A 54,923-nucleotide genomic window follows, 5' to 3' on the forward strand; every position below is an offset into this window, starting at 1 on the left:
TGCGTTCGCCCGTCCAGTCTTTCCCTTGCTTGTTGCCGCCCGATGGCCGGGCCGCTCTTGAGCGTGAACGCCCAGCTTCACACCCCGCCGTTACCGGCGACGCATGTGGGCGTGGGAACGGGCCTGGACACTGGCCCGAGCCGTATCTCCGGTATCTCTCCCATTCGAAATACGGCCACTTGAATGGAGCGACCTCGTGTCGCACGCACTTGGTTCTCGCGCACGAGGCGGGTGGTGAACTGATCCAGCATGTCCCTGCGGACATCCCCGATGAGGGCATACAGCCGGGCGATCCGGAGCCTGGCCTTGTTGCGGTTCTTCGAACCCCGCTGCTTGCGGTGCAGCTCACGCTGCAACCTGGCCAGCTCGTTCTCGTACTTCTTCAACAGTCGGGGATGATCAAGCTTCGTCCCGTCATCGAGTGTCACCAACGATGCCAGACCAAGATCCAGTCCCACCGCCTTCGGCTCGCTCCCCTCCGGCAGAAACACCGGAGGCAACGGGTCGATCCGCTCCTCGACCAGCACCGAGAGGAAGAACCGGCCGGCCCGGTCCCGTGTGACCGTCAACTTCACTGGAACCGTCCCGCCGGGCAGCGCCCGTGACCACCGCACATCCAAGGGCTCCGACTGCTTCGCCAATGTCACCAGCCCGGTACCCGGTCGCTCCGGATCCTCCACCCAGCGGAAACCGGTCCGCACGTACGTCGCCGAATCACGCGACCGGTGCTTCCGCTTCCGCTGCGGATACTTCGCCGTCCCCCGGAAGAAACCGGAGAACGCCGTCTCCAGATGCCGTAGCGCCTGCTGCAACACCGTCGAGGACACCGCACCCAACCACGACGTCCCCTCCGCCCTCCGCCACCCGGTCAGCGCCCGGCACGTCTCCGCGAAACCCACGGAGACACGGTGTTTCTCCCAGGCGCCCACCCGCAGGGCGAGTCCCTCGTTGTAGACCCAGCGGCACGCACCGAAGGTGCTCACCAACTGCTCGGCCTGGACCGGCGACGGATAGAACCGGAAGCGGTACACCCGCTGCTGCATGCCCGGCTCCTTGACCCGGCTCTTCAGCGGAGTGGCACGGCGCTTGTGGTGCTTGCGCCGGTCGGCTATGCCCAGCACCTCACGCTTGACGCGCTTGGCCTCCGCGCCGGTGACCCGTGCTACGGGGCCTATCGCTGAGTCCGTCACAGCCACTCTCCGTGATCTGGTCGTCGCAACAGAACGTCAGTCCTTACAACGAACGTGTGGTCGCGAGGTCACGCGGGCACGGGAACTTTGTGGCTCCGACAGTTGGTCGCTGTGTAGAGTGAGAGAGCTTTCGCGCACGGCCTTTTTGTGCGCAAATGCCCCCTTAGCTCAGTTTGGTTTAGAGTCGCCGATTTGTAATCGGCAGGTCGTCGGTTCGAGTCCGACAGGGGGCTCTGACAAAACAGTGTCCCGGCCCCTCTCAGGGCCGGGACACTTGCGTTTTCACCGCCGCTCGCGGCCGTCGCGCTGCCCTCAACTGCCCTGTCAGCGGCCCGAGATGCGGTTGGCTGCTCGGGCTATGGGGTGGGTTGTGGAGGTTGGGGTGGTGGATTCTTTGGTGTCTGCTGTGCGGTAGGCCGCGTACAGGGCGTGGACGCCCAGCCAGCGGAAGGGTTCGGGTTCCCATTTGCGGACCTTGTGGTTGACCCAGGGGAGGGTGGTCAGTTCGGTGGGGCCCGACTGGCCGGAGTCCTGTTGGATCAGGTCGCGCAGGGTGCGGGCGGCGAGGTTGGCGGTGGCGACGCCGGAGCCGACGTAGCCGCCGGCCCAGCCGAGGCCGGTGGTGCGGTCGAGGGTGACGGTGGCGCACCAGTCGCGCGGGACGCCGAGGACGCCGGACCAGGCGTGGTCGATACGGGCGCCCGCGGTAGCGGGGAAGAAGCGGACGAGGATGTCGCGCAGCGCTTCGATGGTGGCGGGCTGGGTGCCGGCGGTGTCCGTGAAGTGCGCGGCTCTGGAGCCGTAGCGGTAGGGATAGCCACGGCCGCCCAGGGCGATGCGGTTGTCGGCGGTGCGCTGGGCGTACATATAGGCGTGTGCCATGTCGCCGAGTGTTTCGCGGCCGTCCCAGCCGATGGTGTCCCAGATGTCGGCGGGCAGTGGTTCGGTGGCGATCATCGAGGAGTTCATGGGCAGCCAGGTGCGCCGGGCGCCCTTGAGGTTCGCGGTGAAGCCTTCGGTGCAGCGGAGGATGTAGGGCGCGCGGACGGTGCCGTACGAAGTCACGGCATGTTTGGGCCTGATCTCGGTGACGGGCGTCGATTCGTGGATGGTGACGCCGAGTGCTTCGACGGCCGCGGCGAGGCCTTTGACCAGTTTGACCGGGTGGAGCCGGGCGCCGTGCGGTGTCCAGGTGGAGCCGAGGGCTCCGGTGACGCGGATCCGGTCGGCGGTTTCGCGGGCGTCGTGGAGTGTGCGGTCGGTCTCGCCGAAGGCGGTCTCCGCGGTGTGGAAGGCCTTGAGGCGGGCGAGTTGGGCGGGTGTGCGGGCGATTTCGAGGACGCCGCCCTGGTGGATGTCGGCGTCGATGTGCTCCTCCGCGGCGACGCGTACGACTTCGGCGACGGTGTCGTTCATGGCGTGCTGGAGGCGTACGGCGGCGTCGTGGCCGTGGAGTTGGGCGTAGCGGTCGCGGCCCGCGATGCCGTTGTAGAGCCAGCCGCCGTTACGTCCGGAGGCGCCGTAACCGCAGAACTTTCCTTCCAGGATGGTGATGTCGAGGAAGGGCACGGCTTTCTTGAGGTAGTAGGCCGTCCAGAGGCCGGTGTAGCCGCCGCCGACGATGCAGACGTCGGCGGTCGTGTCTCCGGGGAGCGGTTCGCGTGGGGTCGGGATGCCGTCCTGGGCGTACCAGAAGGAGATCCCGCCGTTGGTGGTGCCGGCCGTGGTCGCGGAGGCGCCAGGTCCGGTGCCGGCCGTGGGTTCCGTACTGCCGCTGCCGCTCGTACCGCCGTTGTCTGCGCTGGTCATGTGGGCGTTCGTACACCGGCACTCGTACGTTTGTCCAGGTATCGGCGGGGACGGCGGGCGCGCGTCAGCGGGTAGCAGGCGAGTCCGATGAGGACCGAGGTGAGATGGCCGAGGTCGGTGAAGGTACGGCCGGTGATCAGCGGCACGCCGTAGAAGATCAGGACGGCGGCGAGATAGGGCAGATGCCAGGGGAGCGGCACTCGGTAGGTCAGGACGCCCGCGATTCCGGCGAGCGCGTAGCTGACACCGACGTCCAGGGTGTTGGCGGCGGACTGCGGCGCGTGCCCGTGGTGGATGGCCCAGCCGAGGACGCCCTCGCTGATCAGCGTCGCGCCGATATGGGCGAGCGCGGCCACGGAGAGCCAGCGCGGGGTGCCGAGCCAGTGTTCGGCGGGCGCGTGGAAGACGGTGTAGAGCACGGCGTACGGGAGCCATGTACCGCCGTCGATCCAGAAGGCGCTGACGATGAGCACACGGACGGGATCGGTGGACAGCTCATGGATGTTGGTGGAGCGCTGGAGCAGGAATTCCCTCTCGAACTGGGGCGACATCTGGTGGAGGGCGACGGTGGTGACGAAGAGGGCGGCCAGCCAGAGATAGGTGCCGGAGGCGCTCGTGATCCAGGTGCGGACCGTTGTGATCCAGGTGCGGATCGGTGCGGTCCAGGTGCGGACCGTCGTGGTCCCGGTGCGGATCGTTGTGATCCGGGTGCGGACCGTGTGGAGAATGCGGCGCATGGGCCGATTCACGCACGGCCGTAGGATCGTGGGCGTGATTGACATTCCGGTGGAGCTGGCGGAAACACAGTCGAGGTTTCTGGGCGAGGCCGGCCGTGCGTTCATCGCGGCGCTGCCGGGTAGGGCGGCGGATTTTCTGGAGCGGTGGGAGCTGCGCCGTACCGGTCCTTCGATGTACGGCATGTGTGCGCTGGTGCTGCCGGTGGAGTGCGCGGACGGTACGGCGGCGGTGCTGAAGCTTCAGCATCTCGACGACGAGTCGGCCGGGGAGCCGGTGGCGCTGCGGGCGTGGGACGGCGACGGCGCGGTGCGGCTGCTGCGGTACGACGGTACGACGGGCACGCTGCTGCTGGAGCGGCTGCGTGCCCGGGATCTGAGCGGTGTGCCGTCGCGGGAGGCGGTCCGGATTCTGGCGGAGCTGCTGGCGCGGCTGACGTCGGCGCGGGCTCCGGCCGGTCTGCGCTCGCTGGGCGATATCGCGGCGCGGATGCTGCGGGAGGTGGCGGGGCCGGAGAAGGCACTGGTCGATTCGCTCGCCGACGAGGACGAGCGGCGGCTGCTGCGGGACTGCGCGGCGGCGCTGCGCGAGGTGGCGGCCGAGCCCGGGGACCGGCTGCTGCACTGGGATCTGCATTACGAGAATGTCCTGGCCGGTGACCGGGAACCGTGGCTGGCGATCGATCCGAAGCCGCTGGCGGGCGATCCGGGCTTCGAGCTGCTGCCCGCGCTGGACAACCGTTTCGACGCGTCGGAGACGCTGTGGCGCTTCGATCTGATGACGGAGGTGCTGGGCCTGGACCGGGAGCGCGCCCGGGCCTGGACGCTGGGGCGGGTGCTCCAGAACTCCCTGTGGCACATCAAGGACGGCGAGTGGGAGCTGGATCCCGATCAGGTGTCCATCGCTCGGTCACTGCTGGCACGGTGAGCGGGCGAGAGGGCAGGCTGCGGTCATGATTCGTACTGCCACTGCCGCCGATGTCCCGGTGATCCACGCGATGATCCGTGAGCTGGCGGAGTATGAGAAGTGTCTGGACGAGGCGCGGGCGACCGAGGAGCAGCTCCGTGAGGCGCTGTTCGGCGAGCGGCCGGCGGCGTTCGCGCATATCGCGGAGTCGGACGAGGACGGTGAGCCGGTGGGCTTCGCGCTCTGGTTCCTGAATTTCTCGACGTGGCGCGGTGTGCACGGGGTGTATCTGGAGGACCTGTACGTACGTCCCGACCGGCGCGGCGGCGGCCATGGAAAGGCGCTGCTGACGGAGCTGGCGCGGATCTGTGTGGAGCGCGGCTACGAGCGGCTGGAGTGGTCGGTGCTGGACTGGAACGAGCCGTCGATCGCCTTCTACCGGTCCTTGGGCGCGCTGCCGCAGGACGGCTGGACGGTGTTCCGTCTGACGGACGACGCGCTCGCGGGGCTGGGGACGGCGCGGGAGTAGGCGCGGGAGTAGACGACGGCGGCTCGCCCGGCGCCCCCGGGGCGGTCAGTGGTCAGCGTTCAGGCACCGCGCGCGCCCGTGGCCGCCGCTGCCGCCTCGCGGTTGCGCGGCGAGGCGCCCGTAATGACCAGTGCGGCTACGACTGCCGCAGCCAGCAGGATGACCGCTGCCCAGGCGATGGCGACGGTGAAGCCGTGGACCGTGCCGGTGTTCACGATGTCCGCCTTCTGCGCCGGTGTGAGCCCGCCCTGCTTCTCCGCCGCCTTCTCCGCCGCCGAGAGATGAACCGCGAGATAGGCGCTCGTGGTGGTTGTCGCGATGGTGTTGAGGAGGGCCGTACCGATGGAGCCGCCGACCTGCTGCGCGGTGTTGACGGTCGCCGAGGTGACGCCGGAGTCCCTGGCCGGCACGCCCGAGGTGCCGGTGGCGATGGCGGGCATGAAGGTGAGCCCCAGGCCGAGGCCCAGCAGCACGGTGCCGGGCAGGATGTGCGCGGGATAGCTGGAGTGGGTGTCGATGAAGGTCAGTGAGTAGAGTCCGCCGGCGCCGAGCAGCAGTCCGGGTACGAGCAGAAACCGCGGCGGCGCGTACGGCAGCAGCCTGGCGGAGATCTGGGTGGAGCCGATGACGATCGACGCGGTCAGTGGCAGGAAGGCGAGGCCGGTGCGCAAGGGCGAGTAGCCGAGGATGGTCTGCAGGAAGTACGTCATGAACAGGAACGCGCCGAACAGCCCGACGGTCGTCAGGCACATGATGAGCATCGAGCCGCCGCGGTTGCGGTCGCGGACGATACGCAGTGGCAGCAGCGGCCCGGTGGAACGGTTCTGCCACCACACGAAGACGCACAGCAGCGCCACACCGCCCAGCAGCAGGCCCAGGACGAGCGGCGCGCTCCAGCCCTTGGCCTCGGCCTCGCCGAGTCCGTAGACGAGGGCGACGAGACCGCCGCAGCCGAGGACGACGCCCGGGATGTCGAGATGCGCCCCGTGCGCTCCACGGGTGCCGGCCCGGTCGCTGAGCAGCGTGAACGCGCCGACCACGGCGATCGCGGCGATCGGGACATTGACGTACAGACACCAGCGCCAGCTCAGATACTCGGTGAGAACGCCGCCGACGAGCAGACCGATGGCGGATCCCGCGCCCGCGATGGCGCTGAAGACGCCGAAGGCCTTGGCCCGCTCGGTGCCGCTGGTGAAGGTGGTGGTGAGCAGGGAGAGCGCGGACGGCGCGAGGAGCGCGGCGAAGGCGCCCTGGAGCACGCGGGCGAGGAAGAGCATCTCCGGGCCGGTGGACGCGCCGCCGATCGCGGAGGCCGCGGCGAATCCGATCAGGCCGACGACGAAGGTGCGTTTACGGCCGACGAGGTCGGCGATCCGGCCGCCGAGGAGCAGCAGCCCGCCGAAGGCGAGGGTGTAGGCGGTGATCACCCACTGGCGGTTTCCGTTGGTCAGGCCGAGGTCGCGCTGGGCCGAGGGCAGGGCGATGTTCACGATGGTGGCGTCGAGTACGACCATGAGCTGGGCTGTCGCGATGACGGCCAGGGCCCACCAGCGGTGGGTGTCGACCTCGGTGCCGGGCTCCGGGCCGGGCCGGGCGCCGGGTCGGGCGCCGGGCTTGGCACCGGGGCGGCTGTCCGAGTTCGCCGGGTCGCTCATCCCAGGTCTTCCCTCGCATGGGTCAGATGGATCTGGATCTGTGCCGGTCGCGGTCGGCCCGGTTACGGTCGGCTCTTCGCCGGATCTCTGCACAGAACACCATGGATCGGGTGGTTTCGCTTCTTGCGACCGGGGGAGGGCGGTTGTTCCCGTACCGGCGCCGGACCCCCGTCCTGGCGCCGGTACGGAGCTCAGTCCCGGGGCTACGGGTTCCCGGCTCCCGGTCACGGCTCTACGGCTACGGCTCCAGAACGACCTTCCCCATCGTTCCGCGCGTCTCCAGCGCCCGGTGCGCGCGTGCCGCCTCGGCGAGCGGGAAGCGCTGTACGGCCGGGCGCAGCCGCCCGGCCGCGGCCTCGGCGAGCGAGCGCTCCTCCAGTACGCGTATGTCGCCGCCCGCCTTCTGGAGCATCACCGGGCCGAGGACGGACTCGGAGGTGATCCCGCGCTCCGCCAGTTCCTCGTCGGTGAAGGTCAGCGGCCCGCCGTTGTGCAGGCCCGTGCCCGACCAGCCGAAGACGATGTGCTTGCCGCCCTTGGCGAGGAGATCGACGGCGGCCAGGCCCGTACCGCCGCCGACGGAGTCGAAGACGACGGTCGCGCCACGGCCGTCGTGACGCTCGCGGAGATGGTCGCGGACCTGTGCGGGCCAGTCGGGCAGGGTGTAGTCGACGGCGAGGTCGGCGCCGTTCGCGGCGGTGCGGGCGACCTTCGCCGGGCCGCCCACGAGGCCGATGACGGTGGCGTCGGCGTTCTTCGCGTACTGGACGAGCAGGGTGCCGATCCCGCCGGCCGCCGCCGGTACGAGGACGATGTCGCCGGGGCCGAGTCCGTCGGTGAACTGGAGGATGCCCATGGCCGTACGGCCCGTGCCGATCATGGCGACGGCCTCGGCCTCGTCGAGTCCGGCCGGGATCTCGTGGAGCCGGGCGGTGTCGGTGACGGCGAGTTCCGCGTAACCGCCCGGCACCATGCCCAGGTGCGCGACGACCCGCTTGCCGAGCCAGTCGGCGGCCACGCCCTCGCCGAGCGACTCGACCGTACCGGCGACCTCGCGGCCCGGGATGGTGGGCAGTTCGGCGGTGGCCGGATACGGGCCCCGCATGCCCTCGCGCAGCGCGGTGTCGAGGAGATGGACGCCGGCCGCCGCGACGGCGATCCGGACCTGGCCGGGGCCGGGCACGGGGTCCTCGGCCGGCTCGTACGTGAGGTTCTCGGCGGGACCGAAGGCGTGGAGGCGGACGGCGTGCATGGCGGGCTCCCTGAGGTTCGTCCGGGGTTCGTCCGGATTCGTCGTCCCGCGCGGTTCGTTGCCCGGCGGGTGCTGTGGGAGCAGCGTCCGACCTCAAGCATGCTTGAGGTCAAGGCCGGCCGGATCGGCGGCTCCGTCCGCCTGCTTCGGCTGCGGGTTCAGCCGCGGGCCGACAGCGCCGTCCGCCTGCTTCAGCTGCCGCAGGGCCAGTGAGGCCGCTTCGATCCCGCTGTTGAACGACACCTCCGAGAGCACGCCCGGCGCCGCCACCTCGTCGCCCGCGAGATACACGCCGTCGCCACGGTCGATACGGGGCCGGTCCCGCCAGGTGGTGCCGGGCGGGTCGACGGCGCCGGTACGGCCGGTCGCGAGGGAGTCGCGCCGCCACAGCGTCCGTTCGCGCCAGCCGGGAAAGCCCAGGTCGAGCAGGCGCTCGGCGCGCGCGATGCCGTCCGCGCCGGACTCACCGGGGCCGACCGGGAAGTGCCCTTGGACGAGCTGTTCGCCGGCCGGTGCGAGGGACGGATCCTGCGCGGTGAACCGTTCGAGCCAGCCGGGAGCGTCGAGGTCCGAGACGATGAACGCGTCGCCACGGCGCCTGCGGACCGCGAGATCGAGCAGCGCGGTACGGCCGCCCGTCCAGCGCAGCCCGTCGTTCTTGAGGAGTCGGCGCGCCGCGCCCATGGAGGTGGCGACGATCACGGGCCCGTCCTCGGGCACGGTGTCGATCCGTACCGCCGTTTCGATCCGTACGCCCAGGTTCCACGCGTACCCGGCCATACGGTCGATCAGCTCGCTCCAGCCGCCGACCGGATAGCGGGCCTCGGGCGGCAGCGCGGCGGCGCGCCGCAGGCGCTCCTGGACGAAGGCGGCGGAGAGCGAGCCCGGGTCGTGGTGGAAGAGGGCCACGGCGGCGAAGTGCGCGGCGGCGCGGGCGGTGGCGGGCCCTTCGAGTGCGCTGGCCCAGGTCATGAAGTCGGTGTCCACCGGCGTGTGTTCGGCCTTGCGGCGGGCGAGACGGAGCAGTCCGAGCGGCGGGGTCCTGCGCAGGGCGCCGCCGTGGTGGAAGCGGAAACGGGCGCCTTCGCGCGCGGGCGGGCTCGCCATGGGACCGAGCAGACCGCGCTGCTTCAGCCAGGCCCAGTGCGGTCCGCGGCGGTAGAGGGCGTGCGGCCCTTCGTTGGTGCGGTACGCGCCTTCGGCGGTACGGGCCCGGCCGCCGAGCGTGTGATGGGCCTCCCAGAGGGTGACGGCGGCGCCCGACTCGGCGGCGGTGATGGCGGCGGTGAGTCCGGCGAGGCCGCCGCCGATGACGGTGATGCGGTTCCTGGGATTCATGCGGGTGTCCCCTTCGCTCACTCGTGCTCTCGTACTCGCTTGCTCCTGTGCTCACTTGTCCTTGTGCTCACTTGCTCCTGAGCTCGCCTGCTCCTGCTCTCGCTCTCACCGGTGTGACGGATACCGGACAGCTCGTTGTGACATCGGCGTGTTGTCAGTGGTGTACGTCACCATGGGGACATGGCGAGGAAGACGACGAAGAGCGGTGCGGACGGGGGCTCGGCGAGGCGGGTGGAGGCGAGGCGGGCGGAGGTGCGGCTGCCGCCGCTGAGCCCGTACGGCGGTGGGCTGGAGCCGGACGGGGATTACGACGGACTGGAGTTCAAGGACCTCGTACTGACGGGACAGGAAGGGCCGGGCGCCCGGTTCATCGACTGCGCGCTGCGGGAGTGCGTTCTCGACGGGACGGCCCTGGGGCGGACGCGGTTCATCGATTCCGTGCTGAGCGGTGTCCGGGGAGTGGGCACGGACATGGCGGGCGCGTCACTGCGCGATGTGGAGGTGGTGGACGCGCGTCTGGGCGGAGTGCAGCTCCATGGCGCGGTGCTGGAGCGGGTGCTGTTCCGGGGCGGGAAGATCGATTACGCGAATCTGCGGAAGGCCCGGCTGAAGGATGTGGTCTTCGAGAACTGTGTCCTGTCCGAGACGGACTTCGGCGAGGCGGAGCTGGAGCGTGTGGAGTTCCGGGACTGTGTGCTCCGGCGGGCCGATCTGAGCGGCGCGCGGCTGAAGGACGTCGATCTGCGGACGGTCGCGGAGCTGGACATCGCGCGCGGTCTGGACCGGCTGGCGGGAGCGGTGATCAGCTCGGCGCAACTGCTGCACCTGGCACCGGCGTTCGCGGCGCAGATAGGCGTGCGGGTGGAGGACTGACGCGGAGGCTGGGAGGCGGTGGTGTACGGGCCTGGCGGCCAGGGGCCTGGGGCCGGCTCGTACGGCGGCCGGGGCTCGGGACGTCACCGGGACAGACTGTCACCGGGAGAGACCGGAGGCCCCGGCCTGGGGGGAATGGACCGGGGCCTGCGTGGTGCTCCGGGGGCACGCCTTCTCTGTGGAGGGAGGAAGCGGTCGCCCGTTCCCGGCGGTGCCCCGGCATCCGACGTCTGCCCGGAGCTCCGGGATGTACTCCTGGCCGCGCGCAAAACGATGCGAGGGCTGTGTGCGGACGATGTGCCGGTGAGGTGCCCGGCGGGCGGGCGGACGTGGCCGGCCGGCGCTGTGCCGTGCCTTCCCGCTCAGACGCGAGGGAAGCGGGACTGGAGGTCCCAGATGATCGGGTTGTCGGCCAGGCCCTCGTGCATGTCGGCGAGATCCGCGATCAGATCGTGCAGGAAGTCGCGGGCCTCGCGGCGGAGCAGACGGTGGCTGAAGGTCAGCGGAGGCTCGTCGCCGGGCATCCAGTCGGCCTCCACATCGACCCAGCCGAAGCGGCGGTGGAAGAGCATACGGTCGGCCGACTCGGTGAAGTCCAGCTCGGCGTACTGCGGCTTGGCCGCACGGCTCCCGCGCGGATCGCGGTCGAGCTGCTCGACGATGTCGCACAGCGCCCAAGCGAAGTCGAGCACCGGCACCCATCCCCAGGCGGTGGACAGCTCCCGGTCCGCCTTGGTGTCCGCGAGATAGACATCCCCACAGAACAGGTCATGCCGCAGGGCCTGAACATCCGCACGCCGGTAGTCGGTCTGCGGCGGATCGGGAAAGCGACGGGAGAGGGAGTAACCGATGTCGAGCACGGCCCGATGGTGTCACGACCACGCTCGACGGACTCCCGGGGTCGGCCGACGGCCTCCTGAGCTGGCCGATCATGCGTTCCAACTGCGGAAACGTCACAGCTCACGGCCTAGGCTGGCGGTGTCGCCTGCACAAGGAAGGTCCGCCGTGGCACTGCCTGTTTCCGAATATGAGTCGTACGAGCCGTACGAGCGGGTGCTCCGACAGGTGAAGGGAAGGATCCCGGCCCTGTCGGTAGAAGCGGCCTTCGACGTTTTCGATGCGGTTGCCCCCGAGGGGTGGCGTGTGGAATTGATCGAAGGGGAGATCCATGTCAGGCCTCCCGCCAATGGCGAGCACGAAGAGATTGTCTCTGAGCTGAGCGGACAGGTGACGGAACGCCGTAGGAATCCGCAGTTGCGGAGTTACACCGGCCTGGGTTTGTACGTCCCTGGCGCGTCGGTCTCCGGCAAGATCGTGCCCGACCTGGTCATCGCGCCCAAGGGCAGCTTCACCGATGAGCTGGAGTACCACGATCCCTCGCCCGTCCTCTTCATCGCCGAGGTGACATCGCGCTCCACCGGTGACAACGACCGGGTCAAGAAGGTCCGGGGTTACGCCCGCGCAGGGATTCCCGTCTACCTCCTCATCGACCGGGAAGCCGGCCAGGCCGTGCTCTGTACGGTGCCCGTCGGTGAGGAGTACACGCGCAAGGTTCCGTACAAGATCTCCGAGTCGGTTCCGCTTCCTGAGCCTCTGGGGTTCGAGATCGATACCGGCGAGTTCTGACGGAGGGACCTACGATCATGGGGTGGACAAGCGTCTGGCCCTTCCTCTCACCCTTCTTGTTCTCACCGGCTGCGCCGGTTGCTCCGGCGATGGCGCTGTGCGTGGGCGGCCCGGGGCCGCGGGGGTGCGGGATCCGTATTTTCCGCGGCTCGGCAATGGCGGCTACGACGTTCAGCATTACGGTCTGACTCTCGACTACGCGCCTGCCACCGGACGGCTCCGAGGAACCGCAGAGATCACCGCCCGTGCCACCCAGGATCTCAGCGCCCTCAATCTTGATTTCGCGGGAATGAAGGTTGATTCCGTGACCGTCGACGGCGAGAGGGCCGCGCTCCACCGCGCCGGTACGGAACTCACGCTCCGGCCGCACGACGCCGTCGGCCGCGGGGACACCTTCCGTACGGTCGTTCACTACTCCGGCGTACCGCGGCGCATCACGGATCCCGACGAGTCGGAGGAGGGATGGCTCAGATCGGGCGAGCGCGCGGTGGGGCTGGGGGAGCCGACCGGCTCGATGGCGTGGTTCCCGGGCAACCACCACCCGAGCGACAAGGCGTCGTACGACATCCGGATCACCGTGCCCGAGGGTATGAAGGCCGTCTCCAACGGTGAGCTGAGGAGCGAGCGTACGACGGCCGGCCGTACCTCCTTCGACTGGCACTCCGCGCAGCCGATGGCCAGCTATCTGGCCACTGTCGCCATCGGTCCTTACAAGACCGAGACGGCGGAAAGGGCTGAGGAGAAACCGGTCAAGAAGGCAGCGGAGAAGGCAGGGAAGAAGTCGGGGAACAGCGCGGACAAGGCGGGTGCCGGTGCCGGTGCCGCCGTGGTGGGTGCCTTGCCCATCTACTCCGCCGTCGATCCCGCCGTCGCTGCCGACAGCGCGCGCCTCCTCGCCGAACTTCCCGGGATCATCACCTGGCAGGAGAAGACCTTCGGGCCGTATCCCTTCTCCTCTACCGGAGTGATCATCGGAAGGAAAGGCGATTCCCAGTACGCCCTGGAGACCCAGAACAGGCCCTTCCTCCCCGGTCCCACCAGCGTCGCGACACTTGTGCACGAACTGGCCCACCAGTGGTTCGGGAACTCCGTCACTCCCAAGTCATGGCGCGACATGTGGCTCAACGAAGGCTTCGCGGAGTACACGGAGTGGCTCTGGACGGAGCACACCGAACGGGTGCCGGTGCGGCAGAGCTTCGAGGAGGCGTACGAGGACGACGACAACTGGGCGTTCCCGCCCGCCAAGCCGCCCTCCGCCGTGAATATCTCCGACGCGCCGGTGTACGGGCGCGGCGCCATGGTTGTCCAGCAGGTACGGGAGGCCGTGGGCGACGCGGCCTTCTTCCGGATCGTGCGCGGCTGGCTGGAGACGTACCGTCATGGCAACGCCGACACCCATGACTTCACGACCTATGTGGAGCGGCAGGCGGGCCGTGACCTCAGCGGCATCTGGGACACCTGGCTGTACGGCGACGAGAAGCCGCCGCTGGAGTGACGGGCCTGGCGGGCCTCATGGGTCTGGTGGGTCTGACGGTCGCAGCGGTCGGTAACTATCCCGGCTGCCTCCGCTCGGCCGGAAACCGCCGGAACCCGCCCCGCCCAGCCGAACGCCCCCGCGAGAGGCCCGCGAGGGCGTTCGGGCGGATGCTTCCGGGTCAGAGGTTGACGCCGAAGTCCGTGGCGATACCGACCAGGCCCGAGGCATAGCCCTGGCCGACCGCGCGGAACTTCCACTCCGCGCCGTTCCGGTACAGCTCGCCGAAGACCATCGCGGTCTCGGTGGCGGCGTCCTCGCTCAGGTCGTAGCGGGCGATCTCGGCGCCGCCGGCCTGGTTGACGATGCGGATGTACGCGTTCCGCACCTGGCCGAAGTTCTGGCTGCGGGTCTCGGCGTCGTAGATGGAGACCGGGAAGACGATCTTGTCGACATCGGCCGGCAGACCCGCCAGATTGACGTTGATCGCCTCGTCGTCGCCCTCGCCCGCGCCCGTGCGGTTGTCACCGGTGTGGACGATCGTCTGGTCCGGCGTCGACTTGTTGTTGAAGAAGACGAAGTGGCCGTCGGAGACGACCTTCCCGCCACCGTTCACCGCGATGGCCGAAGCGTCGAGGTCGAAGTCGGTACCGGTGGTGGTACGGACGTCCCAGCCGAGGCCGACCGTGACGGCGGTCAGGCCCGGTGCCTCCTTGGTGAGGGAGACGTTGCCGCCTTTGGACAGGCTTACAGCCATGGGGATGTCCCTTTCGTTGTCGTGTGCGGACTTCGAGTCGTCCCGAAGTTACCGTCACCCGACATAACGCGGGCAGGGGACCGGGAGGTTCCGTACCTCTTTACTTTCTTTACCCGGACGGCGGGCGCGGGATCGCGGCGGGCGCGGGAGCGCGGGCGGCGAGGGCGCGGGAACGTGGCACGGGAAAAGAGGGTGACGCGAAGGGCGGGCGCACGGGACCATGGAGGTATGTCCGGGCCTCCTTATGTCATCCGTGGTTCGGTCTCCCTGCCGGAGGCCGAGCTGATGTGGCGTTTCTCGCGCTCCTCAGGGCCCGGCGGGCAGCATGTCAACACCAGCGACTCTCAGGTCGAGTTGCGCTTCGATCTCGCGAAGACGGAGGCGCTGCCGCAGGTCTGGAAGGACCGCGCCCTGGAGCGGCTCGCGAACCGGCTGGTGGGCGGCGTGATCTCCGTACGCGCGTCGGAGTACCGCTCGCAGTGGCGCAACCGGGAGACGGCGGCGGTGCGGCTCGCGTCGCTGCTGGCCGAGGCGACGGCTCCGCCGCCACGGGCACGCAGGAAGACCAAGATCCCGCGCGGCATCAACGAGCGCAGACTCCGCGAGAAGAAGCAGCGCGCCGAGACGAAACGTGGCCGCACGGGCCGCGACTGGACCTAGGCCCTGTCCGGTCGGCATGTCTCGGCTGGCGTGCCGGCGTGCCGACGTGCCGACGTGCTGGCGTCAGGAGCTTGTGAGGATGACGAGCTGCTGGGTCGCTCTGGTCATCGCGACATAGCGGTCGACCGCTCCTTCGATGCCCGTGCCGAACTCCTCCGGATCGATGAGGACGACCAGGTCGAATTCGAGCCCCTTCGACAGCTCCGGCGTCAGCGACCGGACGCGGGGCGTCGACCGGAACGTGGGATCGCCGATGACGCAGGCGATCCCTTCCCCATGCGCGGCGAGCCAGGCGTCGAGGATCGAGTCCAGATCCGAAACGGATCCGTGTACGACGGGGACGTCGCCGCTGCGGATGGACGTCGGCACATTGGCGTCCGGGAGCACGGTCCGGATGACCAGCTCGGCTTCCGCCATGACCTCTTCCGGTGTCCGGTAGTTGATGCTCAGGGAGGCCACGTCGATCCGGTCGAGCCCGATCCGCCTCAGCCGTTCCTGCCACGACTCCGTGAACCCGTGCCTGGCCTGGGCGCGGTCCCCGACAATGGTGAAGCTCCGGGACGGGCAGCGGAGCAGCAGCATCTGCCACTCGGCGTCGGTCAGTTCCTGAGCTTCGTCCACGACGATGTGGGCGAACGGGCCGGCGAGCAGGTCCGGTTCGTCGGCGGGCAGCGCGCTCTCGTCGATCAGGCTGTCCCGTACGTCCTGTCCGTGCAGCATTCCCATCGCGCCTTCGCTCTCGTCGATCACGACGTTCTGGAGCAGGCTGTCGATGACGCCGTCCATGCGCTCGCGTTCGGCGGCGACTGAGGCCTTGTTCCGACGTGTACGCCGCGACGCTTCCGGGTCGCCGAGCCGCTGCCGTGCCGCGTCCAGGAGCGGCAGGTCGGACACCGTCCAGGCCTGGGCGTCCTCGCGCTGGAGCTTCGCCACGTCGTCGGGACCGAGCCAGGGAGCGCACATCCGCAGATAGGCGGGTACCGACCACAGGTCTCCGACGAGGTCGGCCGCTTCGAGCAGCGGCCACGCGCGGTTGAAGGCCGTGAGCAGTTCCCTGTTCTGCCGCAGTGACTTGCGGAGCAGGTCGGGCGGGACGGCGCTGTCCTGTGCCGAGGCGTCGCCCTCGTGCGCGTCCACCAGGATCGTGAGCAGTTCCTCCCAGACCTGCTCGCGCGCCTCGTTGTGCGGAGTACCGGGTTCTGCCGCTTCGAACGCCACGGCCCAGTCGCCGGCGCTCAGCCAGATGTCGGACCAGTGGGTCGTGACCGTCATTCCCTTGGCGGGCGGCTCCTCGTAGAACCTGACGGCCGTCTCGATCGCCTTCACCATGTTCACGGACGACTTCAGGAGGGCCACGTCCGGATCGGTCTCGATCGCCGCTCCGGCTCCCTCGGCGACGAGGTCCCGCAGGGTGCAGGTCTGTACGCCCTCCTCGCCGAGGCTGGGCAGGACGTCGGCGACGTAGGCCAGGTAGGGCTGGTGCGGACCGACGAACAGTACGCCGCCACGGCGGTGACCGAGGCGCGGGTCGGAGTAGAGGAGGTAGGCGGAGCGGTGCAGGGCGACAACGGTCTTTCCCGTGCCCGGACCGCCGTCTACGACGAGAGCGCCGCGGGATCCGGCCCGGATGATGGCGTCCTGGTCGGCCTGGATGGTGGCGAGCACGTCTCGCATCCGTTCCGACCGGTTGCTGCCGAGGCTGGCGATGAAGGCGGACTGGTCGTCGAGGGCGGCGTGCCGCTCACGCCCGTCGGCGGTGAACACCTCGTCCCAGTAGTCGCTGATCCGGCCGCGGGTCCAGCGATATCTGCGGCGGCTTGCCAGTCCCATCGGATTGGCGTGCGTCGCCGCGAAGAACGGCTCGGCCGCCGGGGAGCGCCAGTCGAGCAGCAGCCGGCGGCCCGCGCTGTTGGTGAGGCCGAGCCGTCCGATGTACGCGGGCTCGGAGTCGTCCGCGCCGACGATATGTCCCAGGCACAGGTCCAGACCGAAGCGGCGCAGGGCGCGCAGCCGACCGGTCAGCCGGTGGATCTCGATGTCCCGGTCCATCGCCTGCCGGCCGATGCCGCCGGGCGTCTTGCGCTCGGCGTCGAGGCGGTCGGACAGCTCGGCGATGGCCTGTTCGAGGCTCTCCGCGATGGCCGCGAAGTGCTGCTCGTCGTCGGCGATCAGCAGTGGGTCGGCCTTGGCGGAGAGGCGGTCGGGAAGGTCGAACGCGCTGGTGGTCAGGGGTTTCATGCCATCAGCCCCGATCCGAGGTCGCGCCTGCGAAGCCCGACGGCGCACACACCGGCACCTGGGCCACCGGCACCTCGGCGCTGAGCGCCCGCGACCGGGCTGAGCGCCCGCAACCGGCTCGACGTACCGCACACCCCATGAACTGACAGCAACACACGCACTTTGTGGATCTCCCGTTTCCGCAGGTCCTGGCCTCGGCCAGTGATTCTGCGCCACGACCCGGGCCTTGCCGCAAGCCCCCCGGTGCGCTATACGTTGAGAGTGGCGAGGCGTGGGTACGGGTATGTGCTGCGGCCCGGTCCGCCGATACTACGAACCCAGCTGCCGGTAGCGTCCCTTGAAATACATCAGCGGGCCGCCCTCCGCGCTCGGCAGTTCCGCTGTCAGGACCCGGCCGATGACCAGTGTGTGGTCGCCTGCCTCCACGCGCTGTTCCGTACGGCATTCCAGAGCCGCCAGTGAGCCGCCGATCAGCGGTGCGCCGCTCACCTCTCCGCGGCGGTACGGGATGTCCTCGAAGAGCAGCCGGTCGCTGATGCGGCCCTTCATCGCGAACCGGCCCGCGATGTGCCGCTGACTCTCCGTCAGCAGGGAGGCCGCCCACAAGGGCTGTTCGGCGAGCAGATCGTCCATGCGGGAGCCGTTGCGGACGCTGACCAGGACCAGTGGCGGTTCCAGGGAGACGGACATGAAGGCCGTCGCCGTCATGCCGGCGTCCTCGCCGCGCGGGCCCTCCGTGCTCAAGGGCGGTTCGTGGGCGGTCACCAGCACCACGCCCGCGGCCAGTCGTGCCAGGGCGGCGCGGAACTCGTCGTTGCTCACTCCCTCAGCATGAGGGATGGCCTCCGTAGGAGGGATCGCCTCGGCGCGAGGGACGGCCTCGGTCTGGGCGGCGGGGGTCGTCTGGAACTGGGGCTGGGACACGGGCGAACGCTAGCTCCCGCCGCCGTCCGTCCACATCGGGCCGACGGACCAGGACCGGTCCTAGGACCGGCCGCCCAAGGACCGCCAAGGACCGCCTGGGACCGCCATCCGCAGCGGCGAGAGCGTCGTAGGATCACGAGGGATGGCCCCGGGTCTCCCGGGCCCTGCGGGCTCCTCCGGAAGGCCCCGCACGCCGTCCGGAATTTGCGTTCAAGAAAGCCCTGGAGCGCTCCCATCAGGCGCTCTTCCTCCTCTTCGGATCATGTGACTTGAGTCACAGAGCGCAGTATTTGCTGACCCTGTGTACCGGGCGAACAGCTCGCTGTGATTCAGTGGCGATGAGAATGCAACACGAGAGCCGATGAGAATCCTGGAGTTGCTGTCGAGGTCTCGGGGAGAGCGAGCAATGGAGACCGAGTCGGAGCCGTATGTCCGTCTTGCGACCCTGCGGCAGTTGCACCAGGCCGTCGCCGAACTCAACACCGCCCGCAGCCTGGCGGACACCCTCCAGACCGTCGCGGACGGTGTCGTCAAAGGACTCGGCTACGAGCTGGCGTGCGTCAATGTCGTCCAGGCCGACGGTGATCTCGTCGTCGCGGCCTTCGCGGGCAGCGCCGCCGCCGAGGCGCTGATCACCGGCCGGGTCGGCTCCCGGGGCTCCTGGGAGCGCCGGCTCGCGATGGGCGAGAGCTGGGGCGACCTGCGGTTCATACCGCACACCGAGGGCTGGGTGCTGCTGGAGGACGACGTCCCTCAGTGGTACACCGACGGCCCCGATCCGCGCTTCGAGGACGAGTGGCACCCGCAGGACCGCCTCTACGCGCCGATGTACGCGTCCGGCGGCGGCTGCGAGTTGCTCGGTGTCATCTCCGTCGACCGGCCGCGCGGTGGCCGCCGTCCCGGGCCCTGGGGACAGGAAGCCCTCCAGATGTACACGTCCCAGGCCGCCATTGCGATCAGTAACGCTCGCCTGCGAGCAAATATGCAGCGCGCCCTCGTACGGCTCGAACGCGAACAGCAGGCGCTACGGGCCAGTGAGGAATCCTTCCGTCAGGCGTTCGAGTACGCGCCCAGCGGTATGGCCATCGCCGAGATGGGCGGCGACCAGCACGGTCGGCTGCTGCGGACCAATGACGCGCTCTGCCGGCTGCTGGGCCGTCCGGCCTCCGCGATGCGCCGCCACTCCTTCTCCGATCTGGTCCATCCCGAGGACATAGGGACGCTGCTGCGCACCTCCGCCGAGGGCGGCCGGGCCGAGCTGCGGCTCGCCCGCCGCGATGGCACCTACGTCTGGGTCTCGCTGCGTAACTCCGTGGTCGCGGACACCGCCGACGGCCCCCGCTTCCTGCTCACCCATGTCGAGGACATCGAGGAGCGCAAGAGCCGCGAGCTCCAGCTCGCCCACCGCGCCTCGCACGACTCGCTCACCGGCCTGCCGAACAGCGCGGAGCTGCGCTCCCGCCTCAGCTCCCGGCTCTGTTCGCGGCCCCATGCCCTGCGGGAGACCGCGGTCGAGGCGCTGGACGCGGCGTACGGCGGATACGAGGGCACGGTGCTGTACGAGCCCGGATACGACGCGTACGACGGCTATGACGGGTACGACGGCTACGAGGAGCAGGCGGGCCGCGGCGGCGGCGTACGCAGCGGTGGCGGTGGCGGCCCGGCCGGGGCCGGTGCCTTCGACCATCATGTGCACATGGTCGCGCCCAGCGACGACGGCGAGGCCGACGACGGTACGAAGGGCCTCGCGGTGCTCTTCTGCGACCTCGACGGTTTCAAGTCCATCAACGACCGCTTCGGCCACAACACCGGCGACGCGGTCCTGATCGAGGTCGCGCACCGGCTGACCACGGGCGTACGGGACGGCGATACAGTCGCCCGGCTCGGAGGTGACGAATTCGTCGTCCTCGCGGACGGCCTGGGAGCGGCCGACGCCGCGGATCTCGCCGTACGGCTGCGGAACGCGATCATTCCGCCGATCCGGGTCGACGGACGGGCGGTCCGGGTCGGCGCGAGCTTCGGCATCAGCTGGGCGGCCTGCGGGATGTCCGTGGAAGAGGTCCTGCAATCCGCCGACCAGCGGATGTATGTCGAGAAGCGGTCCCGCAAGACGGTCCACCGGCGGGCGGGATAGCCCTCTGTGCGTGTGTGCGTGGTGTGGTGAAGGCTTGAGTGCTCCGGCGCCCTGGAGGTGTCCGGTGAGTATCCGGAGGCGTCCGTACGTATGCCGGTACGAACGCCGATACGTATGCCGGTACGTAGGACAGGACAGAACAGGGCCGGATTCGGGACAGGGCTGGGACAGAGCCGCGACGCGTTGTTTACCGCGGGGGCCGCACAGTGGCAACGCACAGTCAAGGCCCGTCCAAGGGCTTGCTCATTCGAGGTAGGCTCGGCCGGTCGGCGACGCTGGCGAGATGGTAAGGAGTGACCCAGGGATGACGGCCGGGAACAACGGCGCGAGCACGCCCGAGGACGACGATCCGTTCGGCTATCTGTACGAGGACGGACAGGCGCAGGGCGGCGGTCAGCGGCGCCAGGGCGGCTACGGCTACCCGGGTCCCGGTGCGCAGCCCGGGGTGCCCAGGACTTCGTACAACCAGGTCAGAACGGTCGGCGAGCGCCAGTACGGACAGCCGCAGGTCCCGCCGCAGCAGCAGGCGCCCGCCTATGGGCAGCAGCCGCAGTACGGCCAGCAGGCCGCGTACGGCCAGGCGGGCCAGGCGCCCTACGGCCAGCCGAGCGCTCCGTACGCCGCACCGGAGACCTATCCCGGCGCCTCCACCACCCGTCAGGTGCCCGCCCAGCGCGGCAGCGGCGGCGGCGGCGGACGCGGCGGCCCCAACACCAGAGGCCTGCTGATCGGCGCGATCGCGGTGGTCGTGGTCGTGGTGATCGGTATCACAGCCGCGGTGCTCTCCAGCGGCGACGACGGCCAGGACAACGAGGCGACTCCGTCCGGCGGCCCGTCGGTCTCCACCTCCGAGCAGCCCGGTGACAAGCCCAGCGAGGGCAAGTCCGAGAAGCCCGCCGAGGGCATCCAGCTCCCCAAGCAGGACGCGGCAACCCTGAAGCTGGGACCGCCCGCCGCGCTGGCGACGGACATCAAGGGAGCCGAGGGCACGAACGGCTCGTATGTGACGGGCTTCAACGCCGTCGGCGCGTCCGTGACCTGGACCGCCGATATCGAGAAGGCCGGCGCGTACGCGCTGTCGGTGCGCTACGCCATCCCGGCCAAGGACGCGAACGCGACTCTGACCGTCAACGGCAAGGCGAACTCCAACCCGATCGGGCTGAAGAACTTCATCCATTCGAATGATCCGAACTGGGAGAAGAACTGGCAGACCACCTGGGCGCCGGTCGAGCTCCAGGCGGGCCAGAACACCATCAAGATCTCCTGCGAGCCGGGCAACCAGTGCGATGCCATCCTCGACTGGCTGGAAGTCACGCCGCCGAAGAACTGACCTGACCTACCACGCGTAGGAACCCTGCCACCGTCCCGGCCATCGCCTCGCGAGCCGGGACGAGGTATTTCCTGGGATCCACGGTCGACGGACGGTCCGTGAGGTACTCCCGTACGGCGCCGGTGAAGGCCGTGTTCAGGGCCGTACCGACATTGATCTTGACCATGCCGGCCGCGACCGCCCGGCGGATCTCCTCGTCGGGCACGCCGGAGGAGCCGTGCAGGACGAGCGGTACGGGCACGGCCGCGCGCAGGGCGCCGATCAGCGCGTGGTCCAGGGCCGCCGTACGCCGGGTCATCGCGTGGGAGGAACCGACCGCGACCGCCAGGGCGTCCACACCGGTTTCGGCGACATAGGCCGCCGCCTCCGCCGGATCCGTACGGACACCGGGCGCATGTGCGCCGAGGGCCGCGCCGAGCGGCGGTTCGCCGTCCTTGCCGTCCACCGCGTCCTTGCCGCCCACCGCGCCCAGCTCGGCCTCGATCCAGACGCCGTGGTCGTGGCCAAGCCGCACCGCGTCCGCCGTGGCCTTGAGGTTCCGCGCGTACGGCAGCTTCGAGGCGTCGAACATCACCGAGCTGAAACCGGCGTCGAGTGCGGCCCGCAGCAGGTCCGCCGACTCGACATGGTCGAGATGGAGCGAGAGCGGTACGGAGGAGGCGCGGGCGACGGCCGTCGCGGCGGCGGTGACAGGGCCCAGCCGGCCGCCGTGGAACCTCACCGCGTTCTCCGAGATCTGGAGGATCGCGGGTGCGCCGGCCCGCTCGGCGCCCTCGGCGATCGCCTCCGCGTGCTCCAGGGTGATCACATTGAAGGCGGCGATTCCGTGGCCACGGGACGCGGCGGCCGTGACGAGTTCGCCCGTGGTGACGAGTGGCATGTGCTCCTCAGCGCTCCTCAGTTTCTTTCTCTCCCGGGCCCGTAGCCCGAAGCTGTCCGCCCGAGGCTCTTTACGTGGGCGGGTGTTCCTTCACCGTGACGCGCGGCAGGAGTTCCGCGTACGCCTCGGCGTCGAACTCGCCCGCCGTCGGCGCCAGTACCGTCGCCGTGGCGAGGGCCACCGCGCGGCTCAGCCGGGCCGGCCACGGGAGGCGTTCGACCAGGCCCGAGAGCAGCCCGGCCACGGCGGAGTCGCCCGCGCCCGTCGGATTGCCCTTCGCCGTGGCGGGCGGAACCGCCTGCCAGACGCCGTCCGGAGTGGCCGCGAGTATGCCGTCGGGGCCGAGCGAGGCGATGACCGCGTGGGCGCCGCGGCGGCGGGCGTCCTGGGCGGCGCGCAGCGGCTCGCGGGAGCCGGTGAGCCCGGCGAGCTCCTCGGCGTTCGGCTTGAGCAGGTCGGGCCGGGCGGCGACACCTCGGCGCAGCGGTTCGCCGCTGGTGTCGAGGAGTACGGGCACGCCCGCGCCACGGGCGCGGCGGACCAGCTCGGCGTACGCACCCACATGGATGCCCGGCGGCAGGCTGCCGCAGAGGGCGACGGCCTCGGCGCCGGTGAGCAGCCGCTCGTACGCGCTGAGGAAGGCGTTCCATTCGGCGGCCGAGACGGTCGGTCCCGGCTCGTTGAGCTGGGTGGTGTCGCCGCTCGTCCCGTCGACCACGGCGATGGTGCGACGCGTGGATCCGGCGATCGGTACGAGCGCGTCCACGGGCCGTGTGATGCGGTAGGCCGGTCCGGTGCCCGGCCGGTGGCCCGTACCGGCGCCGTGGCGGTGGTGTCCGGAACGGCCGCCACCGAGCCGGTGGGCCGGGCCGCTGCCGTCCCTGCCGCTTGGGGTGCCGGGGCCGTGCCCGGCCGCGTGTCCCTGGCCGGCCGCCCGGGGCCTCGGCGTGTCGCGTCCTGGACGGCTCCTCGGTCCGCCGCCGTGCCCGCCGTGCTCACCATGAGCGCCGTGTGTTGGCCCGGCGCCCGGGCCCGTGAACAGCGCCGGATTCGCCAGCAGTTCGCGCAGGACATCGCCCGTACGGCCGCCCGCGAAGCCCGTGACCACCGTCTCGTGGCCCAGCGCCGCCAGCACCCGCGCGACATTGAGGCCCTTGCCGCCAGGGCGTTCGATGACCTCGCTGACGCGGTGCGTGGTGTGCGGGACGAGCGCGGAAGTGCGGTACGTGATGTCCAGCGCGGTGTTGAGCGTCACCGTCAGGATCACCGTCACTCCCGGGGTAGACGAGCGCGGTATACGAACGCGCGGCCGATTATCGGAGCGATCATGTCAAAAAGAAAGCGGTTGGCCCAGACCCTGGGCCGGCCGCCTTCCATGAACTCGTATCCGCCCGTCCACCTGCCCGTAAGGGCTTGCTTCGGATCACGCCAGGACCAGCCCGGCCGAGACCGGCCCCGAGATCAGCCCAGCCCCGGGTCGACCACCCAATCGCCCTTGTACAGAACGCCCTTGACCGAGAAGCCCGCGTCCAGGACCACCAGATCCGCGTCCTTGCCGGGCTCCAGCGAGCCGACGCGGTCGTCCACACCCAGCAGCTTCGCCGGATTGGCCGAGATGGCCTGGACGATCTCCTCGACCGGCAGCCGGTCCACGGTCGCGGCCCGCTTGAACGCCGTGTCCAGCGTCAGCGTCGAGCCCGCGATCGAGCCGCCCTCCACCAGCCGCGCCACGCCGTCCTTGACGTCCACGGCGAGCGGGCCGAGCTGGTAGCGCCCGTCGCCGAAGCCCGCCGCGTCCATCGCGTCCGTGATGAAGGCGACCCGGCCGCCGCCCGCGCGGTGGAAGGCCAGCTCCAGGGCCGCCGGATGCAGATGCGTACCGTCGTTGATCAGCTCGACGGTGACGCGCTCGTCCTCCAGCAGCGCGGCGATCGGTCCCGGCGTCCGGTGGCCGAGCGGTGGCATCGCGTTGAAGAGGTGCGTGGCGACGGTCGCGCCCGCGTCGATGGCCTCGACGGTCTGCTCGTACGTGGCGTCCGTGTGCCCGATCGCGGCGATCACGCCGTGCTCGGCCAGCAGCCGTACGGAGTCGATCCCGCCGGGCAGTTCGGTGGCGAGCGTCACCATCCGCGCCGTGCCGCGCGCCGCGTCGAGCAGTTTGCGCACCTCGGCCGGGTCGGGATCGCGCAGCAGCTCCTCGCTGTGCGCGCCCTTGCGGCAGGGCGAGATGAACGGGCCCTCGAAGTGGATGCCCGCCAGATCGCCCTGCTCGACCAGTTCGGAGAGGATGCTCGCGCGCTGGGCGAGGAAGTCCATCTCACCGGTGACGGTGGAGGCGACGAGTGTGGTGGTGCCGTGCTCGCGGTGCGTACGGATGCCCGTCAGGACGTCGTCCACGGAGCCTCCGGTGAAGGAGGCGCCTCCGCCGCCGTGGTTGTGCATGTCCACGAAGCCGGGAACCAGCCAGTGTCCTGACAGATCGAGGACGGCGGCGTCGTCCGGTGCGGCGCCCACGATCCGGCGTCCCTCGACGATCACCCGCCCGCCCTCCACGGTCCCGGTGGGCAGCACCACCCGGGCGCCGGCGAGAACGGTGCTTTCGGCGCGTGCGGCCATCAGGCGCTTACCTCCGGGGCGAGTGGGTCGGTGGGGGGATGGATGACGGTGACGGTGACGCGGGATCCGGTCGTGGACGGCGCGCCGGTCGCGGATGATGCGTCGGACGGTGCTGCGGTGGCGGACGGTACGGCTGTGGCAGACGGTGCTGTGGTGGCGGACGGTGCTGCGGTGGTGGCGCCCGAGCCGGTGACGGCGGCCGGCCCGTCGGCCGGAGCCACCAGGTCCCAGGCCAGCAGTCCCGCGCCCAGGCATCCGGCGGTGTCCCCGAGGGCCGCCGGCACGATCTCGGGCAGCTTCTGGAACGTCACACGCTCCTCGACCGCCGCCCGCAGCGGTGTGAACAATGTTTCCCCTGCCTCGGCGAGACCGCCACCGATGATCAGCGTCCGGGGATCGAGCAGCGTGAGCGCGGTGACCAGACCTGCGGCGAGCGCGTCGACCGCGTCGAGCCAGACCCGTACGGCCTCGGGATCGCCCGACTCCACGGCCTTCGCGCAGTCGGCCGCGTCCGCCTCCGGATCGCCGCTCGCCGCCGCCCACGCGCGGCTCACGGCCGCCGCCGAGGCGAGCGTCTCCAGACAGCCGCGCTGCCGGCAGCCGCACTCGGGCCCGTCGGGACGGACCACGACATGGCCGATCTCGCCCGCGTAGCCGTGCGCGCCCGCCTCGATCGTCCCGCCGATACCGATGGCCCCGGCGATCCCGGTGCCCAGCGGTATGAACATGAACCGGTCCGCGCCACGGCCCGCGCCGAGCCGCCCTTCGGCGAGACCGCCGGTGCGTACGTCGTGCCCGAGCGCGACCGGTACGCCGCCGAGCCGCTCGGCGAGCAGCGCGCGCATCGGTACGTCACGCCAGCCGAGGTTCGCCGCGTACACCGCGATGCCGTTCTCGGCGTCGACGATCCCGGGAACGGCGACTCCCGCCGCGAGGGCGCTCTCGCCGAAGTGCTCGGCGCCGTACGCGCGCAGCTCGGCGGCGAAGCCGAGGATGCTCTCCACGACGGCGTCGGGTCCGCGCTCCCTGCCGGTCGCCCGCCGCACCTCGTACAGCAGCGCGCCGTCCGCCCCGACCAGGGCGGCTTTCATGCCGGTGCCGCCCACATCCAGGGCGATGACGTGTCTCACAGGGACAGTCTCGCCCGTAGACCCATGAAAGGTCTAGTCCACTGTCCTGGATTGTTGTGCGTCCATACAAACGGCGGATCCTCATGAGCTCTCATGAGCTCTTGGCACAGACGTTGCCGAAGCGAAACCGGCGTTCCGTGGACCGTAAACCTCCGGATAGTGGAAAATCACAGATTCATACCGGGACCGTGGCTTCACGCAACGGAAGAACGAACACTGACGCGAGCACCGAAGTACGCGAACACCGCAGTACGTGAACACTGAAGAACAGAGGCGGAACAGAGCTGTGCAGCAGCGCTTTCGGGGAGCGACGGCGGCCATGGCCGCACTAGGCATGACAATGGCGCTGGCCGGCTGTGGCAGCACGGCGGGCTCTGGGGACGTCACCCTCAGACTTGTCGCCGCCGACTACGGCAATGGCTCGGCCGACAGGTCCGACAAATACTGGGCCGAGCTCGCCAGGAATTTCGAGTCCGAGCACCCGGGCATCAAGATCGATATCGATGTCCGCTCGTGGAAGACCGTCGACAAGGACGTCGCGGACATGGTGGCGCAGGACAAGGCTCCCGACCTGGCGCAGATCGGCTCCTACGCCGACTACGCCAAACAGGACAAGCTCTACACCGCGGACCAGGTCCTCTCCGTACCCACGCAGGCGAACTTCCTGTCCCAGCTCGCCGACGCCGGCAAGGTCAACCGCATCCAGTACGGGCTGCCCTTCATAGCCTCGGCCCGGCTGCTCTTCTACAACAAGAAACTCTTCGGGCAGTCCGGCCTGAGCGCGCCCAAGAGCTGGGACGACATCCAGTCCGACGCCGAGGCGCTCAAGGCGGCGGGCGTGACGACTCCGATCGCGCTTCCGCTCGGCTCGGAGGAGGCGCAGGGCGAGACCATGATGTGGCTGCTGGCCGGTGGTGGCGGTTATCTGAACAACGCCGACGGCTCGTACGACATCGACTCGGACCCGAACATCAATACGTTCAACTGGCTCAAGAAGAACCTCGTCGGCGCCGGGCTGACCGGTCCGATCGCTCCGGCGAAGCTCGACAGGACCACCGCCTTCAAGGCGTTCACCAGCGGCCAGGTCGGTATGCTCAACGGCCATCCGACGCTGCTGCTCGACGCGCGGAAGGCGGGCATCGACGTCGGGATGCTGCCGCTGCCCGGCTTCGACGGCAAGCCCAAGCCGTCGATGGGCGTGGCCGACTGGATGATGGCCTTCAAGCAGAACGGCCACGCCAAGGAGATCGGCGCGTTCCTGGACTATGTGTACGAGGACAAGAACGTCCTCGACTTCGTCGGGCAGTACGACCTGCTGCCGGTCACCTACAGCGCGAACGAGGCGATGGCGGCGGACTCGGCGTACAAGGAACTGAGCACCTTCCAGGAGGTGCTGCCCACCGCCGAGCTGTATCCGTCGGGCAAGAAGTCCTGGGGCGGCGTCAGCCAGGACATCAAGGACAACATCGGCAAGGCGGTCGAGCCGAGCGGGAACCCGGGAGTGATCCTCGGGCGGATCGCCAGGGACGCGACGGCGGCGGAGGTCGCCGAGTAGCGTGGCGGTGAGATGACCACGCCTGAATCCGCTGAGCCCGCTGAGCCCGCTGAGCCGACCGAGCCCGCTGAGCCCGCCGCGTCGGCCGAGCTCGGCGGTTCCGACGACGTACGCGGTCCTGGCGGGCTGTCCAAGCGGGACCGCGCCGTTCTCGCCGTCGAACGGCGCGGCTGGCCGGGGCCCGGCGCCAAGGAGCGGGCGATCAGGGAGCAGCTCGGTATCTCGCCGACCCGCTACTACCAGCTGCTGGGCGCGCTGCTGGACGATCCGCGCGCGGCGGAACACGATCCGGTGACGGTGAACAGACTGCGCCGGATCAGAGCGGCGAAACGAGAGCGCCGCGAGGGCTGAACACCGGGCGCCAGAGGCCTCAGGCCGACAGGGCACTCACCGCCGGGCGCCCGGCGCTTTCGTTTCCGTCCGCCGGGGCCGTCCGCGCCGATAAGGTCGGAGGCATGGGCAGCAACCCGTACTCCGTCTCCTTGCCGGAACCGACCACTCCCGTCGGCGCCGACGGCCTGGCCGCGCTTCTCGCCCGGCCCGGTGAAGCCGTCGTCGCCCTCGACTTCGACGGCACTCTCGCCGAGATCGTGCCCGATCCCGAACAGGCCCGCGCCCATCCGCGCGCCGTTCCCGCCCTGGCCGCGCTCGCGCCGCATGTCGCGTCCGTCGCGGTGGTCACCGGCCGGCCGGCCGGAGTCGCGGTCCGGTACGGCGGCTTCGCCGGAGTGCCCGGCCTGGAGCATCTCGTGGTCCTCGGCCACTACGGCGCGGAGCGCTGGGACGCCGTCAGCGGCACCGTCCGTACGCCCGCTCCGCACGAGGGCGTCGCGGCCGTCCGCGCCGAACTCCCGGGATTCCTGGAGCGGTTCGACGCCTGGCGCGGCACCTGGATAGAGGAGAAGGGCCAGGCGGTCGCGGTCCACACCCGCCGCGCCACCGATCCCAGGGCCGCCTTCGAGGCCCTGCGCGAGCCACTGGGCGAACTGGCCGCCCGCCACGGACTGATCGTGGAACCGGGGCGCCTGGTCCTGGAACTGCGCCCGCCCGGCATGGACAAGGGCGTGGCGCTGCTGGAGTACGTCCGCGAGGTGGGCGCAGGGACCGTCCTCTACGCGGGCGACGACCTGGGCGACCTCCCGGCCTTCGCGGCGGTCGAGAAACTCCGCTCCGACGGCCACCCGGGCCTGCTGATCTGCAGCGGCTCGGAAGTCCCGGAACTCGCCGAACGCTCCGACCTCCAACTCCCGGGCCCCGCAGCACTGGCCGACTTCCTGGCGGCACTGGCCCGGGCGATGGACTGACGCGGCGGACTTCCGTCTGGCTCAGATCGCGCGCAACGCTTCCAGTTGGTCCAGGAACCACTGCTGCGGCGGCAGGGCTGTGGCCGCCGCGGTCAGGCGTTTGGCGCGTTCGGTGCGTTCGTCCGGTGGCATGGTCAGTGCCTTGTGGAGGGCCTTCGCCGTGGCGGTGATGTCGTACGGGTTCACCGGGAGGGCGTCCTCGCCCATCTCCTCGTACGCTCCCGCCTCCCGCGAGAGCACCAGCGCGCAGCCGCGCTCGGAGATGACGGGGATCTCCTTCGCGACCAGGTTCATGCCGTCGCGGATCGGATTGACCAGGGCCACGTCCGCCAGCCGGTAGGCGGCCAGGGAGCGGGCGAAGTCGTCACGGACATGGAGGACGACCGGCGACCAGTCCTCCGTGCCGAACTCGGCGTTGACCGCGTCGGCCACCCGGCCGACCTCGGCGGTGTAGTCGCGGTAGATCGCCAGGTCCTGCCGGGACGGGTAGGCGAAGGCGACATGGACGACGCGCTCGCGCCACTCCGGATGGTCGGCCAGGAGCTGCCGGTAGGAGAGCAGACCGCGGACGATGTTCTTGGACAGTTCCGTACGGTCCACCCGCGCGATCGTCTTGCGGTCGGTGCCTTCCGGGGTACGGCCGATCTGCTCGCGCAGGGTGACGATCCGTTCGTCCACATCCGGCCGGTGCGCGCGCTCGCGCAGGAAGTCGGCGTCCGTGCCCAGACCGTGCACACCGATCCTGGTGTTGCCCGTCCCGCCCAGCAGCTCCGTACAGCAGGCCGTGAAGGCGTCCGCCCACCGGTGCGTCAGAAAGGCCGCCCGGTCCGCGCCGAGGATGCCGCGCAGAAGCTGGCGGCCGATGTCGTCGGGCAGCAGCCGGTAGTAGTCCACCGGCGCCCAGGGCGTGTGCGAGAAGTGGCCGATCCGCAGATCGGGCCGGAGCGCCCGCAGTATCCCGGGCACCAGCGCCAGGTGGTAGTCCTGCACCAGCACCGCCGCGCCCTCCGCGGCCTCGTCCGCCAGCGCCTCCGCGAAGGCGCGGTTGTACATCTCGTACGACGCCCACTGCGCGCGGAACTCCGGGCCGAAGGACGGCTCCAGCGGAGTCTGGTAGAGCAGGTGGTGGACGAACCAGAGCGTGGAGTTGGCGACGCCGTTGTACGCGTCCTCGTACACCTCCGGCGCGATTCCCAGCATCCGTACGCGCTGTCCGCCCGTGTCGGCCGGATCGAGCCGGCCGCCCGTACGCCGTACCGCCTCGCGGTCGCCGTCCCCGAGCGCCGCGCACACCCAGATCGCGTCCGCGTCCGGGCCGATGGCCGAGAGGCCGGACACCAGCCCGCCGCCGCCCCGCTTCGGCGCCAGCTCGCCGTCGTCGCGCACGCTGTACGAGACGGGACCGCGGTTGGACGCGACGAGGACCTGGGCCCGGGAGGACGGCTCGGTAACCATGTGCCGAAACCTAGCCCGTCGCGTAAACGCTCAAACGTACGGACGGTGTGGTCTGTGCCCGGACACGGTCCCACACGTTCTAGCGGCGGCCACGCGTCGCGGCCAGCGCCACCGCGCCCGCGCCGGTCAGCGCGAGCGCCACTCCGCCCAGCAGCCACAGCCGTTCCGCAGCTCCTCCGGTGTCCGCGAGCTGTCCGTTCAGCGACTCGTGCAGAGGCTCGTGCGGAGGCTGATGGGCGAGCTCGTGGAGCGGCGGCGCGTGGACCGGCGCGTGGACCGGCGTGAGCAGAGGCCCGGACGCCTGAGGCGGTACGTGCGCCATGGCCGACGCCTGTCCCGGCGACAGCAGCACCAGCGTCCCGGCCAGCACTCCGAAGAATCGGCAGATAATCAGATGTTTTGCCCTCATAAGGGCGCAATGTAGGCAATCGGTGAGGTGATCCGCGGTTACGCCGCGCGTCCGGACGTGTACTCCGCGATCTCGCGTATCGGCGGCCGTTCCTCCGTGTCCACGGAGTAGGTGCGCGGTACGAAGCCGTTCTCGCCGCGGTCGAACTGCGTCAGCTCCGGCCGTACCAAGTGCGCCCGGGACAGCCGCAGTTGAGCCGTACGGTAGATCGCCGCGGCCATCCGCCCGAGCGCCCGGTCGTCCTGGTGGCGGTGCAGCCGTACGCCCACGTCGACCTGGCCCAGCGCGTCCAGGCCCACCGTGTGCAGCGCGTCCACGAGCAGTCCCAGTTCCACGCCGTATCCGACCGGGAAGGGCAGCCGCTCCAGCAGCGAGCGGCGCGCCGCGTACTCCCCGCCCAGCGGCTGGACGAAACCGGCCAGGCGTGGCCAGTGCAGATTGAGCAGCGGACGCGCCACCAGCTCGGTCACCCGCCCGCCCTGCCCGCCGACGGTTCCATTCATGCCGCCGCCCTCGCCGTCCGGATCGTCCTCCCGCAGCGGCCGGTCGTACATCGCCTTCACGAACTGCACATCCGCGTCGGTCAGCAGCGGTCCCACCGTCCCGGACACGAAATCCGCCGAGAACCGCCGCAGATCGGCGTCCACGAAGCACACCACATCGCCGCTCGTCACCAGCAGCGACCGCCACAGCACCTCGCCCTTGCCGGGCAGCGCGGGCAGCCGCGGCAGAATCGCGTCCCGGTGCACCACGCGCGCGCCCGCCGCCGCGGCGACCTCCGCCGTACGGTCGGTCGAGCCGGAATCGATCACCACCAGCTCGTCCACGAGCGGCGCCCGCTCCATCAGCTCGCGCCGGATCACGGAGACGATCGCGCCGACCGTCGCCTCCTCGTCGAGCGCCGGGAGCACCACGCTCACCGTGGTGCCGCGCGCGGCCTTCGCCACCAGGAGCCGGTCGAGCGTACGGTCGGCCGCTGACCAGGAACGCCTGGTCAGCCAGCGTTCCACCTCTTCCAGCACGGTCGGTACTCCCTGACGTGTTCCATGAACGTGACCCGCGAATCCGGTCGGAACCGGGCCGCGACCGGGCCGGAACCCGGTCGAACGTGATCCATCTCGCGGTGCGGACCACTATCTCAACCGTCCGCTCCTTCGGTTACAGTCTTGAACAACACGAATGACCTCCGCATGCCGGGGGTCGTTACGTGGAAAAACGCGCCGGGCCTGGCCCGGCGTCATAGCGCTCATCCAGAGGGACTGAGGGAACGGCCCGTTGAAGTCCCGGCAACCCTCCCGCCGACCGCGAGGTCACGGTGGGGAAGGTGCCAATTCCGTCTTGCGGCGAAATGCGTCGTAAGGAAGATGAGGAGAAAGGGCCTCGCCATCATGGCTGTGCAGACCGTCCACCACGCCAGCGACACCGTTGACCTCGGACCCGCCGCCGCCCTCTCGTGCCGCGAATGCGGAGAGCGTTTCGATCTCGGTCCCATTTTCGCCTGCGCGAGCTGTTTCGGGCCGCTCGAAGTCGCGTACGACCTGCCGAGCGGCACTCCGGAAGAGCTGAAGAAGCGCATCGCGGACGGCCCGGACAACATCTGGCGGTACGCGCCACTGCTGCCCGTTCCCGCCGATGTGGCCTCGAAGCCGAACATCAATCCCGGTTTCACCAAGCTGGTCAAGGCCGACAATCTGGCCCGCGAGCTCGGCATCACCGGCTCCCTGCACATCAAGGACGACTCCGGCAATCCGACGCACTCCTTCAAGGACCGTGTCGTCGCCATCGCCGTCGAGGCCGCCCGCGCCTTCGGCTTCACCACGCTCTCCTGCTCCTCCACCGGCAATCTGGCGGGCGCCGTCGGCGCCGCCGCCGCCCGCGCCGGCTTCCGCTCCTGTGTGTTCATCCCGCACGACCTGGAGCAGGGCAAGGTCGTCATGGCCGCGGTGTACGGCGGTGAACTCGTCGGCATCGAAGGCAACTACGACGATGTGAACCGCTTCTGCTCGGAGCTGATCGGCGATCCGCTGGGCGAGGGCTGGGGCTTCGTCAACGTCAACCTCCGTCCGTACTACGGCGAGGGCTCCAAGACGCTCGCGTACGAGATCTGCGAGCAGCTCGGCTGGCGGCTGCCCGACCAGATCGTCATCCCGATCGCCTCCGGATCACAGCTCACGAAGATCGACAAGGGCCTCCAGGAACTGATCAGGCTGGGGCTCGTGGAGGACCGGCCGTACAAGATCTTCGGCGCCCAGGCCGAGGGCTGCTCGCCGGTGTCCACCGCCTTCAAGGCCGGGCACGATGTCGTACGGCCGCAGAAGCCCAACACCATCGCCAAGTCCCTGGCGATCGGCAATCCGGCCGACGGCCCGTACGTCCTGGACATCGCCCGCCGCACCGGCGGCGCGGTCGAGGACGTCAACGATGAGCAGATCGTCGACGCGATCAAGCTGCTGGCGCGCACCGAGGGCATCTTCGCGGAGACCGCGGGCGGAGTGACCGTCGGTGTGACCAAGAAGCTGATCGAGGCCGGAGTGCTCGATCCGGCGCTGACGACCGTCGTCCTCAACACCGGTGACGGACTGAAGACTCTGGACGCGGTGGCGCCGACGACGGGCCCGACCGCGACCATCCGCCCGAGCCTGGACGCGTTCCGCGACGCCGGCCTGGCCCGCTGACCTGACCTGATTTGGCCCGGCCCGGCCTGGCCCGCTGATCCCGACGACGTTACGGAAGACGGAAGGCAGAACACCACTATGAGCGTCAATGTCCGCATCCCCACCATTCTCCGTACGTACACCGGCGGCAAGGCCGAGGTTCCGGCGGAGGGGGCGACTCTCTCCGAGGTCATTCAGTCCCTGGAGGCCAGCCATCCCGGTATCGCCGCGCGAGTCCTGGACGATCAGGGCAAGTTGCGCCGGTTTGTGAATGTGTACGTGAACGACGACGACGTCCGCTTCGAGCAGGGCCTGGAGACCGCGACTCCGGCGGGCGCGGGCGTCTCGATCATCCCGGCGGTCGCCGGAGGCTGAGCTTCGGCGTGGCTTCCGCGTGGCTTCGGCTTAGCTTCGTCGTCGCGACGCCGAGCGACCGGCATGGCTCCCTCCGCAAGAGAAGCGGAGGGAGCCATTCTTTATGGTTGAACGCGATAGAGTGTGGGAACGCCCCTCCGCCGCCCATGTGGCGCGTGTATGAGAACGCGACAAGATAGGGCTGAAGTCCTGGTGCTGTTTGCACTGTAGGTGCGCTTTGCCCGGCCCGACTTGCCCGGGAACGCAGCGAATTCGTCGCTATGCGTGTTCAGCCATGCCCAGAATTCTCGTCCGATTGACCTGTTGCAGAGGGCAGTTGGGCAGATACATTCAGCCGCGGTCGACGCGTTCCGGCGCGAAGTGTGGCCCCTGGAAGGGCCAGTAATAGGGGAGTTAGGCATGGCTCAGGGCACCGTCAAGTGGTTCAACGCGGAGAAGGGATACGGCTTCATCGCGGTCGACGGTGGTGCGGATGTTTTCGTCCACTACAGCGCGATCCAGATGGACGGTTACCGCACCCTTGAAGAAGGTCAGCGAGTGGAGTTCGAGATCTCGCAGGGCCAGAAGGGTCCGCAGGCGGACATGGTCAAGCTCGCCGTCTGATCCCGGCGCGATCGGCCACCGACGCACTCAGTTCACGGCTCACGCCGAGGGGTCCGTATCCCGGAGACGGGATACGGGCCCTTCGTGCGTGCCCGGCCCTTCGTGCGTGTTCGGGCGTCACCTCGCGCGTGTCCGGGCGCGGGTGGGGTACGGGCGCGGGCGGGGGCCTGCGGATGGGGGCCTGTGGGTGGGGGCGCTTGCACTCTCGGGGGTCGAGTGCTAATCATTGGCGTTAGCACTCTGCGAGTGAGAGTGACAACTTAAGGACCGGGTCGGTGAGGCCCGAAGAGCCGGTGGGGCAAGGAACCGCACGGCTCTCAGGCCGTCCGTCGCGGGCGCCAGCGCGGTCCGGAGCAATCCACCCCCTGTCCGGGAGGACCACTTCACATGGCCAAGATCATCGCGTTCAACGAGGAGGCACGGCGCGGTCTCGAGCGCGGGATGAACCAGCTCGCCGACGCCGTCAAGGTCACCCTTGGCCCCAAGGGTCGCAACGTCGTCCTCGAGAAGAAGTGGGGCGCCCCCACGATCACCAACGATGGTGTGTCCATCGCCAAGGAGATCGAGCTCGAGGACCCGTACGAGAAGATCGGCGCCGAGCTGGTCAAGGAAGTCGCCAAGAAGACGGACGACGTCGCCGGCGACGGTACGACCACCGCGACCGTGCTGGCCCAGGCGCTCGTCCGCGAGGGCCTGCGCAACGTGGCCGCCGGCGCCAACCCGATGGCCCTCAAGCGTGGCATTGAGAAGGCCGTCGAGGCCGTCTCCGGCGCCCTGCTGGAGCAGGCCAAGGACGTGGAGACCAAGGAGCAGATCGCTTCGACCGCCTCCATCTCCGCCGCCGACACCCAGATCGGCGAGCTCATCGCCGAGGCCATGGACAAGGTCGGCAAGGAAGGCGTCATCACCGTCGAGGAGTCCCAGACCTTCGGTCTGGAGCTCGAACTGACGGAGGGCATGCGCTTCGACAAGGGCTACATCTCCGCGTACTTCGCCACCGACATGGAGCGTATGGAGGCGTCCCTGGACGACCCGTACCTCCTGATCGTCAACTCCAAGATCGGCAACGTGAAGGACCTCCTTCCGCTGCTGGAGAAGGTCATGCAGTCGGGCAAGCCGCTGCTGATCATCGCGGAGGACGTCGAGGGCGAGGCGCTGTCGACTCTGGTCGTCAACAAGATCCGTGGCACCTTCAAGTCCGTCGCCGTCAAGGCTCCGGGCTTCGGTGACCGCCGCAAGGCGATGCTCAACGACATCGCCATCCTCACCGGTGGCACGGTCATCTCCGAGGAGGTCGGCCTCAAGCTGGAGAACGCCGGTCTGGACCTGCTGGGCCGCGCCCGCAAGGTCGTCATCACCAAGGACGAGACCACCATCGTCGACGGTGCCGGTGACAGCGACCAGGTCGCCGGCCGGGTCAACCAGATCCGCGCCGAGATCGAGAACAGCGACTCGGACTACGACCGCGAGAAGCTCCAGGAGCGCCTGGCGAAGCTGGCCGGCGGCGTGGCCGTCATCAAGGCCGGTGCCGCGACCGAGGTCGAGCTGAAGGAGCGCAAGCACCGCATCGAGGACGCGGTGCGCAACGCCAAGGCCGCCGTCGAGGAGGGCATCGTCGCCGGTGGCGGCGTGGCTCTGCTCCAGGCCGCTTCGGTTTTCGAGAAGCTTGAGCTCGAGGGCGACGAGGCGACCGGCGCCAACGCCGTCAAGCTCGCGCTGGAGGCTCCGCTCAAGCAGATCGCCATCAACGGTGGTCTTGAGGGCGGCGTCGTCGTCGAGAAGGTCCGCAACCTGACGGTCGGCCACGGTCTGAACGCCGCGACCGGCGAGTACGTCGACATGATCGCCGAGGGCATCATCGACCCGGCGAAGGTCACGCGGTCCGCGCTCCAGAACGCGGCCTCCATCGCCGCGCTGTTCCTGACCACCGAGGCCGTCATCGCCGACAAGCCGGAGAAGGCCGCCGCGGCTGCTCCGGGCGGTATGCCGGGCGGAGACATGGACTTCTGAGCCTGACGGCTCGGACCCGGTCCTGGTCCAGTTCCAGTTCCAGTACCGAGGGCGGCACCTCTTTCGAGGGGTGCCGCCCTCGGGCGTTTTCCGGTTCGGCAGCCTTCGGCTTTCGCGGCTTGCGGCTGGTAAGGATCCGCCGGGCTCATGACATATGAGAGGTGTGGAAACCTTTCGGACGACGGGGAGCGACGGGGGCCGTGCGCCCGACGGCGATCGCTCCGAGCGGTTCACGGCCATGTATGTACGCGAGCATCCGCGCGTATCGGCCTATGTCCACCGGCGGCTGGGCGACCGGAGCGCGGCGGAGGAACTGGCCGCGGAGGTCTTCAGGACCGCGTGGGAACGGATGGCCGCGGGCCATGAGACCAGCAGCGGCTGGCTGTTCGTCACCGCGCGCAATCTGCTGGGCAACCACTACCGCAAGAGCGCGCGCCTGACCGAACTCCACCGGCGCATCACCGACGAACTGCACCGCGCGCCCGCGTCCGGGCAGGACACCGCCGTACTGGACACTCTCGACCGGCTCCCGGACCGGCATCGGGATGTGCTGATGCTCAGTTACTGGGACGGGCTGAGCGCCGCCGAGATGAGCGAGGTCCTCGGCTGCGGGGTACCGGCGGTCTGGGTCCGGCTGCACCGGGCCCGTAAGGCGTTCCGAGACCTTTACGTACAGCCCGAGCCCGAGGAGTCGGCGTGATGCGTGTCAAGTCCCTGATCAAGCACGCCAACCCGGTGCCGGTGCCGGTCGCTTCCGAAGGCCGGGGCCGGCCGGGCAGGCGCGCCGTTCTGGTGGCGGCTCTCGCCGGCGGTACGGCCGCTGTCGTCGCGGGCGTCGCGCTGCTCGCGACCGGTCCCGGGGGAGCGCAGGCTCCCGGAGGCGGCGGCGCCGTCGCGGACCAGGCGTACTACGGAAGCACCGAGCAGTTGGAGGCGATGGCCGACGTGATCGTACGAGGCAGGCTCGGCCCCGGCCGCGAGGAGGACGCGGGCTCCGACCGCGGCGGAAGCAATTACACGGTCGCGCCGGTGGATGTCACGGCGACAGCCAAGGGCGAAGTGCCCGGAAACCGCCTCCAATTGTCCTACCTCACCCCGGGCACCGCCGCCGAGACGGCCCCGCTGACCGCCGGGAAGGAGTATGTCTTCCTGCTCACAAAGGACACCCCGACCACCGGAAGCCACTACCTCGTGAGCACCACCCAGGGCTGGTACGCAGTGACCACCGACGACCGCGCAACACCGGGCCCCGAGAACGACCTCCCGCTGAGCCCGACGGTACGGAGGGCGCTACGGCTCAGGGAGTGAGCGGGTGGGGTGAGCGGATGACCTGGTGACCTGGGTGACTCGCGTCAGCGGGTGTAGTCCTTGAGCTTCTCGGTCTCCAGGGTGACGCCGACGGGGTGGGGGAGCTTCACGGTCGCGCCGTACGCGTGCATGGCGCGGTTCTGGTACCCGCCTCCTTGCGGGGCGCTGTACACCACCACCTCCTGTGTGTCCCGGTCGATGAGCAGGTAGACGGGGATACCGGCTGCCGCGTAGCCGTCACGCTTCTCGACGCGGTCACGGAGATTCGTGTCGTGGTCGTGCGAGGTGACCTCGACCGTCATGAGAACACCGTCGGCCGGAGCCCATTCGCCGTGACCGACGAAGTTGTCGAAGGGCGCCAGCGCTCCGTCCGGGCGGGCGCGGCCGGTGCGGCAGGCCTCTGTGACCAGTCCCGGTTCCGGGTACAGCGCCAGTTCGGGACGTTGCCGCATGCACTCCGTCAGCAGCCACATCGTCATGGCTTTGCGGAGCTGGTCCGGCATGGGCTTGACCTCGACCCTTCCGTTGATGAATTCGAACTTCACCGTTTCGGGGGCCGTTCGGGCGACCTGTTCGAAGTCCTCGATGGACATCTGGGCGTGACGAGCAGTCCTGTGAACCGTCATACGTGTGTCCGTTCGGTTGGGCGGCGTGTTGCTGCGGCGCGGGCCAGGGCTGCGTGGGCGTGGACCTGGGTGGGTGGGAGTGCGGTTGGGGGCCGTACGGGTGGAGGTGTGCCTCGGCAGGTGCCGCACTCGCCGTCGAGCAGTGCTTCCGGGCGGCCCGGGGCGCCGCACTTGGCGCACTCCAGAACGCGTAGCGCGGGACGTGGCGTACGGATCGGCTCCGGTGGGAGTTTCGAGGTCAGGCGTACCCGGGCGAGGGCCGCCGCGTGGTGGACGACGGCCGGAAGTCCGGCGGTCAGGGCGTACAGCACGTCTCTCTCGTCGGCGCCTCGCTCGAACCAGGCGGCGGCCAGCGGCTCCAGAGCCGCGCAGTCGGCGGCGGACAGCGACATGGCGGGCGTGCTCCGGCCGAGCGCGGCCAGCAGGACGAAGGCACGGGATGGGGCACGGGAGGGAGTACGGGCCTGGGCCGAGACGGAGGAGGTCTGGGCGGCCGGGTCTGCGGGCTGGGCCGGGTCCGGGGGCGCGGTCGGAGGGTCGTCCGGTACGTCGCCGGAGATGAACGCCGTCCACCATGCGTTGTCCCGTGCCGTACGGGAGAACCACGTACGGGTGACCCAACGCGCACTCCCCGACCCGACGAGATGTTCGCGCCCGCGCCGCAGATGCCCCACGTTCTGGAGGTGGCGCAGCGCCGTGCGGAGGGCGCACTGTCCGTACGGGAGCACCTTGGCGAGAGCCTTCACGGAGATGTCCGCGCCCTCGGGCAACCGGTCGATGAAGGCGGCGACGGCGGCTTCACGGCCCGGAAGGTGGGTGAAGTCGTCGGCCGTACGGGCCAGTTGACCGGGAGTCGAACGCTTGCCGTAGCCAGGGTTCGCCATGGGGTGGGAACCGGGCGGCGTTGCGTGCGTCGGGTGCGCGGTGGCATTAAGCTGTGTGTCAGCCATGAGATCGCGAATCCTCAAGTGGTCGATCTTGATCGGTCAGGCCCCCGAAGGTGTTGTCCGCACCCGGGGGCCGTTCCGTTTTCTGGCACGCTAAAGCGCCGCCACCCTCCGTGGCAAATCGGTCACAAAAAGTCAACTGCCGAGGTAGGGAGGGTGGGTGGGTTGAAACCCACCTACCAATCCTCAGAAAAAGGGCTCGAAGCGCGGGACTTGAGCGCCGGGACGGGCGGGAGTCAGGCGAGGGGGAAGGCCGTTGCGGTGAGGTCTTCGGAGAGAGTCCACAACTTCCGGGCCAGGGTGGAGTTTTGGGCGGTGGCGCTGCGGGAGGCCCGGGTGGGGTGACCGCGTTGTTCGCCGCGGCCGTTAGGGCCGATGTAGGCGGCGCCTTCGAGGTTCTGGGTGGCGGCGAAGAGCGTCGGCAGGGCTCCGGCCGGGCCGCTCTGCATCACCAGCCGGCCGACGGTCGTGGCGACAAAGGTCATGGCCGGGCCGAGATGGCGGTTGAGTCCGGTGGTCGCCGCGCCCGGATGCGCGGCGAGGGCGAGCAGCGGTGAGTGGGCTTCCGTCAGACGGCGTTGCAGTTCGAGGGTGAAAAGCAGATTGGCGAGCTTCGACTGTCCGTAGGCCGCCGAGGCGCGGTAGCGGCGCCGCCGCCAGTTCGGGTCGTCGAGATCGAGCGTGGCCTTCTTGTGGGCGTTGGACGCGACGGTGACCACGCGGTCGGTGATCCGCGGCAGCAGCAGACAGGTCAGTGCGAAGTGGCCGAGGTGGTTGGTGCCGAAGTGCGTCTCGAAGCCGTCGGCGGTGCGGCCGAGCGGCACATTGGCCACGCCCGCGTTGTTGATCAGGATGTCGACCGGGCGGTCCCAGGAGGCCGCGAAGCGGCGTACCGAGGCGAGGTCCGCGAGGTCGAGCGGCAGCACCTCGATGCTGCCGACTGTTCGGCCGACTGTTCGACCGGCCAGGCTGTCGGCCAGGCTGTCGGTCACGCTCGCGGCGATCTCGCGGGTGCGTTCGACATTTCGTACGGCCATCACGACATGCGCCCCGGCGGACGCGAGCGCCCGGGTGGCCTCCAGCCCGATGCCGCTGCCCGCGCCGGTGACGATCACGGTGCGTCCGGTCTGAGGCGGCAGGTCTTCGAGGGTCCAGGGAGTGGGAGATGCCTTGGGACGGGTGGAGCGGAGTGGGCTGGTCATGGCTGCCAAAGTAGTCATCGGATACATTGTAGTCAATGGCAACATTCGGATGGGCGTGTGGATAGGGTGGTCCGATGACCACAGCCCGCCCCTACCACCACGGCGATCTGCGCACCGCCCTGCTGCGGCAGGCCGAACGGACCCTCGCCGAACAAGGCGTCGACGGACTCTCGTTGCGGGAACTCGCCCGTGAGGTGGGCGTGAGCCACGGTGCGCCGCGCCGGCACTTCCCGGACAAGCGGGCGCTGCTGGACGCCCTTGCGGAGGAGGGGTACGAACGGCTGGGACGCAGGCTCGATGCCGCGCTGAACGACGACGCGCCGGCCGACGACGAGGGTGATCGCGGTGACCTCGGCGATCACGGTGGCCTTGGTGGCCTCGGCGATCGCGGTGATCTCGCCGAGCGGCTGGTGGTCTTCGCCCAGGTCTATGTCGAGTTCGCGGTCGAGCATCGCGCGCTGCTGGGGCTGATGCACGGCTCGAAGGAGGGTTCGCGCGGCGACCGGTTGCGGGAGGCGAACGACAGGGCGTTCGCCGCGCCCGTACGGCTTCTCGCGGAGGCGCGCGCCCGGGGCTACATCGACTCCGACACCACGGGCCGGGTCGATATGACGGTACTGGCGGTCTTGCAGGGCCTCGCGGTGCTGGCGGCCACCGGTATGAACGGCGCGAAGCCGCTCGGCGTACTCGTGTCGGAGACGGTGGAGACGCTGCTGGCGGGCCTGCGCCCACGGTGATCCGGGGCTCAAGCCCCCCGGGGGTGTCCGTCGGGCGGTCAAGGGTGGGGCCAGGGGTGGTGGGCGCGGCGGTGGGTGGCTACTCGTTCTCGGGTTGCGCAGCGGCGGGAGCAGTAGCGGCGCGGTAGGCCGCTGCCCTGGTTTACGTAGACGTTCCAGCAGGTGGATGACGCGCAGATGCCGCCGGGCGGGCGCTGGCGGTCCCAGAGGAGGACCGTCAGCGCGAGACAGGACGACGCGAGGAACCACTCGCCCCATGGTGCGTCGTCCGTGCTGTCCAGGTGCGGGTGCCAGACGGTGAGGCCGTCGTGCGAGGAGAGCCGCAGAGGCCCGGGGCTCAGACGCAGGAGGTGGTTGAGCGTGGCCGCGGCTGTGTCGATGCCGTCGGCCGCGAAGACCTCGCGCAGCATTTCCGCGACGGCGCGCATCTCGGTGATGTCGTGTGCGGAGAGTTCGACGGGATCGGCCTCGCCGTGTTCGCGCAGGACCGCGGCGACCGTGTCCGGCGTCGGATCCTCGGCGCTCAGGGCATTGACGCTCAGGGCGTTGATGAGGGCGGCCGTTCGCTCGGCGGTGGCTGAGGGCTTCGGAGGCTGCGGCTTCGGGGGCTGCACTGGGTGAATGTAACGTATCTGGTCAAGTTTTAGGTTACGTACGTAACGTGCTGTGCATGGAAGAGCGTTACGCCGTCGTGGTCGCCGGGGCCGCAGCCGCCCGTACTGGGGACGAGATGTCGGGCCCGGCCCTGTTGCTGGCCGGGCTGGCCGTCACCGGATCGGCGTCCACCGCGACGGCGCTGCTCGCGGGAATCACCGTCTCGGCGGCGCTCGGCGGCCCGGTCTTCGGCGTACTGCTCGACAGATCGGCCCGTCCCGGCCGGCTGCTGGCGGTGGCGCTGGGTACGTACGGCTCGGCCCTCGTCGTCATTCTTCTGAGCCTCGGGCGCGTCCCGGTCGTGGCCACGGTGCTGATCGCGGTCTGCGCGGGACTGCTGGGCCCGGCCCTGTCCGGCGGCTGGACCGCGCAACTTCCTTATGCCGTACGACCGGAGGAGCTGCCGCGCGCGACCGCGCTCGACGCGATGACGTTCAACTTCGCGAGCCTGACGGGCCCGGCGCTGGCGGGCACGGTCGCGGGACTGGCTGGCGCGCCGACGGGAGTGCTCGTATCGGTGGCGCTGATCGGCGCGGCGGTGCCGGTGGCGTGGCGGGTGCCGGGAGTACGGGACGGGGAAGCCCGAAGTTCAGCCGCAGCCCCGCCACCAGGGCTAACGCCTACGCCAACCCCGGCGTCCGTTGTCGTTGATCTTTGTGCCGGGTTCCGGGCCATCGCCCGTACGCCTTCCTTGGCGCGGGCAACCGTGGCGTCCGTCATCTCCTGTGTGGGCCAAGGGATTCTGGTCGCGTGCAGCCCGCTGCTCGGAGAGCGGGCGTTCGGTTCGGCGAACCACGGTGTCGTCCTGCTCTCCGGCGTCGCCGCCTCGGCGCTCCTGGTCAACGCGGTGTTCGCGCGGTATCCCCGGCTGATGCGCCGCCCCGACGCCGTCCTCCCGTACAGCACGATCGTCTTGGCAGTCGCCCTGCTCCTCGCCGTCCTCGCGGTCCTCGCTGCAACCGGCCGACCGGTTCTGCTCGTTGCCGCGATGCTGATCGCCGGTCTGGGCGAAGGCCCGCAGCTCGCGGCCCTGTTCGCGATACGCCACCGCGAGGCGCCGGAGCGGCTGCGCGGCCAGATCTTCACCACCGGCGCCAGCCTGAAGATCACCGGCTTCGCCCTCGGCGCTGCCCTCACGGCCTCACTGGCCGCCCGCTCCCTCACCACCGCCCTCCTGATTGCTGCCGCCACCCAGGCCCTCGCCGCACTGAGCTGCGGTTGGGGCAGCGGCCGGGGCAGCCGCCAGCGCCGCCAGGGCGGGCGAAATCCGTTGGACAGCGCCGACCGTGGCGAACGACAGTGACGCGCATGACGTCCCTGATACGACACATCACAATCGACTGCGCCGACGCGTACACCCTCGGCGGTTTCTGGGCCGAGGTCCTCGGTGGCTCGGTGGCGGAGGACGATCACCCGGGCGACCCGGAGGTGCTGGTGACGGCGCCCGGGACCGCGCTGCTGTTCATCGTCGTACCCGAGGCCAAGACCACCAAGAACAGGGTCCACCTGGACCTCCAGCCCCAGGACCGTACCCGCGACGAGGAAGTCGACCGCCTCCTCGCCCTCGGCGCGACTCTCGTAGCCGACCACCGCTTCCCGGACGGCAGAGGCTGGGCAACCCTCGCGGACCCGGAGGGAAACGAATTGTGCGTGGAACGCAGCGCGGCGGAACGGGAACGGACGTCGGCCTGATCGGCGGCCTGACCGTCGTTCTGAACGGCGGTCTTACCGGCGTTCCGGCGGGGCCCGGCGGGGCCCGGCGGGGGAAGCGTCTGCCGGTCAGGCCGTCAGCGGAAGGCCCATCGCCGTGTACCGGATGTCCGCTTCCGCCCTCCGTACGTCGAGTGACGCGAGCGCGTGACGCAGCAGCTCGCGGGTGCGCCCGATCTCGGTCTCCAGGCTGCCCGTGAGATCGGCGGCGGTCAGGGCTTGGCGCATGGGGTCCTCGGTCACGAGACGGTCGATGAGCTGATGGGCGAGCCAGGAACGGGTCAGCTCGCGCAGTGCGAAGGTGACATGCAGGCTGGGGGCGTCGCCCACCGTGTACGGGCGGTGGATCCAGCCGCGCGGCAGCCAGAGTGTGTCGCCCGGCGCCAGCCGGATGTCGTGGTCCGGTGGTGCTCCTTCGAGGCGTTGTCGAAGCGCCTCGCTGGTCGTGGTTCTGGGGAACGCCAGGTGCTCGGGTGTGGGCGCGGTGACCAGTGGCCGGTGGAGCGGCCAGGACTTGGTGCCGGATATCTGAGCGATGACGACGGTGTACGGGTCCCAGTGGCAGTCCAGACCGCGGGTTCCCGGTGGGGTGAGATACGCGGTGGCGTGGCACGGGTAGCCCGTCTCGCGCTGGATCGCCCGGCACACGCGGTTGAAGAACGGCAGCAGGTCTTGCAGGTTGCGCAGGGACAGGGTGTGGCCCGCGTCGAGGTAGTGGCGCACCTTGCCCGGGATGAGCCGACCCTCACGGACATAGTGGTCGCGCTCCAGGATCCGGCCCTCGCGCGGCAGCAGGACATGAGCGGCGGGCAGACATTCGGTGTCGATGCAGCCCTCCAGCATGCGCAAGGTGAAGCACTCGTCGACGGCGGTACGGCCCCGATGGACCACGCGCGGTTCGTCCGGCCGGACGAAGCCGGTGTCTTCGTCAGGCATCAGCAGAGCCAAGGACATCGGTCACCTCTCCATGCCGAGCGGGCAGGCAATGCCCGGCCAGTGCCGGTTGGGACAGCAGACGACGCTGAGGGACACGAATGTGCCGCCCTCGGTGTAGTGCCCCCACACCACATCCACGCCCCTGGGCAGCGTGTCGGCCGCGTAGGCGGTCTTGGTGTCCGGGCTGGGGCCGGTGCCTGGCGAGGGCGGTTGTTCGTCGTAGGCCGTACGGATCCACTCCACCGCCGCCGCGTGCCGGGTCCAGGTCCGGGCCGTGCTGGTCTGCCTGGACCGCAACAGCCACCAGCCGGTCATCATCGGGGGAAGCCGGGACTCCAGGAAGTCCCGGTGGTCCGGGCGCCGGACATTCTCGTGCCGCATGTCCTGGCGGGCGCCCGACCATCGGTATCCGTGCCAGTGCATCAGCCAGTGCATCAGAGGGAGAGACCTCGGCGCGCGACCCACCGGACGGCGAACCTGTCCAGCTCCGCGCCGCTCATCCGGATGACTCCCGCCACGTCCGCCTTCTTGGTGTCGCCGAGGGCGTAGGCGTCCTGCGCGCCAGGGATCTCGGCGACGGTCAGGCACGACTCGTCGTTATCGGCGTCCCCGCCGTTCCCGCCGCACATCGCGGTGAACGTCGCGCCCTCGGTGGACAGTGCGTACAGGTCGGTGCTGCTCATGGTGCCTCCGTCGATCGCTCGTCCGCGGAGTGGGATCCGCGGTGTTCCGAGCATCGGACCGCCGAAGGCCGTGCCTCAATGAACTTCTACCGACTTGCGCGCGTTCACTCGAAGGAGTCGATCGCCGCGGTGATCAGCGCGCGGGCAGCGGCGCCGTAGACGGCGATGCCGGCCAGTTCGGCGAACGTCCGTACGTACTCGGCGATCTCACTGGGCTGAGTCACCGTCAGGTTCGCAGACACCAGTTCGACAGAGACCTGCGCGTGGTCGAAGACGACGAAGGACTCGGTGGGCCAGCCGTGCCCTCGCTCCGAACCCATCGGGATGATGCCCAGACTCACGGACGGCCGGTACGCGGCGCTGATGAGATGGGCGAGCTGTCCGGCCATGATGTCGGCGTCTCCGATGATCGTGCGGAGTACCCACTCCTCCACGAGAAACGCGAACCGCTGATGGCCCGCATGAATGACGTGCTGGCGTGCCATCCGTACGGCGACCGCGTCCTCCATGTCGTGGTCCGGTGCGTCGCGCAGAGCCACGACGGTGTTGAGCACCGCCCTGGTGTAGTCGGCGGTCTGGAGGAGTCCGGGCATGACCCAGGACTGATAGATCCGGAAGCGCCGCGTTCTCTCGAACAGCGGAAGTACTGACTCCTGTACCCGTCGTAAACCGGAACGCTCCAGACGCCGCCAGTCGACGTGCATGCTCTCAATGCCGCGGGCCGTGGCGATGAGATCTTCGGCTTGCCTTTCGGCATGGCAGATACACGTCCAGACACGGATGTCGGAATCCGAAGGGGACGTCCTTCCGTTCTCGATCCTGGACGTCTTCGATTCGTGCCAGCCGGCCGCCGCCGCCAAGGCGCGTGCCGTCAAGCCGGAGTCCTTTCGGATCTCGCGCAAGCGCAGACCGAGGGACTCTTTGGCTTGCTGGACGCTGGACGACGGCGGCGACGGGGCCACGGCGGATCAGCCCATTTCGTTCACTCGCGGATCAGACCGGTCTGTACTCCGTGTGGGGGACGGCACGTTTCCACACGGAGTCGAAGGCTGTGGAGCACAGGCGGACGACGGCAGGGCTGAGTGTCCGCTCCTCGTCGCCTTCCGGGGACAACTCGCCGTCCCCGGTGAAGTGTAGGAACAGGACAAGGCTGTCGTCGAACAGCCAGAAGTCGTTCCCGGGCAAGGCGAGATCCGAGGCCCGCCTCCGAGGCAGCCAGCGCACCTGCTCACCTGCCGCGACGTTCCCGGCGGTCAAGTGATGCTCGAACCGGATGTAGTCGGACACGGGCTCCGAGATGACGCGGGCCCTGCGAATCTCCACGCCACGGCTGATCGTTTCTTGCATCAGCGCGAGCCAGGGACGTTCCTTCGGGTCGAGGTCGGAGGGGTCGCTGTACTCGCCGCGCTGCCAGGCGATGAAGCGGGGATCGGAGCGCATGTATCCGTCCCTCATCTCCAGGTGCACGGCTGACCGCTTGGCCTGCCGGAACAACTCGTCAAATGCCGGCTCAGCCACCGTTCACCTCTGGGAAGAACTGCGTCATGCGCTTGGGGATCTCCACCACACCCTCGTGATCCGGCAGATCCAGAATCGACAGCCGTTCCCGGTCCAGAACCTTCCAGCCCTGGATGACGTAGTTGTCGCTGACGTCGTCGTAGTACACCGTCGGCGACTTGCCCTCAGGCGAATCCGGGTCCTTGCCGAGCAGGTGAAGGGCCATGAGTGACCTCCTGTTTCGCGGCTGGTGATCTCGGGTTGGATGCTTGCACGCCGCTCGTTCGCACCGGAACAAACTTGCGCGAACTTCTAAGCCGGTTGCCGGTCAAGACAGTTGGTGAGGCGGTCGGCGTGGCTACGGAGCTGCCGGGGCGAGGGTGTCCAGCCAGGCGATGATTGTTGATGCTGCGGGCAGGCCGGCGTGTTCGAGTGGCATGTCGTGGCCGACGTTCGGGACGATGACCGGCTTCGCGCGCAGCAGTTTCGCGATGGTGTGGGTGTCATGGACCGGCGTACGGTCGCTCTCCGGGCCCACCACCAGAACCGGGCAGCGGATGGTGCTGGGATCCACGGTGACGCTGCCGTTGCTGTACTGGTTGATCACATTTGGCGATTCCGGTGTCAGGCGGGCCATCAGTACGTCGAGTTCCTCCTCCGATATATGGCGGAACCACACCTCCTGGATCTGCTCCCTGGTCATCGTCACCGGCCGGTCCTTCGGATACGCCGTCGACCGCATCGGCCCGAGCTGTCCGGGCCCCACGGTCGAGACCAGCACCAGTGCGTACGGCAGATACGCCTCCGCCACCAGCTGGGCCACCAGCCCGCCCATGCTGTGGCCCAGCAGGACAGGCGGCTGAAAGTCCGGGTCGAGATCCGGGAAGAGGCCGCTCAGGACCGTACGGACCGCAGCCGCGTAGTCGCCCGGCGTATACGTCAGGAACTCCGCCTCCGGTACGGCCCGGGAACCGGTGTGGTTGGGCAACGACATCGCCAGCGGCGTCCAGCCCGCCTCCGCGAACACCGGCATCCACCGCTCGTACGCCCACCAGCCGTGCATGGACCCGGGCACCAGCAACATCCGGCCCCGCTCCTGGACCCCGAGGTCACGGGCCTCGCGGACCAGGAGTCCGTCCACGTCGTGGTCGGTCCACTCCAGCACCCTTCCCACGATAGGCGCCCTTCCCGTCTCGGCGCCTAGGCTTGTCCTCGGCCCGGCCCGGACGCCGGGCCGAGGATCACCGTGGATCACGACGTGGAGGATGATTGTGCGCTACCGCGAGCTGGGACGCAGTGGACTGTCCGTGTCCGAGATCGGTTACGGCGCCTGGGGCATCGGTGAGTCCGCCTGGGTGGGCGCCACGGAGGACGAATCCGTACGCGCCCTGAACCGCGCCATCGACCTCGGCGTGAACTTCATCGACACCGCCCGCGGCTACGGCGAGAGCGAGCGCATCGTCGGCCGCGTCGTCCGCGAGCGGGCCGCCGCGGGCGCCGGTTCCGCCACCGGTTCCGGCACCGGCACCGGTGGCGGCGAGGTCCTCGTCGCGACCAAAGTCCCGCCGAAGAACCGCGTCTGGCCCGCGCCCGACGGCCTCGACCCGGCCGAGACCTACCCGGGCGCGCATATCCGCGAAAGCCTGGAGACCAGTCTGCGCGCCAGCGGACTGGACCACTTCGACGTCCTCCAGTTCCATGTCTGGAGCGACGAATGGGTCGGCCGCGGCGACTGGCTGGAGACCATCGCCGAGCTGAAGCAGGAAGGAAAGATCCGCCTGTTCGGCGTCTCCATCAACGACCACCAGCCCGACAACGCCCTCGCCCTCGTCCGCAGCGGCGCCGTCGACACCGTGCAGGTCATCTACAACATCTTCGACCAGGCTCCCGCCGACACACTGCTCCCGGCCTGCGAGGAACACGGCGTCGGTGTCATCGTGCGGGTCGCTCTGGACGAGGGCGGCCTCACGGGTCGCATCACCGCCGACACGACGTTCCCGGAAGGCGACTGGCGCAACCGTTACTTCCGCGACGACCGCCCGGCCCAGGTCGAACAGCACGTGGCCGCCATCGTGGACGACCTCGGCATCGCTCCGGATGAGATCGCCGAGAACGCGCTCCGGTTCGTGCTGAGTTCGCCGGCCGTCTCCACCGTCATCCCGGGCATGCGTACGGTACGCAACGTCGAGCGCAACACCGCCCTCAGCGACGGCCGTCCGCTCACCGCCGACCAACTCGCCGTACTGGCCAAGCACCGCTGGCAGCGCAACTTCTACGCCTGACCGACCGCCGGCGGTTGTTGGGTGGTTGTGTTGGGCTGTTGCCGGGGCCCGCTTGACGGCGGGCCCCGGTGACCGGCCGTCTGCTAGGCCGCCTTGACCTGGACCTGGGTGACGAACGTGGCCCACGCGGTTGCCTGGAAGGTGAGCACCGGGCCGGTCGGGCGCTTGGAGTCACGGACGGGCACGATGCCGGTGAGGCCGTCGGCCACTTCGAGGCAGTCGCCGCCGCTGCCGTCACTGTGCGTTGACTTCCGCCAGGCGCCTACCTCCAGGCAGTCGCCGCCGCTGGCTCCGCTGTACGAGGACTTCCGCCAGGTCGCGGCGCCCACAAACTCCCGGGCTGTTTCGAGGCAGTCGCCGCCGCTGGCGTCGCTGTAGCTGGACTTGTGCCAGGACGCGCTGCTCAGGTCGTACTCATGACTGCTGATCTTCATGCGCGTAATCCTCCGCCACTGATTCCATCAGGGCCAAGGAAGCTTCCGGTGAGAGTGCGCTGGCCCCAAGGAGATCGTAGGCCAGGACATAACTCCTGACCGTCGCCGGATCGTCCAGGAGTTGGCCTGAAGCCAGCCCGTCGACATAGGCGAGCCGAGGCGCGTCATCGAACTCCATCAGCTTGAGGGCACCGCCCATGGCCGCGTGCGCTCCCGCGCCAAACGGCAGTACCTGCGCGATGATTCGGTGCCTCCGCATGAGATTGATGATGTGCCTCAGAGCCTCGGCCATGACCGCTGGTCCACCGACCACTCGGCGCAAGGCGGCCTCGTCCAGCACCACCCAGACCGTGGGCTGGGTGGGGTGCGCCAGCAACTCGGCGCGTTGTAGCCGCGCCGCCACCATCTCGTCGATCTCCTCTTCCGTTGCCGTTGGATGACCCGCGCGGAAGATCGCCCTGGCGTACGCCTTCGTCTGCAACAAGCCCGGAATCAGCAGCGGCGCGTACTGCTTGATCATGACCGCCGTCGCCTCGGCCTCCGCCGCCTCCGCGAAGTGGTTCGGATACTTCGACTTCTTCAGCGCCTCGCAGTTGCGGAAGAAGTACTCGCCGGTGTCGAAGATCTCATCGAACTTGACGGCGAACTCCGGCTGCATCCTGCGGATGCCCGCCTCCAACATCCCGATGAACGCACCACTTACGAAAAGTGGTTGTCCGAGTTCGCCCTGAGACATCCCCAGTCTCTCGCGGTGGTACCTGAGTTCCGCGCCGAGCATGGCGCGCGGTGATGACGCCGGATCAAGTGGCCTGAGCTGCTGAGGCATAAGGGCTCCTCCGGAACACGTAGCGGTGTTTGTCTGCTGTGTCTGTTCAGGCTAGCCAGTGATGACCACGCTGTGTGGTGAAACCCGATACATAGCGTGGAGACGCCAAAACATGGTTACCTACGACATAAGCGAACATCGGCGCATGGTCGCCGCACACGTAAGGTCCGCCGAGGACGCGGCGGAAGCGTTACGGGCCGGGCTCGCGGCGGTGGGGCTGGTGCTGCCCGGGCTGCGGATCGTCCCGGCTTCGTGCCTGGGCGACGCGCCCGTACCGCTGGTCGATCTCGGGCGCTGCGATCTCGGCACCGCCCTGCGGCTCGGCGCCGTACTGGCCGTACAGCAGGAAGGTGCCGGCGATGACGTACACGCCTGAGCCCGGTTCGTACGCCGTCGATTCCCGCGACGGGCGTGTGGGACGCGTGATGGGTCTGGACGGCGGTTACGTCCAGCTCCGGCCGCCGGGCGGCGGGCTGGAGTGGGACTGCCCGCCACAGACCGTCCACCCGGCACCGCCCAACGAGGTGCTGCGGGCGCGGGTGACGGAACTGAACCGCGAGAGGCGGTTTCTGCCGTGAGTGGCGGGACGGAGGTCGCGCGAGTTCCACCCAACAGGTGAAAGAGGCCAGATTCGACGCAATTCGGTGTGATGCGGCGTAAGACTCTGTGTCCCCGGAGGAGACAGGACGACATGGCGCTCATCTGCCCACACTGCAAGGCCGCGGAGGCCATCGCCTACGTGGAGAACGAGGACGGGAAGACCCTCTTTCCCTGCCTCGCCTGCGAACTGCCGCCGGGTCCCGGACCTACGAACACCACGTCGCGCGTGACGGCGCCTTGCGCCACACCGGGCTGTGGCGGAGAGGTCGAGGACCACTATCAGTACGGGGCCGCCGGCCGCGTACTCGCGGCGTACCGCCAGGCGTGCGGGCACTGCGGGTCATCCAGGACAGGAGGCGGCGATGCCGCAGATCCAAGAAGTCGTGCCGTGCCCCAGCCCCGGCTGTGACGGATCACGATCCGACACGTGGGAGACCGACGACAAGGGCCGCAAGATCAGCAGGGTGGGAAGCAGCCCTTGCCACAAGTGCGGGAACTAGCAAGGTGAGCCGTGGTCGCACAGCGGTCGGCGGCCAGGGCTCCTCGACAACGCCTGGGCGGCGCCCCGTGGGGTGCCGTCCTTTGGCGGGTGGTCAGGCTCGGGCCGGTTCCGGGGCCGGGTGCGGTGGGGGCTGGGGTGGCTCCGTACCCGTAACGTCCGCACCCGTAGCCGCACCGCCCGTTTCCTTGTCCGCCTCCGTCGGGACGTTCAGTTCTCGCAGCATCGTTCTCGTGAAGCCGAAGTAGTACGTGGCCACGAAGCCCGCCGCGTAGCCGACCAGCAGGCCGCCGCCGTACACCGTGAGCAGTTCGGCCAGGCCTTTGTTGCCGTCGAGCAGTGGGAACAGCGCCCAGCCGGACGGGCCGATCGCCGTTGAGCCGACCTCCGCGCCGAGCTGGTTGAACAGGCCTACGAAGCCGCCGCCGAACGCGCCGCCGACGCATGCCGTGATGAACGGGCGGCCGAGCGGGAGCGAGACACCGTAGATGAGTGGTTCGCCGACGCCCAACAGGCCTGCCGGGAGGGCGGACTTGATGGTGCGCCGGACGGAACCGTTGCGCGGGAGGCGGAAGTAGACCGCCATCGCCGCGCCGACCTGGCCCGCGCCCGCCATGGCGAGGATGGGCAGGAGCACGGTGAAGCCCTGCTGTCCGATCAGCGTGGTGTGGATCGGGATGAGGGCCTGGTGCAGGCCCAGCATCACCAGCGGCAGGAAGAGACCGCCGAGGACGAAGCCCGCGCCCGAACCTCCGTTCCTCAGCAGCCAGTTGGCGAAGTCGCCGATGGCGGTGGAGGCTTCGCCCGCCACGTACATCAGGCCGAAGACGGTGACCAGGCCGGAGACGAGGACGGTGAGGGCCGGTGTGAGCAGGACGTCGAGGGCTTCCGGGACCCACCGCCTGCACCACTTTTCCACGTACACCGCCAGCACCGCCGCGCCCAGCGCGCCGAGGACGCCGCCCTGGCCCGGCGCGAGTCTCTGGCCGAACGCGTCGACGTTGGCCACGCCCGGGAAGACGATGATCGCGGCGACCGCGCCGCCCAGGATCGGTGTGCCGCCGAACTCCTTCGCCGTGTTGTAGCCGACGAAGACCGCGATCAGCGACATGAAACCGGACGCGAGCGCGGTGAGGGCGGGGACGAGGGCGGGCAGCCAGTGGAGGTTTGTCAGCAGGCCGTTGAGGCCCGCGAGGATGCCGCAGCCGATGAGGGCCGGAATCAGCGGGACGAAGATATTGGCGATCCGGCGGAGGAAGAGCTTGAACGGAGTGGCGTTCCTGGCCTTCTGGGCCTGCTTGATGGCGGCGCCTTGTGCGGCGAGGGTGAGGGCGGTTGTACCGGTGGCGGTGGTGGTCGTGGGTGTGTTCGTCGGCGCCGAGGTCTCCGTACGCTCCCGCTTCACCAGGGCCTCGAACTCCGGCGTGACCCGTGCGACCGTACCCGGACCGAGAACGATCTGGTACGTCTCGTCCTCGACCACACCCAGGACGGCCGGGAGCGCCCTGAGCGCGTCCTGCTGGACCAGCGACCGGTCGTACAGGCCGAGGCGCAGCCGCGTCATGCAGTGGGCTACGGACGTGACGTTCCCGGCGCCGCCGACGAGCGGGAGGATCGCCTCGGCCGTGGCGCGGTTCTTGTCCGTGTAGGCCGGTCCTGCGGCCGGTCCTGCGGGTGGTGTTGGTGCCATGGTGCGGGTCTTTCAGCTGGTGCGGGCGGCTTTCAGCGCGGTGCGCAAGTGGCCCTGGGAGTCGGCGAGGAGCGCGGCGGCGGTGGGGCCGTCGACGGAGCCGAGGATGGTGAGGATCGCGTTCTTCACCTCGCCGTCGGTGGCGGCGAGCGCGGTCTCGATGCGCTCGTCGGAGGCGCCGGTGGCGAGCGAGACGATACGGCGGGAGCGTGCGCGCAGCTTCTCGTTGGAGGCGCGGACGTCGACCATGAGGTTTCCGTAGGTCTTGCCGAGCCGGATCATGGTGATGGTCGAGAGCATGTTGAGGACGAGCTTCTGTGCCGTACCGGCCTTGAGGCGTGTGGAGCCGGTGATCAGCTCCGGACCGACGACGACCTCGATGCCGTGCTCGGCGGCGGCGGCGAGCACGCTGCCCGCGTTGCAGGAGAGACCGATGGTGAGCGCGCCGAGGGAGCGGGCGTGTTCGACCGCGCCGATCGCGTACGGAGTGCGGCCGGAGGCGGAGATGCCGACGACCGTGTCGGTGGCGGTGAGTTTGGTGGCGGTGAGGTCGGCGGCGGCGAGCTCCTTGGAGTCCTCGGCGCCTTCCACGGAGGTGACCATGGCGCCGGGACCGCCCGCGATCAGGCCTATGACCTCGTCCGCGTCGGTGTTGAAGGTGGGCGGGCACTCGCTGGCGTCGAGGACGCCGAGGCGTCCTGCCGTACCGGCGCCCGCGTAGATCAGCCGGCCGCCGCGGGCCATGCGCTCGGCGATGGCGTCGATGGCGGCGGCGATCCGGGGGAGCTGGGCGGCGACGGCGGCCGGGACGGTGGTGTCCTCGCCGTTCATGAGCCGGGCGATGTCGAGAGTGGGCAGTGTGTCGATCTCCGCCAGCTCGGGACGGAAGGCCTCGGTGGTGAGGGTGTCGAGCTGCGCGCGGAGTTCGCCGTACTGGCCGTGCCGGCCGTGCTGGTCCTGCTGGGAGGTCATCAGGGAACTGCTCTTTCTGCGTGGTGAGAGTGTGCGGGTGCGGGTGCCTTTGCGAGTCGCCTCGCGGGTTGGTCAGCGGCTCGTGCTGCGCGGGCTGTGCCGGTGCGCGAGTGCCTCGTACGACGCGGAGAGCGCGGGCGCCGCCGTCTCGTACGTACGCTGGGCGACGCCTATGAACAGGCAGTCGACCACCAGGAGCTGGCTCGTACGGCTGGACATGGCGGCCGGGCGCAGCTCGCTCTCGCGGGCGGTGGAGGTCGTCAGCACGTGGTCGGCGTACTGCGAGACGGGACCGTCCGGGCGGCCCGTGATCGCAACCGTCGTCGCGCCGTGGTCGAAGGCGACACGGAGCGGTTCGATGACATCGCCGGTGGAGCCGGAGTGGGTGATCGCGATGGCCACGTCGCCGGAGCGGAGCTGGACGGCGTTGGTGACGGCGAGATGCGGGTCCGAGTGGGCGTGGGCGATCAGACCGATACGGAGCAGCTTCTGCGCGAGGTCCATGCCGACGAGGGAGGAGGCGCCGACGCCGTAGATGTCGATGCGCCGGGCCGCCGCCGCTGCCGTGACGACGGCGCCGAGCTGGACGGTGTCGAGCGCGGCGGCGGTGTCGGCGAGAGTCTGCTGTTCGTCGTAGGCGAGCTTGGCGACGACGTCGGCGATCGGATCGTCCACGGCTATGTCGGCCGTGACGGCCGGCGCGCGGCCGGACTGCTGCTGGGCGGCGAGGCCGGCGAGGGCGAGGCGCAGATCGCGGTAGCCGGGATAGCCGAGGAGCCGGGCGGTGCGGACGACGGTGGCCTCGCTCGTGCCGGTCAGCTCGGCGAGGCCGGTGACCGTGAGCGCGGCGCAGCCGGCCGGATCGCCCGCCACGGCCTCGGCGACGAGCTGCATGGAGC

At 69.5% G+C, this 54,923-nt stretch carries 55 protein-coding genes, 1 tRNA gene, 1 pseudogene and 1 riboswitch (1 of these 58 running past the window's edge); of the genes and pseudogenes, 24 read left to right on the forward strand and 33 right to left on the reverse strand.

Going from position 1 to position 54,923, the window contains the following annotated elements; translation table 11 throughout:
* Window positions 1–77: 77 nt before the first annotated feature.
* On the reverse strand, window positions 78–1,190 hold the full coding sequence (locus tag ACFV6H_RS03125) for an RNA-guided endonuclease InsQ/TnpB family protein (RefSeq protein ID WP_385537962.1): 1,113 nt from the start codon (window positions 1,188–1,190) through the stop codon (window positions 78–80).
* Window positions 1,191–1,347: 157 nt separating this feature from the next.
* On the opposite strand from ACFV6H_RS03125, the gene ACFV6H_RS03130 reads away from it, so the two are divergent.
* Window positions 1,348–1,423 (forward strand) — tRNA-Thr (locus tag ACFV6H_RS03130).
* A 91-nt stretch (window positions 1,424–1,514) separates the two neighbouring features.
* Here ACFV6H_RS03130 and ACFV6H_RS03135 read toward each other — a convergent pair.
* Both ACFV6H_RS03135 and ACFV6H_RS03140 read right to left on the reverse strand, forming a co-directional pair.
* Window positions 1,515–2,999, reverse strand: a complete 1,485-nt coding sequence (locus tag ACFV6H_RS03135) for an NAD(P)/FAD-dependent oxidoreductase (protein WP_385537965.1) — start codon at window positions 2,997–2,999, stop codon at window positions 1,515–1,517.
* On the reverse strand, window positions 2,996–3,736 hold the full coding sequence (locus ACFV6H_RS03140) for a rhomboid-like protein (RefSeq protein WP_385537968.1): 741 nt from the start codon (window positions 3,734–3,736) through the stop codon (window positions 2,996–2,998). The genes ACFV6H_RS03135 and ACFV6H_RS03140 overlap by 4 nt, the downstream gene beginning before the upstream one ends.
* On the opposite strand from ACFV6H_RS03140, the gene ACFV6H_RS03145 reads away from it, so the two are divergent.
* Entirely contained in the window at window positions 3,735–4,661 is a 927-nt protein-coding gene (locus tag ACFV6H_RS03145) for an aminoglycoside phosphotransferase family protein (protein ID WP_385537971.1), read from the forward strand. The genes ACFV6H_RS03140 and ACFV6H_RS03145 overlap by 2 nt on opposite strands.
* A 25-nt stretch (window positions 4,662–4,686) precedes the next feature.
* Window positions 4,687–5,169 (forward strand): GNAT family N-acetyltransferase, encoded by a 483-nt coding sequence (locus ACFV6H_RS03150; RefSeq protein WP_384982760.1) that lies wholly within the window; start codon window positions 4,687–4,689, stop codon window positions 5,167–5,169.
* Between the two features lie 59 nt (window positions 5,170–5,228).
* Here the strand turns inward: ACFV6H_RS03150 and ACFV6H_RS03155 are convergent, their stop codons facing one another.
* The 3 genes from ACFV6H_RS03155 to ACFV6H_RS03165 form a co-directional block, all read right to left on the reverse strand.
* Entirely contained in the window at window positions 5,229–6,824 is a 1,596-nt protein-coding gene (locus ACFV6H_RS03155; protein WP_385537975.1) for an MFS transporter, read from the reverse strand.
* Window positions 6,825–7,062: 238 nt separating this feature from the next.
* Window positions 7,063–8,076 (reverse strand): zinc-binding dehydrogenase, encoded by a 1,014-nt coding sequence (locus ACFV6H_RS03160; protein ID WP_385537978.1) that lies wholly within the window; start codon window positions 8,074–8,076, stop codon window positions 7,063–7,065.
* A gap of 93 nt (window positions 8,077–8,169) precedes the next feature.
* A complete protein-coding gene (locus ACFV6H_RS03165) occupies window positions 8,170–9,414 on the reverse strand; it encodes an NAD(P)-binding protein (RefSeq protein WP_385537981.1) in 1,245 nt (414 codons plus the stop codon).
* 180 nt (window positions 9,415–9,594) lie between these two features.
* Between ACFV6H_RS03165 and ACFV6H_RS03170 the strand changes: the two genes are divergently transcribed.
* The gene (locus tag ACFV6H_RS03170; protein WP_385537984.1) at window positions 9,595–10,287 is read left to right on the forward strand and encodes a pentapeptide repeat-containing protein; all 693 of its coding nucleotides are present in this window, start codon (window positions 9,595–9,597) and stop codon (window positions 10,285–10,287) included.
* A gap of 362 nt (window positions 10,288–10,649) precedes the next feature.
* Here the strand turns inward: ACFV6H_RS03170 and ACFV6H_RS03175 are convergent, their stop codons facing one another.
* A complete protein-coding gene (locus ACFV6H_RS03175; RefSeq protein ID WP_385537987.1) occupies window positions 10,650–11,147 on the reverse strand; it encodes a hypothetical protein in 498 nt (165 codons plus the stop codon).
* A 193-nt stretch (window positions 11,148–11,340) separates the two neighbouring features.
* On the opposite strand from ACFV6H_RS03175, the gene ACFV6H_RS03180 reads away from it, so the two are divergent.
* Complete coding sequence (locus ACFV6H_RS03180; RefSeq protein ID WP_385538918.1) at window positions 11,341–11,913, forward strand: Uma2 family endonuclease; 573 nt, start codon at window positions 11,341–11,343, stop codon at window positions 11,911–11,913.
* A gap of 22 nt (window positions 11,914–11,935) precedes the next feature.
* A complete protein-coding gene (locus ACFV6H_RS03185; protein WP_385537990.1) occupies window positions 11,936–13,408 on the forward strand; it encodes a M1 family metallopeptidase in 1,473 nt (490 codons plus the stop codon).
* A 160-nt stretch (window positions 13,409–13,568) separates the two neighbouring features.
* On the opposite strand, the gene ACFV6H_RS03190 is transcribed toward ACFV6H_RS03185, so the two are convergent.
* The gene (locus ACFV6H_RS03190; protein ID WP_066955721.1) at window positions 13,569–14,144 is read right to left on the reverse strand and encodes a TerD family protein; all 576 of its coding nucleotides are present in this window, start codon (window positions 14,142–14,144) and stop codon (window positions 13,569–13,571) included.
* Between the two features lie 228 nt (window positions 14,145–14,372).
* Here ACFV6H_RS03190 and arfB point away from each other — a divergent pair, with 228 nt between their 5' ends.
* A complete protein-coding gene (gene arfB / locus ACFV6H_RS03195) occupies window positions 14,373–14,804 on the forward strand; it encodes an alternative ribosome rescue aminoacyl-tRNA hydrolase ArfB (RefSeq protein WP_093596133.1) in 432 nt (143 codons plus the stop codon).
* 63 nt (window positions 14,805–14,867) lie between these two features.
* Here the strand turns inward: arfB and helR are convergent, their stop codons facing one another.
* Complete coding sequence (gene helR, locus ACFV6H_RS03200) at window positions 14,868–17,042, reverse strand: RNA polymerase recycling motor ATPase HelR (protein ID WP_385537993.1); 2,175 nt, start codon at window positions 17,040–17,042, stop codon at window positions 14,868–14,870.
* Window positions 17,043–17,351: 309 nt separating this feature from the next.
* On the reverse strand, window positions 17,352–17,900 hold the full coding sequence (locus tag ACFV6H_RS03205) for a flavin reductase family protein (protein WP_385538920.1): 549 nt from the start codon (window positions 17,898–17,900) through the stop codon (window positions 17,352–17,354).
* A 472-nt stretch (window positions 17,901–18,372) separates the two neighbouring features.
* Here ACFV6H_RS03205 and cdgB point away from each other — a divergent pair, with 472 nt between their 5' ends.
* Together cdgB and ACFV6H_RS03215 are read left to right on the forward strand one after the other, a co-directional pair.
* The gene (cdgB, locus tag ACFV6H_RS03210) at window positions 18,373–20,100 is read left to right on the forward strand and encodes a diguanylate cyclase CdgB (RefSeq protein ID WP_384982731.1); all 1,728 of its coding nucleotides are present in this window, start codon (window positions 18,373–18,375) and stop codon (window positions 20,098–20,100) included.
* 304 nt (window positions 20,101–20,404) lie between these two features.
* Complete coding sequence (locus tag ACFV6H_RS03215) at window positions 20,405–21,430, forward strand: CBM35 domain-containing protein (RefSeq protein WP_385537996.1); 1,026 nt, start codon at window positions 20,405–20,407, stop codon at window positions 21,428–21,430.
* On the opposite strand, the gene ACFV6H_RS03220 is transcribed toward ACFV6H_RS03215, so the two are convergent.
* The 4 genes and pseudogenes from ACFV6H_RS03220 to ACFV6H_RS03235 all read right to left on the reverse strand — a co-directional run.
* Entirely contained in the window at window positions 21,411–22,310 is a 900-nt protein-coding gene (locus ACFV6H_RS03220) for a ketose-bisphosphate aldolase (RefSeq protein ID WP_385537999.1), read from the reverse strand. The two genes, ACFV6H_RS03215 and ACFV6H_RS03220, sit on opposite strands and share 20 nt — an antisense overlap.
* Window positions 22,311–22,380: 70 nt before the next feature.
* Window positions 22,381–23,577, reverse strand: coding sequence for a 1-phosphofructokinase family hexose kinase (locus ACFV6H_RS03225; protein ID WP_385538002.1), 1,197 nt, complete (start codon window positions 23,575–23,577; stop codon window positions 22,381–22,383).
* 194 nt (window positions 23,578–23,771) lie between these two features.
* The gene (nagA, locus tag ACFV6H_RS03230) at window positions 23,772–24,926 is read right to left on the reverse strand and encodes an N-acetylglucosamine-6-phosphate deacetylase (RefSeq protein WP_384982719.1); all 1,155 of its coding nucleotides are present in this window, start codon (window positions 24,924–24,926) and stop codon (window positions 23,772–23,774) included.
* A 215-nt stretch (window positions 24,927–25,141) separates the two neighbouring features.
* Window positions 25,142–26,056, reverse strand: a pseudogene (locus ACFV6H_RS03235) (ROK family protein); the annotation flags it as partial.
* Window positions 26,057–26,375: 319 nt separating this feature from the next.
* Between ACFV6H_RS03235 and ACFV6H_RS03240 the strand changes: the two are divergent.
* The 3 genes from ACFV6H_RS03240 to otsB all read left to right on the forward strand — a co-directional run bounded on the left by ACFV6H_RS03240 (window position 26,376) and on the right by otsB (window position 28,915).
* Complete coding sequence (locus ACFV6H_RS03240; RefSeq protein ID WP_384982716.1) at window positions 26,376–27,611, forward strand: extracellular solute-binding protein; 1,236 nt, start codon at window positions 26,376–26,378, stop codon at window positions 27,609–27,611.
* Window positions 27,612–27,623: 12 nt separating this feature from the next.
* Entirely contained in the window at window positions 27,624–27,962 is a 339-nt protein-coding gene (locus ACFV6H_RS03245) for a DUF3263 domain-containing protein (RefSeq protein ID WP_385538006.1), read from the forward strand.
* 104 nt (window positions 27,963–28,066) lie between these two features.
* On the forward strand, window positions 28,067–28,915 hold the full coding sequence (gene otsB / locus ACFV6H_RS03250) for a trehalose-phosphatase (RefSeq protein WP_385538009.1): 849 nt from the start codon (window positions 28,067–28,069) through the stop codon (window positions 28,913–28,915).
* Between the two features lie 21 nt (window positions 28,916–28,936).
* Here the strand turns inward: otsB and ACFV6H_RS03255 are convergent, their stop codons facing one another.
* The 3 genes from ACFV6H_RS03255 to ACFV6H_RS03265 all read right to left on the reverse strand — a co-directional run bounded on the left by ACFV6H_RS03255 (window position 28,937) and on the right by ACFV6H_RS03265 (window position 31,801).
* Complete coding sequence (locus ACFV6H_RS03255) at window positions 28,937–30,370, reverse strand: trehalose-6-phosphate synthase (protein WP_385538012.1); 1,434 nt, start codon at window positions 30,368–30,370, stop codon at window positions 28,937–28,939.
* Window positions 30,371–30,449: 79 nt separating this feature from the next.
* Window positions 30,450–30,779, reverse strand: a complete 330-nt coding sequence (locus ACFV6H_RS03260; protein ID WP_385538015.1) for a hypothetical protein — start codon at window positions 30,777–30,779, stop codon at window positions 30,450–30,452.
* 38 nt (window positions 30,780–30,817) lie between these two features.
* Window positions 30,818–31,801, reverse strand: a complete 984-nt coding sequence (locus ACFV6H_RS03265) for a glucosyl-3-phosphoglycerate synthase (RefSeq protein WP_385538018.1) — start codon at window positions 31,799–31,801, stop codon at window positions 30,818–30,820.
* A gap of 221 nt (window positions 31,802–32,022) precedes the next feature.
* Window positions 32,023–32,150, forward strand: a riboswitch (SAM riboswitch).
* A 17-nt stretch (window positions 32,151–32,167) separates the two neighbouring features.
* Here ACFV6H_RS03265 and thrC point away from each other — a divergent pair.
* The 6 genes from thrC (at window position 32,168) to ACFV6H_RS03295 (ending at window position 37,729) form a co-directional block, all read left to right on the forward strand.
* Entirely contained in the window at window positions 32,168–33,454 is a 1,287-nt protein-coding gene (gene thrC / locus ACFV6H_RS03270) for a threonine synthase (RefSeq protein WP_384982699.1), read from the forward strand.
* 78 nt (window positions 33,455–33,532) lie between these two features.
* Entirely contained in the window at window positions 33,533–33,808 is a 276-nt protein-coding gene (locus tag ACFV6H_RS03275) for a ubiquitin-like small modifier protein 1 (protein ID WP_093596123.1), read from the forward strand.
* Between the two features lie 399 nt (window positions 33,809–34,207).
* Window positions 34,208–34,411, forward strand: coding sequence for a cold-shock protein (locus ACFV6H_RS03280; protein ID WP_005315736.1), 204 nt, complete (start codon window positions 34,208–34,210; stop codon window positions 34,409–34,411).
* A gap of 387 nt (window positions 34,412–34,798) precedes the next feature.
* Entirely contained in the window at window positions 34,799–36,421 is a 1,623-nt protein-coding gene (groL, locus tag ACFV6H_RS03285; RefSeq protein WP_066949617.1) for a chaperonin GroEL, read from the forward strand.
* Window positions 36,422–36,584: 163 nt separating this feature from the next.
* Entirely contained in the window at window positions 36,585–37,121 is a 537-nt protein-coding gene (locus ACFV6H_RS03290) for an RNA polymerase sigma factor (RefSeq protein WP_385538023.1), read from the forward strand.
* Window positions 37,121–37,729: a hypothetical protein gene (locus ACFV6H_RS03295; protein WP_385538026.1), complete on the forward strand. Its 609-nt coding sequence runs from the start codon at window positions 37,121–37,123 to the stop codon at window positions 37,727–37,729. Before ACFV6H_RS03290 ends, ACFV6H_RS03295 begins: the two co-directional genes overlap by 1 nt.
* A gap of 44 nt (window positions 37,730–37,773) precedes the next feature.
* Here ACFV6H_RS03295 and ACFV6H_RS03300 read toward each other — a convergent pair whose 3' ends face one another.
* From ACFV6H_RS03300 to ACFV6H_RS03310, 3 genes are all read right to left on the reverse strand, one after another.
* Window positions 37,774–38,355 (reverse strand): Uma2 family endonuclease, encoded by a 582-nt coding sequence (locus ACFV6H_RS03300; protein ID WP_385538029.1) that lies wholly within the window; start codon window positions 38,353–38,355, stop codon window positions 37,774–37,776.
* The gene (locus tag ACFV6H_RS03305) at window positions 38,352–39,239 is read right to left on the reverse strand and encodes a hypothetical protein (protein WP_385538032.1); all 888 of its coding nucleotides are present in this window, start codon (window positions 39,237–39,239) and stop codon (window positions 38,352–38,354) included. Before ACFV6H_RS03305 ends, ACFV6H_RS03300 begins: the two co-directional genes overlap by 4 nt.
* 299 nt (window positions 39,240–39,538) lie before the next feature.
* The gene (locus tag ACFV6H_RS03310; RefSeq protein WP_385538034.1) at window positions 39,539–40,522 is read right to left on the reverse strand and encodes an oxidoreductase; all 984 of its coding nucleotides are present in this window, start codon (window positions 40,520–40,522) and stop codon (window positions 39,539–39,541) included.
* A gap of 56 nt (window positions 40,523–40,578) precedes the next feature.
* Between ACFV6H_RS03310 and ACFV6H_RS03315 the strand changes: the two genes are divergently transcribed.
* Entirely contained in the window at window positions 40,579–41,241 is a 663-nt protein-coding gene (locus ACFV6H_RS03315) for a TetR/AcrR family transcriptional regulator (RefSeq protein ID WP_385538037.1), read from the forward strand.
* A 38-nt stretch (window positions 41,242–41,279) separates the two neighbouring features.
* Here the strand turns inward: ACFV6H_RS03315 and ACFV6H_RS03320 are convergent, their stop codons facing one another.
* Window positions 41,280–41,864 carry a CGNR zinc finger domain-containing protein gene (locus ACFV6H_RS03320; protein WP_385538922.1) on the reverse strand — a complete coding sequence of 195 codons (585 nt, stop codon included), beginning with the start codon at window positions 41,862–41,864 and terminating at the stop codon, window positions 41,280–41,282.
* 47 nt (window positions 41,865–41,911) lie between these two features.
* Between ACFV6H_RS03320 and ACFV6H_RS03325 the strand changes: the two genes are divergently transcribed.
* Window positions 41,912–43,198, forward strand: a complete 1,287-nt coding sequence (locus ACFV6H_RS03325; protein ID WP_385538040.1) for an MFS transporter — start codon at window positions 41,912–41,914, stop codon at window positions 43,196–43,198.
* Window positions 43,199–43,203: 5 nt separating this feature from the next.
* On the forward strand, window positions 43,204–43,587 hold the full coding sequence (locus ACFV6H_RS03330; RefSeq protein ID WP_385538043.1) for a VOC family protein: 384 nt from the start codon (window positions 43,204–43,206) through the stop codon (window positions 43,585–43,587).
* Between the two features lie 87 nt (window positions 43,588–43,674).
* Here ACFV6H_RS03330 and ACFV6H_RS03335 read toward each other — a convergent pair whose 3' ends face one another.
* From ACFV6H_RS03335 to ACFV6H_RS03365, 7 genes are all read right to left on the reverse strand, one after another.
* Entirely contained in the window at window positions 43,675–44,541 is an 867-nt protein-coding gene (locus tag ACFV6H_RS03335; RefSeq protein WP_385538046.1) for a JmjC domain-containing protein, read from the reverse strand.
* A gap of 21 nt (window positions 44,542–44,562) precedes the next feature.
* Window positions 44,563–44,964: a hypothetical protein gene (locus ACFV6H_RS03340; protein ID WP_385538049.1), complete on the reverse strand. Its 402-nt coding sequence runs from the start codon at window positions 44,962–44,964 to the stop codon at window positions 44,563–44,565.
* 11 nt (window positions 44,965–44,975) lie between these two features.
* Window positions 44,976–45,224 carry a DUF397 domain-containing protein gene (locus ACFV6H_RS03345; protein WP_385538052.1) on the reverse strand — a complete coding sequence of 83 codons (249 nt, stop codon included), beginning with the start codon at window positions 45,222–45,224 and terminating at the stop codon, window positions 44,976–44,978.
* A gap of 104 nt (window positions 45,225–45,328) precedes the next feature.
* Entirely contained in the window at window positions 45,329–46,186 is an 858-nt protein-coding gene (locus ACFV6H_RS03350) for a helix-turn-helix domain-containing protein (protein WP_385538055.1), read from the reverse strand.
* Window positions 46,187–46,217: 31 nt separating this feature from the next.
* Window positions 46,218–46,742: a DUF6879 family protein gene (locus tag ACFV6H_RS03355; RefSeq protein WP_385538058.1), complete on the reverse strand. Its 525-nt coding sequence runs from the start codon at window positions 46,740–46,742 to the stop codon at window positions 46,218–46,220.
* The gene (locus tag ACFV6H_RS03360; RefSeq protein ID WP_384982658.1) at window positions 46,735–46,947 is read right to left on the reverse strand and encodes a hypothetical protein; all 213 of its coding nucleotides are present in this window, start codon (window positions 46,945–46,947) and stop codon (window positions 46,735–46,737) included. Before ACFV6H_RS03360 ends, ACFV6H_RS03355 begins: the two co-directional genes overlap by 8 nt.
* Window positions 46,948–47,079: 132 nt before the next feature.
* Entirely contained in the window at window positions 47,080–47,886 is an 807-nt protein-coding gene (locus tag ACFV6H_RS03365; protein ID WP_385538061.1) for an alpha/beta hydrolase, read from the reverse strand.
* Between the two features lie 106 nt (window positions 47,887–47,992).
* On the opposite strand from ACFV6H_RS03365, the gene ACFV6H_RS03370 reads away from it, so the two are divergent.
* Complete coding sequence (locus ACFV6H_RS03370; RefSeq protein ID WP_385538924.1) at window positions 47,993–49,003, forward strand: aldo/keto reductase; 1,011 nt, start codon at window positions 47,993–47,995, stop codon at window positions 49,001–49,003.
* A gap of 83 nt (window positions 49,004–49,086) precedes the next feature.
* Here the strand turns inward: ACFV6H_RS03370 and ACFV6H_RS03375 are convergent, their stop codons facing one another.
* Together ACFV6H_RS03375 and ACFV6H_RS03380 are read right to left on the reverse strand one after the other, a co-directional pair.
* On the reverse strand, window positions 49,087–49,437 hold the full coding sequence (locus ACFV6H_RS03375; protein WP_385538064.1) for a DUF397 domain-containing protein: 351 nt from the start codon (window positions 49,435–49,437) through the stop codon (window positions 49,087–49,089).
* Window positions 49,418–50,263, reverse strand: coding sequence for a helix-turn-helix transcriptional regulator (locus tag ACFV6H_RS03380; RefSeq protein ID WP_385538067.1), 846 nt, complete (start codon window positions 50,261–50,263; stop codon window positions 49,418–49,420). The genes ACFV6H_RS03375 and ACFV6H_RS03380 overlap by 20 nt, the downstream gene beginning before the upstream one ends.
* Before the next feature lie 145 nt (window positions 50,264–50,408).
* Between ACFV6H_RS03380 and ACFV6H_RS03385 the strand changes: the two genes are divergently transcribed.
* Window positions 50,409–50,639: a hypothetical protein gene (locus ACFV6H_RS03385; protein ID WP_385538070.1), complete on the forward strand. Its 231-nt coding sequence runs from the start codon at window positions 50,409–50,411 to the stop codon at window positions 50,637–50,639.
* A complete protein-coding gene (locus ACFV6H_RS03390) occupies window positions 50,623–50,841 on the forward strand; it encodes a hypothetical protein (protein WP_384982646.1) in 219 nt (72 codons plus the stop codon). Before ACFV6H_RS03385 ends, ACFV6H_RS03390 begins: the two co-directional genes overlap by 17 nt.
* Before the next feature lie 615 nt (window positions 50,842–51,456).
* On the opposite strand, the gene ACFV6H_RS03395 is transcribed toward ACFV6H_RS03390, so the two are convergent.
* The 3 genes from ACFV6H_RS03395 to ACFV6H_RS03405 form a co-directional block, all read right to left on the reverse strand.
* Window positions 51,457–53,052: a PTS transporter subunit EIIC gene (locus ACFV6H_RS03395; protein WP_385538074.1), complete on the reverse strand. Its 1,596-nt coding sequence runs from the start codon at window positions 53,050–53,052 to the stop codon at window positions 51,457–51,459.
* A 12-nt stretch (window positions 53,053–53,064) separates the two neighbouring features.
* Complete coding sequence (murQ, locus tag ACFV6H_RS03400; protein ID WP_385538077.1) at window positions 53,065–54,024, reverse strand: N-acetylmuramic acid 6-phosphate etherase; 960 nt, start codon at window positions 54,022–54,024, stop codon at window positions 53,065–53,067.
* A 72-nt stretch (window positions 54,025–54,096) separates the two neighbouring features.
* Window positions 54,097–54,923, reverse strand: partial view of a MurR/RpiR family transcriptional regulator gene (locus ACFV6H_RS03405; RefSeq protein WP_384779077.1) — the 3' portion only. Its footprint extends 97 nt past the window's final position; the window shows 827 of its 924 coding nt (coding positions 98–924); the start codon falls outside the window, past its right edge; its stop codon occupies window positions 54,097–54,099.

Origin of the sequence: Streptomyces sp. NPDC059743 (assembly GCF_042732975.1) — a bacterium.
In the GTDB taxonomy this organism is placed as follows: domain Bacteria; phylum Actinomycetota; class Actinomycetes; order Streptomycetales; family Streptomycetaceae; genus Streptomyces.

Bases quoted from the DNA above. Each gene is read 5' to 3' on its own strand.
- ACFV6H_RS03135 (WP_385537965.1), bottom strand. From the start codon at position 2,999: ATGACCAGCGCAGACAACGGCGGTACGAGCGGCAGCGGCAGTACGGAA.
- ACFV6H_RS03145 (WP_385537971.1), top strand. From the start codon at position 3,735: ATGGGCCGATTCACGCACGGCCGTAGGATCGTGGGCGTGATTGACATT.
- ACFV6H_RS03140 (WP_385537968.1), bottom strand. From the start codon at position 3,736: ATGCGCCGCATTCTCCACACGGTCCGCACCCGGATCACAACGATCCGC.
- ACFV6H_RS03150 (WP_384982760.1), top strand. From the start codon at position 4,687: ATGATTCGTACTGCCACTGCCGCCGATGTCCCGGTGATCCACGCGATG.
- ACFV6H_RS03155 (WP_385537975.1), bottom strand. From the start codon at position 6,824: ATGAGCGACCCGGCGAACTCGGACAGCCGCCCCGGTGCCAAGCCCGGC.
- ACFV6H_RS03160 (WP_385537978.1), bottom strand. From the start codon at position 8,076: ATGCACGCCGTCCGCCTCCACGCCTTCGGTCCCGCCGAGAACCTCACG.
- ACFV6H_RS03165 (WP_385537981.1), bottom strand. From the start codon at position 9,414: ATGAATCCCAGGAACCGCATCACCGTCATCGGCGGCGGCCTCGCCGGA.
- ACFV6H_RS03170 (WP_385537984.1), top strand. From the start codon at position 9,595: ATGGCGAGGAAGACGACGAAGAGCGGTGCGGACGGGGGCTCGGCGAGG.
- ACFV6H_RS03190 (WP_066955721.1), bottom strand. From the start codon at position 14,144: ATGGCTGTAAGCCTGTCCAAAGGCGGCAACGTCTCCCTCACCAAGGAG.
- arfB (WP_093596133.1), top strand. From the start codon at position 14,373: ATGTCCGGGCCTCCTTATGTCATCCGTGGTTCGGTCTCCCTGCCGGAG.
- helR (WP_385537993.1), bottom strand. From the start codon at position 17,042: ATGAAACCCCTGACCACCAGCGCGTTCGACCTTCCCGACCGCCTCTCC.
- cdgB (WP_384982731.1), top strand. From the start codon at position 18,373: ATGGAGACCGAGTCGGAGCCGTATGTCCGTCTTGCGACCCTGCGGCAG.
- ACFV6H_RS03215 (WP_385537996.1), top strand. From the start codon at position 20,405: ATGACGGCCGGGAACAACGGCGCGAGCACGCCCGAGGACGACGATCCG.
- ACFV6H_RS03220 (WP_385537999.1), bottom strand. From the start codon at position 22,310: ATGCCACTCGTCACCACGGGCGAACTCGTCACGGCCGCCGCGTCCCGT.
- nagA (WP_384982719.1), bottom strand. From the start codon at position 24,926: ATGGCCGCACGCGCCGAAAGCACCGTTCTCGCCGGCGCCCGGGTGGTG.
- ACFV6H_RS03240 (WP_384982716.1), top strand. From the start codon at position 26,376: ATGGCCGCACTAGGCATGACAATGGCGCTGGCCGGCTGTGGCAGCACG.
- ACFV6H_RS03245 (WP_385538006.1), top strand. From the start codon at position 27,624: ATGACCACGCCTGAATCCGCTGAGCCCGCTGAGCCCGCTGAGCCGACC.
- otsB (WP_385538009.1), top strand. From the start codon at position 28,067: ATGGGCAGCAACCCGTACTCCGTCTCCTTGCCGGAACCGACCACTCCC.
- ACFV6H_RS03255 (WP_385538012.1), bottom strand. From the start codon at position 30,370: ATGGTTACCGAGCCGTCCTCCCGGGCCCAGGTCCTCGTCGCGTCCAAC.
- ACFV6H_RS03260 (WP_385538015.1), bottom strand. From the start codon at position 30,779: ATGAGGGCAAAACATCTGATTATCTGCCGATTCTTCGGAGTGCTGGCC.
- thrC (WP_384982699.1), top strand. From the start codon at position 32,168: ATGGCTGTGCAGACCGTCCACCACGCCAGCGACACCGTTGACCTCGGA.
- ACFV6H_RS03275 (WP_093596123.1), top strand. From the start codon at position 33,533: ATGAGCGTCAATGTCCGCATCCCCACCATTCTCCGTACGTACACCGGC.
- ACFV6H_RS03280 (WP_005315736.1), top strand. From the start codon at position 34,208: ATGGCTCAGGGCACCGTCAAGTGGTTCAACGCGGAGAAGGGATACGGC.
- groL (WP_066949617.1), top strand. From the start codon at position 34,799: ATGGCCAAGATCATCGCGTTCAACGAGGAGGCACGGCGCGGTCTCGAG.
- ACFV6H_RS03295 (WP_385538026.1), top strand. From the start codon at position 37,121: ATGCGTGTCAAGTCCCTGATCAAGCACGCCAACCCGGTGCCGGTGCCG.
- ACFV6H_RS03300 (WP_385538029.1), bottom strand. From the start codon at position 38,355: ATGACGGTTCACAGGACTGCTCGTCACGCCCAGATGTCCATCGAGGAC.
- ACFV6H_RS03305 (WP_385538032.1), bottom strand. From the start codon at position 39,239: ATGGCGAACCCTGGCTACGGCAAGCGTTCGACTCCCGGTCAACTGGCC.
- ACFV6H_RS03310 (WP_385538034.1), bottom strand. From the start codon at position 40,522: ATGACTACTTTGGCAGCCATGACCAGCCCACTCCGCTCCACCCGTCCC.
- ACFV6H_RS03315 (WP_385538037.1), top strand. From the start codon at position 40,579: ATGACCACAGCCCGCCCCTACCACCACGGCGATCTGCGCACCGCCCTG.
- ACFV6H_RS03325 (WP_385538040.1), top strand. From the start codon at position 41,912: ATGGAAGAGCGTTACGCCGTCGTGGTCGCCGGGGCCGCAGCCGCCCGT.
- ACFV6H_RS03330 (WP_385538043.1), top strand. From the start codon at position 43,204: ATGACGTCCCTGATACGACACATCACAATCGACTGCGCCGACGCGTAC.
- ACFV6H_RS03335 (WP_385538046.1), bottom strand. From the start codon at position 44,541: ATGCCTGACGAAGACACCGGCTTCGTCCGGCCGGACGAACCGCGCGTG.
- ACFV6H_RS03340 (WP_385538049.1), bottom strand. From the start codon at position 44,964: ATGCACTGGCACGGATACCGATGGTCGGGCGCCCGCCAGGACATGCGG.
- ACFV6H_RS03345 (WP_385538052.1), bottom strand. From the start codon at position 45,224: ATGAGCAGCACCGACCTGTACGCACTGTCCACCGAGGGCGCGACGTTC.
- ACFV6H_RS03360 (WP_384982658.1), bottom strand. From the start codon at position 46,947: ATGGCCCTTCACCTGCTCGGCAAGGACCCGGATTCGCCTGAGGGCAAG.
- ACFV6H_RS03375 (WP_385538064.1), bottom strand. From the start codon at position 49,437: ATGAAGATCAGCAGTCATGAGTACGACCTGAGCAGCGCGTCCTGGCAC.
- ACFV6H_RS03380 (WP_385538067.1), bottom strand. From the start codon at position 50,263: ATGCCTCAGCAGCTCAGGCCACTTGATCCGGCGTCATCACCGCGCGCC.
- ACFV6H_RS03385 (WP_385538070.1), top strand. From the start codon at position 50,409: ATGGTCGCCGCACACGTAAGGTCCGCCGAGGACGCGGCGGAAGCGTTA.
- ACFV6H_RS03390 (WP_384982646.1), top strand. From the start codon at position 50,623: ATGACGTACACGCCTGAGCCCGGTTCGTACGCCGTCGATTCCCGCGAC.
- ACFV6H_RS03395 (WP_385538074.1), bottom strand. From the start codon at position 53,052: ATGGCACCAACACCACCCGCAGGACCGGCCGCAGGACCGGCCTACACG.
- murQ (WP_385538077.1), bottom strand. From the start codon at position 54,024: ATGACCTCCCAGCAGGACCAGCACGGCCGGCACGGCCAGTACGGCGAA.